This window comes from Agromyces mediolanus, assembly GCF_044917495.1.
GTDB lineage: Bacteria > Actinomycetota > Actinomycetes > Actinomycetales > Microbacteriaceae > Agromyces > Agromyces mediolanus_B.
Genome location: NZ_JAVSSI010000004.1, coordinates 278,286 through 335,812 on the forward strand (window position 1 = coordinate 278,286; position 57,527 = coordinate 335,812).

48 protein-coding genes (2 of these 48 cut by a window edge) are annotated in these 57,527 nt (G+C 72.9%); 30 read left to right on the plus strand and 18 right to left on the minus strand.

The genetic code is table 11. From position 1 onward, the window contains the following. From ROT00_RS08475 to ROT00_RS08500, 6 genes are all read left to right on the plus strand, one after another. Positions 1-227 carry the final stretch of a class I SAM-dependent methyltransferase gene (locus ROT00_RS08475; protein ID WP_404773942.1) on the plus strand. It extends 940 nt beyond the left edge of the window, so the window shows 227 of its 1,167 coding nt (coding positions 941-1,167); the start codon falls outside the window, past its left edge; it ends in the stop codon at positions 225-227. Continuing rightward, positions 224-1,123, plus strand: coding sequence for a DUF817 domain-containing protein (locus ROT00_RS08480; RefSeq protein WP_404773944.1), 900 nt, complete (start codon positions 224-226; stop codon positions 1,121-1,123). The genes ROT00_RS08475 and ROT00_RS08480 overlap by 4 nt, the downstream gene beginning before the upstream one ends. A gap of 40 nt (positions 1,124-1,163) precedes the next feature. Beyond that, positions 1,164-1,472: an ATP-dependent Clp protease adapter ClpS gene (gene clpS / locus ROT00_RS08485; protein WP_404773946.1), complete on the plus strand. Its 309-nt coding sequence runs from the start codon at positions 1,164-1,166 to the stop codon at positions 1,470-1,472. Continuing rightward, complete coding sequence (locus tag ROT00_RS08490) at positions 1,469-1,957, plus strand: DUF2017 family protein (protein ID WP_404773947.1); 489 nt, start codon at positions 1,469-1,471, stop codon at positions 1,955-1,957. The genes clpS and ROT00_RS08490 overlap by 4 nt, the downstream gene beginning before the upstream one ends. 116 nt (positions 1,958-2,073) lie before the next feature. Next, positions 2,074-3,621, plus strand: coding sequence for a hypothetical protein (locus ROT00_RS08495; protein ID WP_404773949.1), 1,548 nt, complete (start codon positions 2,074-2,076; stop codon positions 3,619-3,621). Between the two features lie 49 nt (positions 3,622-3,670). Further along, on the plus strand, positions 3,671-4,819 hold the full coding sequence (locus ROT00_RS08500) for a DUF998 domain-containing protein (RefSeq protein ID WP_404773951.1): 1,149 nt from the start codon (positions 3,671-3,673) through the stop codon (positions 4,817-4,819). A gap of 43 nt (positions 4,820-4,862) precedes the next feature. Here the strand turns inward: ROT00_RS08500 and ROT00_RS08505 are convergent, their stop codons facing one another. From ROT00_RS08505 to ROT00_RS08515, 3 genes are all read right to left on the minus strand, one after another. Continuing rightward, positions 4,863-6,191 carry a thioester domain-containing protein gene (locus ROT00_RS08505; protein ID WP_404773953.1) on the minus strand — a complete coding sequence of 443 codons (1,329 nt, stop codon included), beginning with the start codon at positions 6,189-6,191 and terminating at the stop codon, positions 4,863-4,865. Between the two features lie 105 nt (positions 6,192-6,296). After that, complete coding sequence (locus ROT00_RS08510; protein ID WP_404773954.1) at positions 6,297-6,710, minus strand: arsenate reductase ArsC; 414 nt, start codon at positions 6,708-6,710, stop codon at positions 6,297-6,299. Positions 6,711-6,743: 33 nt separating this feature from the next. Continuing rightward, positions 6,744-8,093 carry an NAD(P)-binding domain-containing protein gene (locus ROT00_RS08515; protein ID WP_404773956.1) on the minus strand — a complete coding sequence of 450 codons (1,350 nt, stop codon included), beginning with the start codon at positions 8,091-8,093 and terminating at the stop codon, positions 6,744-6,746. Between the two features lie 98 nt (positions 8,094-8,191). Between ROT00_RS08515 and ROT00_RS08520 the strand changes: the two genes are divergently transcribed. After that, on the plus strand, positions 8,192-8,539 hold the full coding sequence (locus tag ROT00_RS08520; protein ID WP_404773958.1) for an ArsR/SmtB family transcription factor: 348 nt from the start codon (positions 8,192-8,194) through the stop codon (positions 8,537-8,539). 68 nt (positions 8,540-8,607) lie between these two features. Here the strand turns inward: ROT00_RS08520 and ROT00_RS08525 are convergent, their stop codons facing one another. Continuing rightward, positions 8,608-9,009 carry an SHOCT domain-containing protein gene (locus ROT00_RS08525; protein WP_404773960.1) on the minus strand — a complete coding sequence of 134 codons (402 nt, stop codon included), beginning with the start codon at positions 9,007-9,009 and terminating at the stop codon, positions 8,608-8,610. Between the two features lie 185 nt (positions 9,010-9,194). Here ROT00_RS08525 and ROT00_RS08530 point away from each other — a divergent pair, with 185 nt between their 5' ends. The 8 genes from ROT00_RS08530 (at position 9,195) to ROT00_RS08565 (ending at position 17,094) form a co-directional block, all read left to right on the plus strand. Beyond that, positions 9,195-10,001 (plus strand): mechanosensitive ion channel family protein, encoded by an 807-nt coding sequence (locus tag ROT00_RS08530; RefSeq protein WP_404773962.1) that lies wholly within the window; start codon positions 9,195-9,197, stop codon positions 9,999-10,001. A gap of 25 nt (positions 10,002-10,026) precedes the next feature. Then, positions 10,027-11,325 (plus strand): ion channel protein, encoded by a 1,299-nt coding sequence (locus ROT00_RS08535; RefSeq protein WP_404773964.1) that lies wholly within the window; start codon positions 10,027-10,029, stop codon positions 11,323-11,325. 11 nt (positions 11,326-11,336) lie between these two features. Beyond that, positions 11,337-13,016, plus strand: a complete 1,680-nt coding sequence (locus ROT00_RS08540; RefSeq protein WP_404773966.1) for a SulP family inorganic anion transporter — start codon at positions 11,337-11,339, stop codon at positions 13,014-13,016. 63 nt (positions 13,017-13,079) lie between these two features. Continuing rightward, positions 13,080-14,531 (plus strand): DUF1254 domain-containing protein, encoded by a 1,452-nt coding sequence (locus ROT00_RS08545; protein WP_404773968.1) that lies wholly within the window; start codon positions 13,080-13,082, stop codon positions 14,529-14,531. After that, a complete protein-coding gene (locus tag ROT00_RS08550; RefSeq protein WP_404773970.1) occupies positions 14,528-15,199 on the plus strand; it encodes a GAP family protein in 672 nt (223 codons plus the stop codon). Before ROT00_RS08545 ends, ROT00_RS08550 begins: the two co-directional genes overlap by 4 nt. Then, a complete protein-coding gene (locus ROT00_RS08555) occupies positions 15,199-16,269 on the plus strand; it encodes an AI-2E family transporter (protein ID WP_404773972.1) in 1,071 nt (356 codons plus the stop codon). Before ROT00_RS08550 ends, ROT00_RS08555 begins: the two co-directional genes overlap by 1 nt. Positions 16,270-16,292: 23 nt before the next feature. Further along, positions 16,293-16,724 (plus strand): DUF6325 family protein, encoded by a 432-nt coding sequence (locus ROT00_RS08560; RefSeq protein WP_404773974.1) that lies wholly within the window; start codon positions 16,293-16,295, stop codon positions 16,722-16,724. 10 nt (positions 16,725-16,734) lie between these two features. Then, entirely contained in the window at positions 16,735-17,094 is a 360-nt protein-coding gene (locus tag ROT00_RS08565) for an SHOCT domain-containing protein (RefSeq protein WP_404773976.1), read from the plus strand. Between the two features lie 76 nt (positions 17,095-17,170). On the opposite strand, the gene ROT00_RS08570 is transcribed toward ROT00_RS08565, so the two are convergent. Then, positions 17,171-19,513, minus strand: a complete 2,343-nt coding sequence (locus ROT00_RS08570; protein ID WP_404773978.1) for an arylsulfatase — start codon at positions 19,511-19,513, stop codon at positions 17,171-17,173. A 161-nt stretch (positions 19,514-19,674) separates the two neighbouring features. Between ROT00_RS08570 and ROT00_RS08575 the strand changes: the two genes are divergently transcribed. Genes ROT00_RS08575 through ROT00_RS08585 form a run of 3 tightly spaced genes read left to right on the plus strand, consistent with a single transcriptional unit; the run spans position 19,675 to position 22,821 of the window. Next, the gene (locus ROT00_RS08575) at positions 19,675-20,859 is read left to right on the plus strand and encodes a type III polyketide synthase (protein WP_404773980.1); all 1,185 of its coding nucleotides are present in this window, start codon (positions 19,675-19,677) and stop codon (positions 20,857-20,859) included. A gap of 11 nt (positions 20,860-20,870) precedes the next feature. Continuing rightward, on the plus strand, positions 20,871-21,614 hold the full coding sequence (locus tag ROT00_RS08580; protein WP_404773982.1) for a methyltransferase domain-containing protein: 744 nt from the start codon (positions 20,871-20,873) through the stop codon (positions 21,612-21,614). Further along, positions 21,607-22,821 carry an FAD-dependent oxidoreductase gene (locus ROT00_RS08585; RefSeq protein WP_404773984.1) on the plus strand — a complete coding sequence of 405 codons (1,215 nt, stop codon included), beginning with the start codon at positions 21,607-21,609 and terminating at the stop codon, positions 22,819-22,821. Before ROT00_RS08580 ends, ROT00_RS08585 begins: the two co-directional genes overlap by 8 nt. Before the next feature lie 18 nt (positions 22,822-22,839). Here the strand turns inward: ROT00_RS08585 and ROT00_RS08590 are convergent, their stop codons facing one another. Continuing rightward, positions 22,840-23,274 carry a nitroreductase family deazaflavin-dependent oxidoreductase gene (locus ROT00_RS08590; protein ID WP_404773986.1) on the minus strand — a complete coding sequence of 145 codons (435 nt, stop codon included), beginning with the start codon at positions 23,272-23,274 and terminating at the stop codon, positions 22,840-22,842. A gap of 137 nt (positions 23,275-23,411) precedes the next feature. Between ROT00_RS08590 and ROT00_RS08595 the strand changes: the two genes are divergently transcribed. Then, positions 23,412-24,692, plus strand: coding sequence for an MFS transporter (locus ROT00_RS08595; RefSeq protein ID WP_404774081.1), 1,281 nt, complete (start codon positions 23,412-23,414; stop codon positions 24,690-24,692). 6 nt (positions 24,693-24,698) lie between these two features. On the opposite strand, the gene ROT00_RS08600 is transcribed toward ROT00_RS08595, so the two are convergent. Then, positions 24,699-25,166 (minus strand): aromatic ring-opening dioxygenase LigA, encoded by a 468-nt coding sequence (locus tag ROT00_RS08600; RefSeq protein ID WP_404773988.1) that lies wholly within the window; start codon positions 25,164-25,166, stop codon positions 24,699-24,701. A 190-nt stretch (positions 25,167-25,356) separates the two neighbouring features. After that, positions 25,357-27,603, minus strand: coding sequence for an ATP-dependent Clp protease ATP-binding subunit (locus tag ROT00_RS08605; protein WP_404774082.1), 2,247 nt, complete (start codon positions 27,601-27,603; stop codon positions 25,357-25,359). Between the two features lie 332 nt (positions 27,604-27,935). Between ROT00_RS08605 and ROT00_RS08610 the strand changes: the two genes are divergently transcribed. Beyond that, entirely contained in the window at positions 27,936-29,354 is a 1,419-nt protein-coding gene (locus tag ROT00_RS08610; RefSeq protein ID WP_404773990.1) for an MFS transporter, read from the plus strand. A 107-nt stretch (positions 29,355-29,461) separates the two neighbouring features. Here the strand turns inward: ROT00_RS08610 and ROT00_RS08615 are convergent, their stop codons facing one another. Further along, positions 29,462-30,430: an AsnC family transcriptional regulator gene (locus ROT00_RS08615; RefSeq protein ID WP_404773992.1), complete on the minus strand. Its 969-nt coding sequence runs from the start codon at positions 30,428-30,430 to the stop codon at positions 29,462-29,464. An 88-nt stretch (positions 30,431-30,518) separates the two neighbouring features. Here ROT00_RS08615 and ROT00_RS08620 point away from each other — a divergent pair, with 88 nt between their 5' ends. Beyond that, positions 30,519-31,940 (plus strand): M28 family peptidase, encoded by a 1,422-nt coding sequence (locus ROT00_RS08620; protein WP_404773994.1) that lies wholly within the window; start codon positions 30,519-30,521, stop codon positions 31,938-31,940. Further along, positions 31,937-33,046 carry an alpha/beta hydrolase family protein gene (locus ROT00_RS08625; protein ID WP_404773995.1) on the plus strand — a complete coding sequence of 370 codons (1,110 nt, stop codon included), beginning with the start codon at positions 31,937-31,939 and terminating at the stop codon, positions 33,044-33,046. The genes ROT00_RS08620 and ROT00_RS08625 overlap by 4 nt, the downstream gene beginning before the upstream one ends. Here the strand turns inward: ROT00_RS08625 and ROT00_RS08630 are convergent. Then, positions 33,018-33,476 (minus strand): hypothetical protein, encoded by a 459-nt coding sequence (locus ROT00_RS08630; protein ID WP_404773997.1) that lies wholly within the window; start codon positions 33,474-33,476, stop codon positions 33,018-33,020. The two genes, ROT00_RS08625 and ROT00_RS08630, sit on opposite strands and share 29 nt — an antisense overlap. Before the next feature lie 174 nt (positions 33,477-33,650). Here ROT00_RS08630 and ROT00_RS08635 point away from each other — a divergent pair, with 174 nt between their 5' ends. Beyond that, the gene (locus ROT00_RS08635; RefSeq protein ID WP_404774084.1) at positions 33,651-34,679 is read left to right on the plus strand and encodes an LLM class flavin-dependent oxidoreductase; all 1,029 of its coding nucleotides are present in this window, start codon (positions 33,651-33,653) and stop codon (positions 34,677-34,679) included. A 63-nt stretch (positions 34,680-34,742) separates the two neighbouring features. On the opposite strand, the gene ROT00_RS08640 is transcribed toward ROT00_RS08635, so the two are convergent. Both ROT00_RS08640 and ROT00_RS08645 read right to left on the minus strand, forming a co-directional pair. Beyond that, positions 34,743-35,249, minus strand: coding sequence for an ASCH domain-containing protein (locus ROT00_RS08640; RefSeq protein WP_404773998.1), 507 nt, complete (start codon positions 35,247-35,249; stop codon positions 34,743-34,745). Between the two features lie 87 nt (positions 35,250-35,336). Then, complete coding sequence (locus ROT00_RS08645; RefSeq protein WP_404773999.1) at positions 35,337-35,837, minus strand: hypothetical protein; 501 nt, start codon at positions 35,835-35,837, stop codon at positions 35,337-35,339. 182 nt (positions 35,838-36,019) lie between these two features. Here ROT00_RS08645 and ROT00_RS08650 point away from each other — a divergent pair, with 182 nt between their 5' ends. Both ROT00_RS08650 and ROT00_RS08655 read left to right on the plus strand, forming a co-directional pair. Continuing rightward, entirely contained in the window at positions 36,020-36,721 is a 702-nt protein-coding gene (locus tag ROT00_RS08650; RefSeq protein WP_404774000.1) for a YceI family protein, read from the plus strand. A 129-nt stretch (positions 36,722-36,850) separates the two neighbouring features. Beyond that, positions 36,851-37,195 carry a YciI family protein gene (locus tag ROT00_RS08655; RefSeq protein ID WP_404774002.1) on the plus strand — a complete coding sequence of 115 codons (345 nt, stop codon included), beginning with the start codon at positions 36,851-36,853 and terminating at the stop codon, positions 37,193-37,195. A 104-nt stretch (positions 37,196-37,299) separates the two neighbouring features. Here ROT00_RS08655 and ROT00_RS08660 read toward each other — a convergent pair whose 3' ends face one another. The 5 genes from ROT00_RS08660 to ROT00_RS08680 all read right to left on the minus strand — a co-directional run bounded on the left by ROT00_RS08660 (position 37,300) and on the right by ROT00_RS08680 (position 42,466). Further along, positions 37,300-37,515, minus strand: a complete 216-nt coding sequence (locus tag ROT00_RS08660) for a hypothetical protein (RefSeq protein ID WP_404774004.1) — start codon at positions 37,513-37,515, stop codon at positions 37,300-37,302. 59 nt (positions 37,516-37,574) lie between these two features. After that, on the minus strand, positions 37,575-38,264 hold the full coding sequence (locus tag ROT00_RS08665; RefSeq protein ID WP_404774006.1) for a leucine-rich repeat domain-containing protein: 690 nt from the start codon (positions 38,262-38,264) through the stop codon (positions 37,575-37,577). A 68-nt stretch (positions 38,265-38,332) separates the two neighbouring features. Further along, the gene (locus ROT00_RS08670) at positions 38,333-39,724 is read right to left on the minus strand and encodes a GntR family transcriptional regulator (RefSeq protein WP_404774008.1); all 1,392 of its coding nucleotides are present in this window, start codon (positions 39,722-39,724) and stop codon (positions 38,333-38,335) included. A gap of 106 nt (positions 39,725-39,830) precedes the next feature. Then, on the minus strand, positions 39,831-41,204 hold the full coding sequence (locus tag ROT00_RS08675; RefSeq protein WP_404774086.1) for an APC family permease: 1,374 nt from the start codon (positions 41,202-41,204) through the stop codon (positions 39,831-39,833). Positions 41,205-41,368: 164 nt separating this feature from the next. Continuing rightward, a complete protein-coding gene (locus ROT00_RS08680; protein ID WP_404774010.1) occupies positions 41,369-42,466 on the minus strand; it encodes an alcohol dehydrogenase catalytic domain-containing protein in 1,098 nt (365 codons plus the stop codon). A 118-nt stretch (positions 42,467-42,584) separates the two neighbouring features. On the opposite strand from ROT00_RS08680, the gene ROT00_RS08685 reads away from it, so the two are divergent. Then, positions 42,585-44,012, plus strand: a complete 1,428-nt coding sequence (locus ROT00_RS08685; protein ID WP_404774012.1) for a PucR family transcriptional regulator — start codon at positions 42,585-42,587, stop codon at positions 44,010-44,012. A 25-nt stretch (positions 44,013-44,037) separates the two neighbouring features. Here ROT00_RS08685 and ROT00_RS08690 read toward each other — a convergent pair whose 3' ends face one another. Then, positions 44,038-44,526 (minus strand): DUF1877 family protein, encoded by a 489-nt coding sequence (locus ROT00_RS08690; RefSeq protein WP_404774014.1) that lies wholly within the window; start codon positions 44,524-44,526, stop codon positions 44,038-44,040. A gap of 234 nt (positions 44,527-44,760) precedes the next feature. On the opposite strand from ROT00_RS08690, the gene ROT00_RS08695 reads away from it, so the two are divergent. The 4 genes from ROT00_RS08695 to ROT00_RS08710 form a co-directional block, all read left to right on the plus strand. Then, positions 44,761-48,420, plus strand: coding sequence for a DUF7507 domain-containing protein (locus ROT00_RS08695; RefSeq protein WP_404774016.1), 3,660 nt, complete (start codon positions 44,761-44,763; stop codon positions 48,418-48,420). A gap of 16 nt (positions 48,421-48,436) precedes the next feature. Next, positions 48,437-53,236 carry a DUF7507 domain-containing protein gene (locus ROT00_RS08700; RefSeq protein WP_404774018.1) on the plus strand — a complete coding sequence of 1,600 codons (4,800 nt, stop codon included), beginning with the start codon at positions 48,437-48,439 and terminating at the stop codon, positions 53,234-53,236. A gap of 94 nt (positions 53,237-53,330) precedes the next feature. Then, positions 53,331-56,375: a CshA/CshB family fibrillar adhesin-related protein gene (locus tag ROT00_RS08705; protein ID WP_404774020.1), complete on the plus strand. Its 3,045-nt coding sequence runs from the start codon at positions 53,331-53,333 to the stop codon at positions 56,373-56,375. Between the two features lie 73 nt (positions 56,376-56,448). Further along, on the plus strand, positions 56,449-57,527 hold the 5' portion of the coding sequence (locus ROT00_RS08710) for a carboxylesterase/lipase family protein (RefSeq protein WP_404774022.1). The gene runs 553 nt beyond the window's last position; only the first 1,079 of its 1,632 coding nucleotides appear in the window; it begins with the start codon at positions 56,449-56,451; its stop codon lies off the right edge, out of view.

Below are 57,527 nucleotides of genomic sequence, written 5' to 3' on the forward strand. Positions count from 1 at the left end.
ATCCGCCGTTCCACAGCGACGCGGCGGTGTCGACGGGCATCGCCGGGCACCTGTTCGCCGAGGCGGCGAGGGTGCTGACGCCGGGCGGCGAACTGTGGTGCGTGTGGAACTCGCACCTCCGCTACCGTCCGCTGCTCGAGCGCATCGTCGGCCCGACGCGCCAGATCGGCCGCAATGCGAAGTTCACCGTGACCGCGTCGCGGCGGGCGGACCGGGCGGAGGCGTGACGGCGGCCGGCGGCGAGGAGCGCACGGTCGACGCCCGCAGTCTCACCTCCGTCGAGCGCCGCATCGACGCGGCGGCGCACCGGCTCCTCGCCGGCGCGCCCGAGCACGGGGCGCGCGCGAAGCTCCTCGAGTTCCTCGTCTTCGGGGCGAAGCAGGCGTGGGCGTGCGTCTTCGGGGCGGCACTCCTCGCCGTCATCGTCGCGGCCCGGCTCTGGTACCCCGACGACGTCTGGCTCGCCCGGAACGACGCGCTGACCCTCGCGGCGATCGCCATCCAGATCGTCATGCTCGCCACCCGCCTCGAGTCGGGCCGCGAGCTCTGGGTCATCGTGCTCTTCCACCTCACCGGCACCGCCATGGAGCTGTTCAAGACCGACGTCGGCTCCTGGAGCTACGACGGCGACGGCATCCTGCGCATCGGCGCCGTGCCGCTGTTCTCGGGGTTCATGTACGCGGCCGTCGGCTCGTACATGGTGCGCGTGTACCGCTTGTTCGACCTGCGGTTCTCCCGCTATCCGCGCCGTTGGCTGACGGCGATCGTCGCCGTCGCGATCTACGCGAACTTCTTCGGCCACCACTTCATCGTCGACTTCCGCTGGGTGCTCCTCGCCGCGGTCGCCGTGCTGTGGTGGCCGACGGTGATGCACTTCCGGGTCTGGCGCCGGGTGCATCGGATGCCGCTCCTCGTCGCGTTCGGCCTCGTCGCCCTGTTCATCTGGTTCGCGGAGAACATCGCGACGTGGGGCGGCGCCTGGCTCTACCCCGACCAGCTCGACGGCTGGCACCCGGTCTCGGCGTCGAAGCTCGTCTCCTGGTTCCTGCTCATGATCATCTCGGTCGTGCTCGTCACCTTCGTCTACCGGCCGCGGGAACCGGATGCCCCGGCCGAGCGCTGACGGGGGTGCGCGTGGGGCGGCATCGTGTCAGGCTGGAGGCGTGACCGGGACCCTCGAAGCCACCGACGTCGAGTTCGACGTCGACCTCGACCGCGCCACCCGCGAGGGGGCGGCGCGCTCGTGGCGGGCGATCGTCTGGGACGACCCGGTCAACCTGATGAGCTACGTGAGCTACGTCTTCCGCAGCTACTTCGGCTACTCCCGCGAGGAGGCCGAGCGGCTCATGCTGCTCGTGCACACCACGGGCAAGGCCGTCGTCGCGACCGGCAACCGGGAGGCGATGGAACGGCACGTGCAGGCCATGCACGGCTACGGCCTGCAGGCGACGCTCGCGAGGTCCGAGCCGTGATCGTCGCGGGTCGGAGCGGCGAGGGCGTGCGGCTCGTGCTCGAGGCCGAGGAGGCGATGCTGCTCTCCGAGCTCGCCGACCAGGTCGACTCGGTGCTGCTGCTCGGCGCCGGCGACGACCCGGCGATCGACCGGCTGCTGCCGAACGCGTACCCCGACGACGCGGAGGCCGCGAGCGAGTACGAGCGGTACACGCGCGACAGCCTGGTCGACGGCAAGCGGCAGGCGGCGCAGTCGGTGCGCGATGCGACCGACGTGAGCGACGGCCGCGATCTCGTCGAGATCGAGCTCGACGAGTCGCAGGCGTGGGGCTGGCTGACGTTCCTCACCGACCTCCGGCTGATCCTCGCAGAGCGCGTCGGCGTCACCGACGACGGCGGCTACGCCGAGGACGAGGAGCGCGACGACTACCTGCGCGCCGCCTACGAGTGGGCGGGCTTCGTGCAGGGCTCGATGCTGGAGATCCTCGACCCGATGGACGCCTGAGCACCCGATGGACGCCTGAGCACCCGGGACCTTCCGCGCGAGTGCCGCGCATGGGTAGGGTGCGTACGCGGCGTCTCGGGTGCTCGTCGCGACGATCGTGACGACGGGGGACGGGCATGCGCGGACGGATGCTGACGAAGGCGGCCCTGGCCGCTGCGGGTGCGATGCTCGCCGGAGCGGTCGCCGCCGCACCGGCCGCGGCGGTGCCGCCACCCGCAACGCCGGACGTGCCGATCATCGCCGAGTCGCTCCGCGGCGGCACCTTCCTGCCCGCGGTCGAGGTGCAGGTGGGCGGGCGCTCGCTCACCCTGCTGCTCGACACCGGATCCGAGGGGCTCGTCGTCTACCCGAACCGGCTCGAGGGCGACACCGCGGTCGAACGGACCGAGGTCGTCGCGGATCCGGACTACAACGGCGCCCACATCTTCGGTCACGTCGCCCTCGCCGACGTCGCCATCGGAAGCTGGCCGGCGGCGCGCCTGCCGTTCGTGCTCGCGCACCGCTGCGAGCCGACGGACTGCCTCGGCGGTGACGACGGCCTCGACGGCATCCTCGGGGTGGGACAGGGCATCCGGGTCTGGGGCGAATCGGAGGAGACCGAGTACCCCTGGTGGTCGGCCATCGCCCAACTGCCCGACGGCGCCGGCGACGGCCACACGATCCGCATCACGCACGCGCCCGCCGCGCCTGGCGAACAGATCGGCACCCTGACGCTCGGCGCCCCCGTCGTCGGCCCAGCGGATGCCGTCTTCCAGGCCGCGCTGACGGGCGGGGGCGACTACCCGGGCAGCGACCACCCGATGTACACGAAGCAGGTCGAGAGCTGCTGGTCGATCGACACGACCATGAACTGCCTGCCCACGACCGTCGACTCCGGGGAGCGCGGCTCGGTGCTGATGGGGAACTTCGACGAGTGGGCGACGAAGGTGCCGGCGACGCCCTTCCCCGGCGGCGGCGCCGTGGAGTACGGGCGGATGAACGTCGGCACCCCGATCTCCTTCGCGGTCCCCGGCGGGTCGCCGTTCTGGACACGGACCGTCGCCGACGGCTACCGGGGTGCGGGGCTGTACCGCCCGAGCGGCAGCACGCCCGCGCCCAGCGCCGACGCGGATGCCGCGGATGCCGCGGATGCCGCGGATGCCGCGGCGCTCGCCGAGGGCAACCCCTACTTCAACACGGGGAACGTGTTCTTCGTCGGCCGCTCGGTCGGCTTCGACAACCTGGGCGGCCAGCTCGTCGTCGGACCGGTCGACGGCCTCCCGGCCGCGGTCCAGCAGGTGAGCCTGACCGAGGGCGACCGCAGCGTCGAGGTCGCCTGGACCGACGCGCAGCCGGGGGTCGAGTCGTACGTGGTCCGGTTGAAGACCACGGCCGGCGAACCGCTCGAGGAGCGCGTCGTGCTCGGTGCCCCGGCACCGCAGCTGTTCACGGGAGTGGCCGACGGAGTGGACGTCATCGCCGAGGTGGCCGCGGCGAACGCGGCGGGCGTCGGACCCTGGCTCGCCTCGCCGAACCCCGCGCGGTTCCGCCCCCATCTGCCCGAGACCGGCCCCGAGGTCGCCGGCCCCGCGCTGAGCGGCGTGCTCGTCGGGGCCGCGGGCCTGCTGCTGCTCGCCGCGCGCGTCGTGATCGGATTCCACCGCCGCCGCACGACTGCGCCCTAGAGTGGTGCCGAGCGCGGCCGGTGGTCGGGCGCGCCGCGGGGGAGGCGCAGTGAGCACGACGCAGGAGCATCCGGCCGGTCCGGCGCCCAGGGAGCACGACGATCCGGTGTCGCTCGGCGCCGCGCTGCGGCATCCGGCGGAGAGCGCCGAGTCGCTCGAATCGGTGGCCCTCGTCGCGGGCAGCGCGTTCTTCGTCGTGGGCGGACTCGTCTCGCTCGCCGTCTTCTGGGGTCGCGATCTGCCCATCGCGGGCGGGCAGGGCTCGCTCGGCGAGTTCGTCGGCATCGCCGGCGCCGTCGTCGCCGTCATCGCCTTCGTGCTCGGCCGGGTGCTCGTCCGCCGTACCGCGAACCCGGCCCTCCGGCGCGAGATCGGCCGCGGGCTGTCGGTGCCTGGTGCCCGACTGCACTGGTTCGACGTCGCGGCGCTCGCGATCGCCCACGGGGCGATCGCCCTGCTCAGCTGGTTCGCGCTCGCGACGGTGCTGGAGTTCTGCTTCCGCGACGCGGTCGTGTTCACCCTGCCGGGTTCCGCGCTCGCCGCGGTCGCGATGGCGCTGACGGCCTACGTCTGCTTCCTCTCGGCGGCGCGGATGACGCCGATGCTCCTCTCGCTCGTGCTCGCCGTGTTCCTCGTGGTCGGTGCGCTCACGAGCATGCTGTCGGCGAGCGATCCGCACTGGTGGAAGGAGAACCTGTCGGCGCTCGGGATGACGAACGACGTGTCTGCGATGGCCTTCAACCTCACGCTCATCGTGGCCGGCGCGATCGTCACGATCATCGCGCGGTACGCGACGGCGACGCTGCCCGCCGGCAACCCGCCCGACCGCCGCGGGCGCGACCTGGTGCGGATCGGCCTCATCCTCATCGGCGTGTTCCTCGCCTGCGTCGGGATCTTCCCCGTCGACCGCTTCTTCCTGGTGCACAACACGGTCGCCACCGGCATGGCGGTCTGCTTCGCGGCGATCGTGGTGTGCCTGCCCTGGCTGATCCGCAGCGTGCCGCGGGTGTTCGTGGGGCTCGGCTACGTCTACGTCGTCGTGATCGTCGTGATGGCGGTGTTCTTCTTCACCGGCTACTACAACCTCACCGCGGTGGAACTCGTCGCCGCGTGCCTGATCTTCAGCTGGATCATCGTCTTCCTGCGCACCGCGGGCGCCGCAGGCGACCCCGGGGGAATGGAGGCGCGCGAGAGCTGAACGGTCGGGGCGGGACCGCGCGGTCCCCCCCCCACCCCCCCCCTCACTTCGCGCCGCGCACCCGACGCCCCACCCCCCCCGGCCCACCGCGGAGCAGGACCCCGAGCCCGCCCAGGGGGAGGAGGTAGACCGCGCCGAGGGTGGGAGCGAGCGGGGAGAAGCCCGTCTCCGCGAGTCCGCCGGAGGCGGCGGGCGCCGCGGGAGCGACGGGCGAGCCCGCGGGCGAACCCGGGGACGGCGTCGCTGCCGGTGCAGTGGGGCCGCTCGGAGTCGCCGGGACGACGGGCTCCGCTGGGACGACGGGGGTGCTCGGTGCGCCGGGCTCGATCGGCACGGCGGGGACGGTGGCGTCGTCCGGGGCGTCGTCGGCCGGCGCGGCCGTCCATGACAGCTCGGCGGTCGCGGAGATCGCGACCTCGCGGCTCTCGGCGATGATCATCGTCTGGCGGCGCGGAGTGGTCGGCGAGGTCAGGAGGAGGCCCTCGTACCCCTCGCCGACGAGCTCGGAGCGGATGGTCGTCGTGCCGGCCTCGACGCCGTCGCGGAGGTCGAGGTACAGGGCGGTGTCGCGCGGCGGGGCCGCCGGGTCGACGGGGACGCCGTCGGCGGTCGTCACCGGGAAGCCGGAGGGGGTGTCGAGCGTGAGTTCGCCCGCCGAGGCGCTGATCGTGAGCGGGCCGAGCAGCCGCCCGGCGACCCCGTCGAGCCGGGCGGGCGAGAGCTGCAGCTCCGGCTGGGAGGACTCCGCGACCCCGACGTTGTCCGGGCCCGTCAGGTGGTCGACGAGGGCCTGGACCCGCTGCGCGGACGGGGAGGTTGTGTCGACGCCGTCCGAGGTCACGATGCCGCGGTACTCGAACCCGGCCGGAGCCGGGGCGGAGTCGGCGAGCTGCCAGATGGCCACCTGGGTGCCGGTGATCGCCTCGTCTTCGGTGAGCCCCGGGATGCCGGCCGCAGCGGCGGCGGCGGGGAGCGGGAGCTGCGGGTAGGAGTGCGCCACGATCCAGGCGACGCGCTCCCGCACGCCCTGCTCGTCGGCGAAGCGATTGTCGCCCGGGAACGAGTCCCAGTCGCCGATGTCCATGCGCTCCCCGTATCCCGGGTGCACGGTGACCTCGATGCAGTAGGCGAAGAGATCCGGTTCCGAGCCGGGGTCGGTGTGCAGCGCGAACAGCTGCGTGACCGCGGAGGTGCGGCCCCAGGCGATCTCGTACCCGAGCTGCGACTCGCGGACGGAGCCGACGCGGGGGAAGCCCTCGGCGGCGTCGAGGGCGCGCGCCGGGGCGCCCGCGAGGAGGCCCGGGCCGAGGATCGCGAGGAGCGCGAGCCCCGCCACGAGGGCGCGCTTGGGGGAGGACATGATCGGGCTCATGGCCAGCAGACTACCCGAGCGGGCGATGATGGGATACCAAGATCGTGGATGAGTTGCTCAGGAATCAGAGGTACAGGCGGGAGTCGCGCGTCCCGCCTCCTGCGATCAGGCGACCAGTTCGACGCCGAGCTCTGTGAGGAGACGCCGCACGCGCGCTTTGATGTCGTCGCGCACGCGGCGCACGGTCTCGAGGTCCTTGCCGGCGGGGTCCTCGAGCTCCCAGTCCTCGTAGCGCTTGCCCGGGAAGATCGGGCAGGCGTCGCCGCAGCCCATCGTGATGACCGCATCGGCGGCGCGCACGTCGTCGGTCTGGAGCAGCTGGGGCACCGCCGCGCTGATGTCGATCCCCTCCTCGCGCATCGCCTCGATCGCGACGGGGTTGATCGCGGTGCCGGGCTCCGACCCTCCCGAGAGGACGGTGGCGGCGCCGCCGGACAGGGCGCGGGCGTATCCGGCGGCCATCTGGCTGCGCCCGGCGTTGTGGACGCAGACGAAGAGGACGGTGGGTTCGGTGCTCATGGGGTCATGATCTCTCTGCTCGGTGAACGGATGCTACGCGCAGCTCGACGGCGAGGCGGAACCGCAGCACGAGGAGCCCGACGGCGCCGTGTCGTCGAGGCTCGACGAGCACACCCCGGTCGCGGGCAGCACGAGCTCGACGTTCGCGGCCGCGGCGCGGTCGCCGGCCAGGTGCGCGGCGATCGAGCGCACCTGCTCGTAGCCGGTGGCGAGCAGGAAGGTCGGCGCGCGTCCGTACGACTTCATGCCGGCGATGAAGAAATCGGGTTCGGGGTGCGCGAGCTCGGCGAAGCCGTGCGGCCGCACGGTGCCGCAGGAGTGCAGGTTCGGGTCGATCAACGGGGCGAGCCGGCGCGGTGCCTCGACGACCTCGTCGAGGTCGAGGCGGATCTCCCGGAGCGGCCCGAGATCGGGTCGGAATCCGGTCGCGTTCACGATGAGGTCGGCGGCGAGCTCCTCGAGGGCGCCGTCGCGGTGCCCGATGAGGGTGGCCCGGTCGCCGTCGCGTCGGAGCCGGACGGTCTCGAAGCGGTCGACGAGCCGGATGCGTCCCGCTGCGACGAGCTGCCGCACGCGGCCGCCGATCGAGGCGCGTGCGGGCAGCTCGTCGTCGGGCGAGGAGCTCACGCGCACGGCGGCCGCGTTCCGGATGACCCAGGTGACCGTCGTGCCGGGTGCCGCTTCGGCGAGCTCTGCGAGCTTCAGCAGGGTGTTCGCGGCCGAGTGCCCGGCGCCGACGACGACGCAGTGCCGGCCGGCGAACCGCTCGCGCTCGCGGCCCAGCACATCGGGCAGGGCGTGGCTGACGAGCTCGCGCACCTCGTCCGCGCCGAGCGGGTCGAGGCCCGAGGAGGCGAGGGAGTTCGGGGTGCGGTAGGTGCCGGAGGCGTCGATGACCGCCCGGGCGCGGACCTCGTGCACGCCGTCGGGGCCGGCCACGCGGAGCAGGAAGGCCGTGCGGTCCCGGCCCGCCGTCCGCGTGCGGTCGGCGCCGTCGCGGCTCACCGCGATCACTTCGGCTCCGGTCCTGAGGTGCGCGGCGATCGCGGGCACGGCGGCGAGCGGGCGCAGGTAGGCGTCGACGAGCTCGGTGCCGGTCGGCAGCCCGTCCTCGCGCGGGTGCTGCCAGCCGCTCGCCTCGAGGAGTCGCTGCGACGCGGGGTCGACGAGATGGCGCCACGGCGAGAAGAGTCGGGTGTGGCCCCACCGGTCGATCGAGTCGGCGATGTCGGAGCCGGCTTCGAAGAGCTCGAAGGGGATGCCGCGTTCGAGGAGGTTCGCGGCGGCCGCGAGGCCGATCGGGCCGGCGCCGATGATCGCGACGGGGAGCCCGTCGAGTCGGGCGTCGCGCTGGGCGGGGGTCGTCAGATCGACGAGGGTCACGGCTGCCTCCTGGGTGGTCGACATTGCATCGAAAAACATCGATGCAGCTCAGCATCCACGCTGTATCGAAGAATGTCAATATGGAGTAGCGTGGAACCATGACCGACGTCGTCGAGCTGCCCGTGATCCAGCAGGAGGCCTGCTGCGCACCCGCCGCGAGCGCCCCGATCACGCTCGAGCAGGCGGCGAGCACCGCCGCGCTGTTCAAGGCGCTCGGCGACCCGACGCGGGTGCTGCTGATCTCGATCGTCGCCGCGGCCGAGGGCCGGGAGGCGTGCGTCTGCGATCTGACCGAGCCCACCGGGCTGTCCCAGCCGACGGTCTCGCACCACCTGAAGATCCTCACCGAGGCCGGCTTCCTCAGCCGCACCCGGCGCGGCAGCTGGGCGTACTACGCGCTGGTGCCCGGCTCGCTCGAGCGTCTGGCGGCGGTGCTGGCCGAGTAGTCGCGCCCGCAGCAACGGCGACGGGGCCGGATGCCCCGTGGCATCCGACCCCGTCGTCGAGCGGACGATCAGCCCTGGTGGGCGAGCGCCTTCGCCTTGAGGAGGTCGTACTCCTGCTGGGTGATGGTGCCCGAATCGAGCAGGGCCTTGGCCTTGGCGATCTCGTCGGCGGGGCTCGCCGAGGTGCCGGCGGCCTGGCGGATGTACTCCGCGGTCGCCTGCTGCGCCTGCGCGGCATCCTTCTGCGCACGCTCCGCCATGCCGCGGCCGCGGGCGATCAGGTAGATCAGCGCGGTCACGAACGGGAAGAAGAGCAGGAAGATGATCCAGAGCGCCTTCCACCAGCCGTTCAGCTTGTGGTCGCGGAACAGGTCGGTGATGATCGCGATGACCGCCCAGAGGTACGCGAAGAACGCGAAGATCCAGATGGTCCACCAGACGATGTCCCAGAAGCTCTGCCAGAAACTCATGAGTGAGCCCTTCCGATTCGGAGGATCGCGACCGCAGGAGCGGCCGGAGGTCGCATACGGGCTCGGCATCGCGGTGTGAGCCGCGTTCCCCCCGGATGATGCTTCCGTCTGCACCATAGCGCGCCGCGGCGTGTCGTGTCAGTAGTCCTTCCCAAGCGCTACGCTCAGCCGCAAGGGGGGATCGCATGGCGGAGTGGGTCGCGTCGCTCGACATCGACGGCTGGAGCCTGCTCTTCGCCGCGCTCTCGCTCATCGCCGCCTGGATCCTCTCCCGGCTCGCCCGTCGCGGTCTCCAGCGCCTGCTCGTCCGGCTGCCGTCCCTCGGCGAGGCCGTGAAGACCGCGATCGTCCGCATCGTCGTCTACGGGATCGTGCTCGTCGGCATCGGGGTGGCGCTCGGCTTCCTCGGCGCGTCCGTGCAGCCGCTCCTCGCCGTCGCCCTCATCGTCGGCGTCGTGCTCGTGCTGGTGCTCCGCGGCATCGCCGACAACTTCGCCGCCGGCGTCGTGCTGCAGACCAGGCGCCCCATCGAGGTCGGCGACGTGCTGACGAGCGACGACGTCGAGGGCGAGGTCCTCGAGCTGAACGGCCGCGCCGTCGTCGTGAAGACCTTCGACGGCCGCGTCGTGCACCTGCCGAACGGTACTGTGCTGCAGCAGCCGCTCGTGAACGAGACGGCCCACGGGGCGCGGCGCAGCGAGGTCGAGGTGCGGATCGGCGGGCCGGCCGAGGGGATGCCGGAAGCGATCGCCGCGGCGGTGCGCGCCGTCGACGGGGTGCACCAGCGCGAGCACGTCGACGTGCTGAGCCGGAGCCGCTCGCCCGAGCGCCAGGTCTACCGGGTGCGCTTCTGGCACCACCCGAAGCACGGCACCACCGTCAGCTCGGCGGTCGTCGACGGGCTCGCCGACGCGCTCGCGGCACGGGGCATCCCCGCGACCGTGACGAGCGACCCGCCCGCGGCGCCGCTCACCCCGCCGTTCGACAACTGACCGGCGCCACCGGAAGGAGACCCGCATGCAGGTCACCCCCGCTCCCGACGCGACGGGCGCGCCCTCGGTGCGCCAGCTCCTCGTCCTCTCCATCCCGGCGCTCGTCATCGGCGCCGTGTCCGCGCTCGTGCTCTGGCTCGTCGACCTGCTCGCCGAGCAGCTGCACGGCGTGCTCTGGACGGCGCTCCCCGCCGTGTTCGGGGCGGATGCCTCCACGCCGTGGTGGATCCTCGTCGTGCTCACCGCCACCGGCGCCGCAGTGGGACTCGTCGTGCAGTTCGTCCCGGGCCACGCGGGCGCCGACTCGGCGACCACCGAGCTCTCCGCCCCGCCGCTGCCGATCCTCGTCGTGCCGGGGCTGCTCCTCGCCGTCGTGCTGAGCCTGGCGGGCGGCGTCAGCCTCGGCCCCGAGAACCCGATCATCGCCGTCAACACGGCGATCGCGGTGGCCGCGCTCGCCCGCCTCGCGAAGGCGGTGCCGCAGCAGCTCGTCGTGCTCCTCGCGACCGCGGCCACGATCGGCGCGCTCTTCGGCACGCCCGTCGCCGCGGCCCTCGTGCTGACGGGCACGGTCGCCGCGGTGAAGGCCGGCGGCGCCCTCTGGGACAAGCTCTTCCTCCCTCTCGCCGCCGCGGGCGCGGGCGCGGTGACCATGCACCTGCTCGGCGGGGCGTCGCTCGCGTTCACGGTGCAGCCGATGAATGGGGTGGAGCCGGTCTTCCTCCTCATGGGCCTCCTCGTCGCCGCGGTCTCCGCGCTCGCCGGGATCCTCGCCGCGTGGCTGCTGCCGCTGGTGCACCGGGCGTTCCACTCGCTCCGGCATCCGCTCCTGTACACGACGCTCGGCGGGCTCGCGCTCGGCATCCTCGGCATGATCGGCGGGCCCATGACCCTGTTCAAGGGGCTCGAGCAGACGGGCGAGCTGATCGAGCACCCCGAGCGCTACGGCACCGGCCAGCTCGTGCTCTTCGCGGGGATCAAGATCATCGCGCTCGTCGTCGCGGCGGCGGCGGGCTTCCGCGGCGGCCGCATCTTCCCGGCCGTCTTCATCGGCGTCGCGATCGGGCTGCTCGGCTACGCGCTCATCCCGGGCATCCCGATGTCGCTCGCGATCGCCTGCGGGGCGCTCGGCATCGTGCTCGCCGCGACGAAGGACGGCTGGATCGCGATCTTCGTCGGCATCGCCCTGGTCGGGGACCCCCTCGTTCTGCCACTGTTGTGTGTGATCGTGCTGCCGGTGTGGCTGCTCGTGACGAAGGCCCCCGAGCTCGTGGTGCACCCGTCGGAGCGGCCTGGAGCCGTGGCTCCGCCGGCGACGTCGTGAGGGGGGATCACGTGCAACGACCGCTCGCCGGGCTGACGCGCCGGAACCTCGTCCGCGAGCTCGTCGCGGGCGTGACGCTCATCGCCATCGCGATCCCGTTGAACATCGGCTACGCGCAGATCGCGGGGCTCCCGGCCACCGCGGGCCTCTACGCCCTGATCGTGCCGACGATCGTGTACGCGCTGACGGTTTCGAGCCGGCAGCTGGTCGCCTCGCCGGATGCCGCGGCCGCCGCCCTCGTCGCGAGCTCGATCGGCGGCCTCGCCGTGGCGGGGAGCGACGACTACGCGACGCTCGCGCTCGCCCAGGCCATCCTCTGCGGTCTCATGTTCCTGCTGCTCGCGGTGTTCAAGCTCGGCTTCCTCGCGAACTTCCTCTCCAAGCCGATCCTCGTCGGCTTCGTCGGCGGTCTCGCCCTCGACATCCTGGTGAGCCAGGTCGCGAAGATGCTCGGCGTGAAGATCGACTCGGGCGGCGAGTTCGTCGACAAGGTCGCGGGGCTCGTCACCGGGCTCGGCACGACGAACCTCGTCTCGCTGACGATCTCCGTGCTCTCGGTGATCGTGCTGCTCGGCGGCAAGCGCTTCCTCCCGGCGGTGCCGTGGGCGCTCGTCGTGCTCGTCGTCGCGACCGTCGTCGTCGTGGTCGCGAGCCTCGACGACGCCGGCGTCTCGGTGCTCGGCGAGGTGCCCGCGGGCCCGCCCGCGCTCACCTGGCCGGTCATCGACTGGACGACCTGGCTGCTGCTGATCCCCTCCGCGATCGCGCTCACCCTCGTGACCACCGCCGAGGGGCTCCTCGTCTCCCGCTCCTACGGCGAGAAGCGCGGGTACCCGACGAGCCCGAACCGCGACCTCTTCGCCTTCGGCCTCGGCAACCTCGCCGCGGGCGCCTCGGGCAGCTTCGCCGTCGGCTCCTCGACCTCGCGCACCGCCGCGATGGACCAGGCGGGCTCGCGCACGCAGCTGCCCTCGCTCGTGCTCGCGGTCGGCACGCTGCTCCTCCTCCTGTTCGGCACGGCCCTGCTCGCCGACATCCCGAGCCCCGCGATCGGCGCGATCGTCGGCGTCGCGATCCTGCCGCTCCTCGGCATCCGCGACTTCATCGGACTGTGGAAGGCCGACCGCTTCGAGTTCGTGGTCGGGGCCGTCTGCTTCCTCGTGACGCTCTTCATCGGCTCCATCCCCGGCATCGTCGTCGCGTTCGTGCTCGCCCTGGTGAACCTCGCCAAGCGCGCCGCGAACCCGGCGATCGACGTGCTCGCCTCGAGCGGCGAACCCAGCGACTCGTTGCTCGACGAGGCGCCGAAGGGGCAGGTGACCGCGCCGGGCGTGGTCGTGGTGCGCCTCGCCGCGCCCCTGTTCTTCGCGAACGGCGCGGTCTTCAGCGACGCGGTGAAGCGCGCGGTCGATCGCGCCGACGCCGCGGGCACGGGGCCGGTGCACCACGTGGTCGTCGACATGGAGGCGGTGACCGACGTCGACGTGACGGGCGCGGAGAGCTTCGAGGCGCTCCTCGCGTGGCTGGATCGGAAGGGCATCGACCTCGCGTTCAGCCGGGTGCGGCCGGACGCCAGGGCCCGCCTCACGCAACTCGGGCTGCTCGGTGAACGCGCCGCCTACGAGACCAACCGCGCCGCGCTCGCCGCACTCGCGGAGCGCCCGGCCGGGCACGCCGCGGACGGCGACTGAGCCGGCGGCGCACGACGACCGCACGACGACCGCACGACGAATCAACCGGAACCGGGGGAGCAGATGGGCACGGAACAGGCCGCGAAGAGCATGAGCGCGGAGGAGCTCGCCGCAGCGATCGAGCGGCTGAGCACGCCCGCCGAGCTGGACACGCCGTTCGGGCGGATCGAGCTCTTCGACGGGGTGCCGCGCCCCTCGAGCGTCGCGACCCTCTACGACGGGCTCGACCTGATGCGCGCGGCCGAGGCGTTCCTGAACGCCATGCCGGGTGCTTCGCTCGTCGCGCTGCGCCGCGGGCTGCGGGCGGCCGGGCTGACCAGCCCCGAGATCATCGGCGTCACCGACCCCCGCGCGAACTCCGGCGGGATCTACCTCACGCCGAACACCGAGACGACGTACGGCACGACCTTCCTCGACCTGCGGGCGTGGGGGCCGACGGTGATCGAGGCGCCGCCGCAGTCGCTCTGCGTCGTCGACGACTTCTGGTTCCGCTACGTCGCGGACATGGGCATCCCCGGGCCCGACCGCGGAGCAGGCGGCAAGTATCTGTTCCTGCCGCCGGGGTACGACGGGGAGCGGCCGGAGGGCTACTTCACCTACGAGAGCCCGACGTACGCGAACTGGGTCGTGCTGCGGGCGCTCGGCGGCGTGCCGGCGATGAAGCAGACCCGCATCTACCCGCTGTCCGAGGCGGACGCGCCCCGCGAGAACGTCTTCGTGAACATCGCCGAGGCGAAGATCAACACGGTGCACTCGAACGACGCCGAGTTCTTCCGCGAGATCGACGAGCTCGTGCAGGAGGAGCCGGTCGAGGCGCTCGACGTCGAGCGCGCCGGCCAGCTCGCCGCGCTCGGCATCGTGCACGGGCGGCCGTTCGCGCCGGACGCCCATCGCCTCGCCATCCTCGACCAGGGCGCGAAGCTCGGCGCCGCCATCTCCCGGGCCCTCGTCTTCGCCCCGCGCGACCCGGCCGCGTTCTTCTGGGAGGGGAACTCCTGGAAGAACGCCTTCGTCGGCGGCAGCCACGAGTTCCTGCGCGACGGCGCCCGGCTCCTCGACGCGCGCACGCAGTTCCATTACTTCGCGACGGTGATCACGCCGGCGATGTCGCACGCGCAGGTGGGCGCGGGTTCCGCCTACGCCTACACCGCGGAGGACGGCGAGGGGCACGTGCTCGACGGCGGGGCGACGTACTCGCTGCGCATCCCCGCCGACCCGCCCGCGAAGAACTTCTGGTCGGTCGACGTGTACGACACGCAGACCCGCTCGCTGCTCCAGGTGCCGTCGACGCCGTACCCGGCGCTGTCGAGCCTCGACGGCACGCTCCAGGCGGAGGACGACGGCAGCTTCGTGCTCTGGTTCGGTCCGCGCGCCCCGGAGGGCCGCGAATCCAACTGGGTCGAGACGCTGCCGGGCAAGAGCTGGTTCCCGATCCTCCGGCTCTACGGACCGCTCGAACCGTGGTTCGACGGCAGCTGGCGGCTGCCGGAGTTCGAGAAGCAGGCGCGCGCATGAACGGCGTGATCGGCGGCATCCTGCCGCTCGCCCTCGGCATCGCGATCAGCCCCATCCCGATCATCGCGGCCATCCTCATGCTGCTCTCGCCGAAGGCGAAGGGCACGAGCGTCGGCTTCCTGCTCGGCTGGGTCGCCGGCATCGTCGTCGCCGTGGTGGTGTTCACGCTGCTCGGCTCGATCATCCCCGCCGCCGACCCCGACGCCTCGAAGCCCATCGCCGGAACCATCCAGCTCGTCCTCGGCGTGCTGCTGCTCCTGCTCGCCCTGAAGCAGTGGCGCTCGCGGCCGAAGGGCGACGCCGAGCCGGCGATGCCGAAGTGGATGGCGGCGATCGACCAGCTGACCGCGGTGAAGGGCGCCGGGCTCGGCTTCCTGCTCTCCGCGGTGAACCCGAAGAACCTGCTGATGGCGGTCGCGGCGGGCGTCGCGATCGGCTCGGCCGGCCTGAGCGGCGGCGAGGCCACCCTCGCGATCGTGATCTTCACCGTCGTCGCGGCCTGCTCGGTGGCGGTGCCCGTCATCGCCTACCTCCTCGCCGCGGCGAAGATGGCGGCCCCGCTCGAGTCGCTCCGGCACTGGCTCGTGCACAACAACGCGACCGTGATGGCCGTGCTGCTCCTCGTCATCGGCGTCGTCGTGATCGGGAAGGGCATCGGGCAGTTCTGATGACCACCCCACCGGCCGAGGCCACCCCCGATCGCGGCGCCGGGCTCGCCCACGGCACCCGGGTGCTGCTGACCCTCGCCGCCGCGGTCGTCGTGCTCGCCGGGGTCTGGCTCGCCCGCGACGTGCTGGCCCCCGCCGCGGTGGCGGCGGTCGTCGTGATCATCGCGCACCCGGTGCGCTTCCCGCTCGAACGGCGGGGCTGGCCGAGCTGGCTCGCGACGACCGCCGTGATCGTCGTCGCCTACCTCATCCTCGCGGCGCTCGCGCTGCTGCTCATCGTGGCCTCGGCGCAGTTCGTCGCGATGCTCCCCGACTACGCCGACGAGCTGCAGCGCACGGCGACGGAGATCGCGGGCTGGCTCGAGTCGCTCGGCGCGACGGACGCCACGGCGTCGGCCGCGGCATCCGCCCTCGATCCCCGCACGCTGGTGCCGATCGCGGCCTCGATCGCCGATGCCGTGCTCGGCTTCGCGACGGCGTTCTTCTTCGTGCTCGCCTACGTGATCTTCATGGCGGCGGATGCCTCGGGCTTCCGCCGCACCGGCCCGGCGTTCGGCGGCGGGGCCGGCGAGGGGATCGCGAGCCGCTACTTCAGCGGGGTGCGCCGCTACTACGTCGTGAACGCGAGCTTCGGCGCCGTCGTCGCGGTGCTCGACGGGCTGCTGCTCTGGGCGCTCGGCATCCCCGCGCCGCTCGTCTGGGCCATCCTCGCCTTCGTCACGAACTTCATCCCGAACATCGGCTTCGTGATCGGGGTCATCCCGCCCGCGGTGCTCGCCCTCGTCGTCGGCGGCTGGCCGCTCGCGCTCGCCGTGGTGCTCGCGTACAGCGCCATCAACGTGGTGCTGCAGGTGCTCGTGCAGCCGAAGTTCGTGAGCGACGCGGTCGGGCTGAGCCTCACGCTCACCTTCTTCTCCGTCGTCTTCTGGGCGCTCGTCATCGGGCCCATCGGGGCGATCCTCTGCATCCCGCTCACGCTGCTCGTGCGGGCGCTCCTCCTGGACCCCGATCCGCACGCTGGCGTGCTGCGCCGGCTCACAGGGGTTCCCCCGGAACGCGAGCGGGCCTAGGCTCACGGACAAAGGGGGGATTCATGGCGGAATTCGAGTACGGCCCGGTCGAGATCGTGGTCGTGGCACTGCAGAACGAACGGCCCTCGGCGGGCACGCTCGACGCGCTCGCGGAGCTCGTCGAGGCCGGGCAGATCCGGCTCCTCGACGCGCTGCTCGTCTCGCGCGACCAGGACGGCGGCATCGAGGCCATCGAGATCGAAGACCTGGGCGACGAGCTCGACGTGACGGCGCTCGAGCTGCCCGCGAGCGGGCTCGTCGGCCACGACGACGTCGCCGAGTTCGCCGAGACGATCGAGCCGGGCACCTCCGCGGTGCTCCTCGCGGTCGAGCTCGTCTGGGCCAAGCGCCTCGCCTCGCGCTTCGCGGAGGCCGGTGGCGTCGTGCTGGAGTCGGTGCGGATCCCCGCGCCGGTCGTGAACCAGGTGCTCGCCGAGGCGAGCGCCGCGGAGTAGGGAGACAGGCATGCCGTTCGTGAGACGAGTCGGACGTCCGGGCCTCATCGGCCTCGCGGCGCGTACGGCGGTCGTCGCCGGCACCGCGACGGCGGTGTCCGGCGGGATGGCCCGGCGCCAGCAGGAGAAGGCGCAGGAGCAGTACCAGGCCGAGCAGTACCAGGCGGCCCAGCAGCAGGAGGCGATGCAGCAGGCGGCGGCGCAGGCCGCGGCCGCGCAGGCGCCCGCGGCGCAGGCGGCGGCGCCGGCGGGAGCCGCCGCCCCGGGGGTCGACCTCGTGGGCGAGCTGCAGAAGCTCGCGACCCTGCAGCAGCAGGGCCTCATCACCCCCGAGGAGTTCGCGGCCGCCAAGGCCAAGCTCCTCGGCTGAGCCCGTAACAACCCTGGTTCGAGTCCCGAGTTGCCCGACTTCCATGGAAGTCGGGCAACCCGGATTCAGGCGGTGATCACTCGCGGGCGAGCGCCGCGAGGGCCTCGAGCTCGAGATCGAGGTACTGCTCCTCGCTCACGTCGACCGCGACACCGAGCAGCTCCCCGCCCTCGAAGGGGAACGGGTTCGTGTACTCGCTGCTCACGGCATCCGCACTGTCGTAGCCGACGCAGAGCCCGTCGCCGCAGAGCGTGAACTTGCCGACCTGCGCGCGCATCGGCCCCTCGGCGACGACCTGGTCGTCGACGTACAGCCGGCAGGTGCCGATCGACTCGCCGTGCTCGCCCGCCGACTCGCGCACGAACTCCATACCGAGCGCGTGGTCGCCGGGCGTCAGCGCCTCCGAGACGAAGTGCTGCTCCGGCGGGATGCCGAGGAAGTTGTACACGTAGTGCAGCCGCCCGTCCTTCAGGAACAGCGAGTGCCCGCCGAAGCGCGAGCCGTGCGCGAAGATCACGCCCTTCGTGCCCGCCTCGATCCGCACGTCGGCGATGATCTTGAACGAGCGCCCGCGCACGTTGACCGCGACGCTCTCGGGCACGGCGCCCGTGTCGGGGTAGTAGACGTACCGGGTGCGCGGCGGCTCCGCCTGCGGCCGTTCGATCGTCAGCTGGTCGCGGGCCGAGCGGTCGTCGAGTGGCAGCACGTGGTTCTTCTCCGCCTCGGCGAACCACGCGTCGACGAGCTCCTGCAGCTTCTCGGGATGCTCCGCCGCGAGGTCGCGCGACTCGGAGCGGTCGGCGTCGACGTGGTACAGCTCCCAGCGGTCCTCGTCGAAGCGGCCGTGCCCGGTGAGCGGGGCGTGGATGGCGGCCGCCTTCCAGCCGTCCTTCCAGATGCCGCGGGTGCCGAGCATCGCGTAGTACTGCACCTGCTTCTCGGTCGGCCCGTCGGGCGCGGCGTCGAAGCTGTACTTCATCGAGACGCCGTCGAGCGGGCGCTGCTCGACCCCGCGGAAGACCGTCGGGAACTCGATGCCGATGACGTCGAGGATCGTCGCGACGATGTCGGTGGAGTGGTGGTACTGGTGGCGCACCTCGCCCTTCGCCCGGATGCCGGCGGGCCAGTGCACGATCATCGGGTCGCACGTGCCGCCCGAGAACTGCGAGTACCGCTTGAACATCTGGAACGGGGTCGAGAACGCCGCCGCCCAGCCGGTGGGGTAGTGGTTGTAGGTCTCCGGGCCGCCGAGCACGTCGATCTTCGCGAGGTTCTCGGCGAGGTCGTCGGGGAAGCCGTTGAAGAACTTGTTCTCGTTCACCGAGCCGTCGGGCGAGCCCTCGCCGGACGCCCCGTTGTCGGCGCAGTAGAAGATGAGCGTGTTGTCGAGCTGACCGGATGCCTCGAGGTAGTCGACCACGCGGCCGATCTGCGCGTCGGTGTACTCGCTGAAGCCCGCGAACACCTCGGCCATGCGGCTGAACAGGCGCTGCTCGTCGGCCGAGAGCTCGGCCCACGGCTTCACCCAGTCGGCCGGGTTGGCCTGATCCTCCGGCATGGGGTTGAAGGGGGTGAGCTCGGTGCCCTCGGGCAGGATGCCGCGCTCGACCATCCGCTCCAGCACCCAGGTGCGGTAGGCGTCGTAGCCGTCGTCGAAGGCGCCGCGGTACTTCTCGATGTACTCCTCGGGCGCGTGGTGCGGGGCGTGGTTCGCGCCGGGGCAGAACCAGGTGTACCAGGGCTTCGAGGGGTTCGAGGACTTCTGGTCGCGGATCATCCGGATGGTCTGATCGGCGAGGTCCTTCGACAGGTGGTAGCCCTCCTCCGGCGTGTACGGGGGCTCGATGAAGCGGTTGTCCTCGACGAGGTCGGGGTACCAGTTGTTCGTCTCGCCGCCGAGGAAGCCGTAGAAGCGGTCGAAGCCCATCGCGAGGGGCCACTGCGCCTTGCTGCCGCCGGCCGAGACGTCCTCCTCGGGCACGTTGTGGTTCTTCCCCACCCAGAACGTCGAGTAGCCGTTCTGCTGCAGCACCTGGCCGACCGTGGCGCACTCCTCCGGGATGTGGCCGGAGAGGCCGGGGAAGCCGTTCGTGCCCTCCATGATGTTGCCCATGCCGTTCACGTGGTGGTTGCGGCCGGTGAGGAACGTCGAGCGCGTCGGCGAGCAGAGTGCCGTCGTGTGCCACTGGGTGTAGGTCAGCCCGTTCGCGGCGAGCCGGTCGAGCGTGGGCATGTTGATGCGCCCGCCGTACGGCGACCACGAGGCCATGCCGGTGTCGTCGTAGAGGATGACGAGCACGTTCGGGGCGCCCTCCGGCGCCTTGGGCTGCTCGTACGGCGCCCAGTCGGGGACCGCGTCGCGCACGTCGAGCGCGATCTTCCCCGAGAACGTCGGCTTGCCTGTGGATTCGTTCGCCATGGATCCCCCCGGATGCCAGACGGTCGCGCGGGCGACCGCGATCGAGGCGGCGACGTCGCCGCAGTCCCCACGCTAGTGACGGAACGCCCGCCTGGGAAGAGCCTCCGACCGCAGCGCAACCCCATGGTGCCCGGCTCCCCCGCGCACCTAGACTGCGGACCATGGGCGTCACCCTGAGGGGCCTTTCGACCGTCGTCCCGGCGACGGTCCTCGTGCAGCCCGAGGTCCGCGACGTGTTCGCCGCGCAACCCGGTCTGAACCGGCTCGGCCAGCGCATCGTCACCACGAGCTTCGACGTGTCGGGCATCGAGACCCGGCACACCGTGCTCGCCGAGCTCACCCGCTCCGCGCGCTCCGACGAACCGGAGTTCTACGATGCGGCGAGCGGCGAGCTGCTGCTCCCGGGCACGAAGGCGCGGAACGAGCTGTACATCGAGCACGCCACCAGGCTCTACCTGGAGGCGGGCGCCGCGGCGATCGCGGCGACGCCCGGGCTCGAGGCGGCCGACGTCACCCACGTCATCACGGTGAGCTGCACCGGCTTCTACGCGCCCGGTCCCGACTACGTGCTCGCCCGCGATCTCGGCCTCGACGCCGGGGTGCAGCGCTACCACCTCGGCTTCATGGGCTGCTACGCCGCCATCCCCGCGCTGCGCCTCGCCGCCCAGCTCTGCGCGGCCGATCCGGCGGCCGTGGTGCTCGTCGTCTCGGTCGAGCTCTGCACGCTGCACCTCCGCGCCTCGAACGACCCCGACACGATCGTCGCCTCCTCGCTCTTCGCCGACGGCGCGGGCGCCGCGATCGTGAGCACCCGCGACCCCGAGCCCGGTGAGGCGGCCTACCGGCTCGACGGCTTCGCCACCCGGATCACCCCGGTCGGCGAGGGCGACATGGCCTGGAAGATCGGCGACCACGGCTTCGAGATGGTGCTCTCGACCGCCGTGCCCGCGATCATCGACGCGCACATCACGGGGGCGCTCGAACCGCTCTTCGCGCAGGAGGACGGGCTCGCGGCCGCGCTCGCCGCGGATGCCTCGAGCGAGGCCGTGGAGCACTGGGCCATCCATCCCGGCGGGCGCAGCATCCTCGACAAGGTGGAGGCCAGGCTCGCGCTGAGCGAGGCGCAGCTCGCGCCCGCCCGGGGCATCCTCCGCGAGTACGGCAACATGTCGAGCGCGACGGTGCTGTTCGTGCTGCGCCGCATCCTCGACGGGGCGGCGGCCGCGCGTCCGGGCGCTGAGGGTGAGGCGACCGCCCGGCCGGCGATGCCGGGCGAGCGCGTCGCGGCGATGGCCTTCGGCCCCGGCCTCACCGTGGAGTCCGCACTGCTCACCGTGGCCGGCTGAGCGGAGCGGGCATGGGCTGGTGGCGCGAGCTCGGCGAGCGGGACGCCGACGCCGTCGAGCTGATGGACGACCCCGACTGCGACGGCGACGCCCTCGCCCGCACCTATGTCCGCTTCACGCCGGTGAATCGAGCGGTGTCGGGCCCGCGCGACCGCTACGTGCGGTGGATCCGGCCGCGACTGTCGCCGGTGTTCGAGACGCGGCTGCTCGACGTCGGCACGGGGGCGGCCGACCTGCCGCTGCTCTGGCTGCGCTGGGCGGAGGCCGACGGACTGCGCCTCAGCGTCACGGCGATCGATCCCGACCGACGGGCGCTCGCGTTCGCCGAGGCCGCCGGCGCCGGAACGCCGGGGCTCACCCTGCTCGATGCGACCACGGCCGAGCTCGCGGCCGCCGACGAGCACTTCGACCTGGTCTGCTCCAACCATGTGCTGCACCACCTCGACGGGCGCGCGTTCGGCGCGCTCCTCGCCGACTCGGAGCGGCTCGCGGAGCTCGGCGGCACCGTCGTGCACGCCGACCTCGAGCGCAGCCGCTCCGCCTACGCGGCGTTCGCCATGGGCACGCTGCCGTTCGAGCCGAACCTGCTGCGGGGCTCGTTCATCCGCGCCGACGGGCTGACCTCGATCCGGCGCAGCCACACCGCCGCCGAGCTCGAGGCGATCCTGCCGGCGGGCTGGCGGGTGCGGCGCGCGTTCCCCGCTCGGCTGGAGCTCGTCTGGCAGGCGGATGCCGCGGGGCGCTCGCGTGTCTGATGCGGCCGTCACCCGGTGCGACGTCGTGATCGTGGGCGGCGGACCGGTCGGGCTGCTGCTCGCGGTGCTGCTCGCGCAGCGCGGGCTCGAGCCGGTCGTGCTCGAGCAGCGCACCCGCATCGCGACCCGGCCGAAGGCGGTCGGCGTGCACGCGCCCGGTTGGCGGGTGCTCGGGGCCGCCGGGGTCGCGAACGCGCTCGCCGCGGAGGCCGTCGCGATCACCGGCGGCGAGGTCGAGTGCGACGGACGCGTCCTCGGGCGGATGCGCTTCCCCGGCGACGCCGCGGTGCGCTCCGTGCCGCAGCACCGCGTCGAGGCGGCGCTCGAGGCGCGGCTCGCCGAGCTGCGTCCGGGGGCGCTGCGCCGCGGGGTCGAGGCGGTCGGAATCGAACCGGCCTCCGGCGCGCGCGCGGCGCGGGCCGGGGTCTGGGCGCGGCTGGCCGACGGCTCGGTGGTCGAGGCGGACCACGCCGTGCTCGCGGACGGGGTGCGCAGCCGGCTCCGCGCCGAACTCGGCATCGCCTGGCGGCTGCGCCGCGGGAGCGCCCGCTACGCGATGGCGGACGTCACGGGGCCCGAGGCGGGCGGCGCGACCGCGGGAACCGCCGCGGACGCCCGGCTCTGCTTCGAGCGCGGCGGCGTCGTCGAGGCGCTGCCGATCCCGGGCGGCCTCCGCTGGGTGGTGCACCTGGGGCGGGCAGGGCGGCGGCGTCCCGGTCCCTCGGGGACCTCGGCGTCCGAGTGGCCGGATGCTCCGGCCTTCGCCGCGCTCGTCGCGGACCGCGTGGGCGTGCGCCTCCCGGGCGCGCTCGAGCCCAGCGGGTTCGTCGCCCGGCAACGGCTCGCCGCGCGCTTCGCGATCGGACGCATCGCGCTCGCCGGCGACGCCGCGCACGAGATCAGCCCCATCGGAGGGCAGGGCATGAGCCTCGGCTTCCGCGATGCCGAGGAGCTCGCCGAGGTGCTGGCCGCGCTGTCGCCGAGCGGCGGGGCGGCGGGCGCGCGCGTCGACGCGCCGTTCGCCGGCTACGAGCGCAGCAGGCGCCGGGCGGCGTCGCGGGCGATCCGCCGGGCGGCGTTCAACATGGCCATGGGCGGTCCGGCAGGAGGCATCCGTCTCGCCCTCCGGAACCTGGCCGTGCGCCTGCTCGCGCTGCCGCCCGCGCGCACCGCGCTCGCCCGCGTCTTCACGATGCGCGGGCTGTGAGGCTGCGGAGGCCCGGGCTCAGACCCGGCTGAGCAGGAAGACCGGGATCTGGCGCTCGGTCTTCGTCTGGTAGTTCGCGTAGTCGGGCCACGCCTCGGTCGCGCGGGCCCACCACTCCTCGCGCTCGGCGCCCTCGAGCTCGCGGGCGAGGTAGTCGTGCTTCTCGTCGCCGTCCTGCAGCTCGACCTCGGGGTGCGCGAGGAGGTTCCAGTACCACTGCGGGTGCTCCGGCGCCCCGCCGCGGGAGGCGACCACGGCGTACTCGCCGTCGTGCTCGACGCGCATGAGGGCCGTCTTGCGGAGCTTTCCGGACTTCGCGCCCAGCGTCGTGAGGACGATGATCGGTCGGCCGCGCAGCTCGTTCGCCTCGGCGCCCGCGGATGCCTCGAAGGCCTCCGCCTGCTTGCGCGCCCACTCGGAGGTGCTCGGTGCGTACTCGCCGTGCAAAGGCATGGATGTCCCCTTCGTCGAACTTCTGCGTCTGCAGCTTCAACCGTACGACGGGCGGATCTCTTCCCGGCGGCGCAGCTCGTGCGCCCGGCCGGTCAGCCGATGTCGGCCGCACCCGGCAGAATGCTCTGGTGACCGGCATGAAGACGTTCTGGCAGGCCCTGCCCACCGAGGGGCGTTGGCTGCTGTCCACCGTCGCCATCCAGACGCTCGGTCGCGGCATGACCCTGCCGTTCACGATCATCTACCTGCACGAGGTGCGCGGCTTCGACCTCGGGCTCTCGGGCGCGCTGATGAGCCTCATCGCGGTCACCGGGCTGCTGGTGACCGGCCCCGGCGGCACGCTCATCGACCGCTACGGCGCCCGGCGGGTGCTGCTCGTCGGGCTCGTCGCCATGATCGCCGGCTGCACGCTGCTCGCCTTCGCGACGCATCCGGCCGTCGCCGCGGTCGCGCTCGTCCTCATCGGCGTGAACTTCGGCGTGTCCTGGCCGGGCTTCAACTCGCTCATCGCCGCCGTCGTCGACGGCGAGGTGCGGCAGCAGTACTTCGGCGTGAACTTCGCGCTCGTGAACCTCGGCATCGGGGTCGGCGGCATCATCGGCGGGTTCTTCGTCGACGTGCACAATCCGAGCACCTTCACGACGATCTTCCTCGTCGACGCCGCGTCGAGCCTCATCCCGATGGCGCTGCTGCTGGGCCCGCTGCGCCGCGTGCGCACGCAGGGCGACCCCGAGGAGGGCGAGGCGCCGGTGGCCGGGTACCGCGCCATCCTGCGTCAGCCGGCCGTGCTCTGGCTCACGCTCCTCACCTTCATCTCGGTGTTCATCGGCTACGGCCAGATGGAGGCCGGGTTCCCGGCGTTCGCCCGGCAGGTCTCCGAGGTGTCGACCCAGGTCGTCGGGCTCTCCTTCGCGGTCAACACCGCCGTCATCGTGCTCCTGCAGTTCACGGTGCTGCGGCTCATCAGCGGGCGCCGGCGCACCAGGGTCATGCAGGTGATGGCGCTCATCTGGGCGGTGTCGTGGCTGCTGCTCGGCGCGACGGGCTTCCTGCCCGACTCCCTCGCGGCGGCGATCGGGGTGCTCGCCTACATGGGCGTCTTCGCCTTCGGCGAGACCATGCTGCAGCCGACGGTGCCCGCGATCTACAACGATCTCGCGAGCGACCGCAACCGCGGCCGGTACAACGCGATCAACTCGGCGGCGTTCCAGGGCGGCGCGATCACCGGCCCCATCGCGGCGGGCCTGCTGCTCGGCGCGGGCCTGTCCGGGTGGTTCATCGCGGCGATGGTCGCCGGCTGCATCGCCATCTGCGGGCTCGCGATCGCGCTCGAGCGGCGGGTGCCGCCGGGCGCGAACGGGGTCGCCGCCGAGTCGGGGGCCGATGCGCCCGGCCCGGCCGAGGCCGCGGGAGCCTAGCGCCGCTCAGCGGCTGCGCGGCAGCGGTGGCACGAGCGTGCGGATGGCCCAGCCGAAGAGCAGGAAGAGCACGCCCGCGCCGCCGGCGAAGAGCGCCATGCCGAACGAGATCACCGAGGTGAAGAGCGAGGCGCGCAGGAACGAGGCGTTCATGACGACCGGCCGAAGCGGATCGTCCTGGTCGAGCTCGGCGTAGGTCTTGCCGTCGGCCATCTCGCGCGCGTGCATGTCGATGACGCCGGCCTGCACGAAGGCGTCGATCGGCCCGTCGACGACCTTCCCGGCGAGGATCGGCGCGTCGTCGGGGATGACGATGTTCTCCGCGCGGAGCTGGGACGAGACTCCCACCCACGCCACGACGGCCACGACGATCAGCAGGATGCCGCCGATGATGCCCGCGAGCCCTGTCAGCCGTACCACGTTCACCTGCGTGCGGTTCAGCACCGCCCCGCCGGCCTCGAATTCTTCGGTCATGCGCTCTTCCCCCCTGGAACGCGGCCGCTCGCGGGGTCGTCCGGAGCGCGTCCGATGGGCCCACCGTAGCGGAGGGTCCGCGCTCGCGTCGAGGCATCCGCCCGCGCCACTTCGATGGCGTTGCGCCCGCTGAAGTGGCGCGTGGCGACCGAAGTGGCGCGGACGGGAGGGGATGGATGCCGGGGCCGGGCTACTCGTCGAGCAGCTCGGCCTCGACCACGTCGTCGCCGCCGGCGGACCCGGCGCCGGGCGCCGAACCGCCGGCGCCCGCCGACGCGTCGGGCACCTCCGCCCGCGACACCGTCAGCGCCTCCCCGTCGGCGGCGAGGCCCACCACGACGGTGTCGCCGTCGCGGATCGAGCCGTCGAGCAGCGCCCGGGCGAGCCGGTCGTCGATCTCGCGCTGCATGAGCCGCCGCAGCGGTCGCGCTCCGTACAGCGGGTCGTAGCCGCGCTCGGCGAGCCAGGCGCGGGCGTCGGGGGTGACGCCGAGCTCGAGCCGCCGCTCGTGCAACCGGGCCGTGAGCCGGTCGATGTAGAGGCTCACGATCTCGCCGAGGTCCTGCTGGCTGAGCGCCGAGAACACGACGATGTCGTCGAGCCGGTTCACGAACTCGGGCTTGAACGACTGCCGCACGGTCTGCAGCACCGCCTGCTCCTTCTCCTCCCAGGTGAGCGAGGGGTCGACGAGGTAGTGCGAGCCCAGGTTCGAGGTGAGGATCAGGATGGTGTTGCGGAAGTCGACCGTGCGCCCCTGGCCGTCGGTCAGCCGCCCGTCGTCGAGCACCTGCAGCAGCACGTCGAACACCTCGGGGTGCGCCTTCTCGACCTCGTCGAAGAGGATCACCGAGTACGGCCGACGCCGCACGGCCTCCGTCAGCTGCCCGCCCTGGTCGTAACCGACGTACCCGGGCGGGGCGCCGACGAGCCGCGACACGGAGTGCTTCTCGCCGTACTCCGACATGTCGATGCGCACCATGGCGTGCTCGTCGTCGAAGAGGAACTCGGCGAGCGCCTTGGCCAGCTCGGTCTTGCCGACACCGGTCGGCCCGAGGAAGAGGAACGAGCCGGTCGGCCGGTTGGGGTCGTTGATGCCCGCGCGCGAGCGGCGCACGGCGTCGGCGACCGCGGTCACGGCCGGCTTCTGCCCGATGAGGCGCTTGCCGAGCTCGCGCTCGAGGTGCAGCAGCTTCTCGGTCTCGCCCTGCATGAGGCGGCCGACGGGGATGCCGGTCCAGGCGGCGATCACGGCGGCGATGTCCTCGTCGGTGACCTGCTCGTTGACCATGCGGCCCTCGCTGGCGTCGGCCGTGGCATCCGCCCGCTCGGCCTCGACGAGGTCGCGCTCGAGGCGCTTGATGGTCTCGTACTCGAGCTTCGAGGCGCGCGCGTAGTCGGCCTCGCGCATGGCGCGGTCGCGCTCGGTGACGGCCTCGTCGAGCTGCTTCTTCAGCTCGCCGACGCGGTTGAGGCCCTGGCGCTCGCGGGCCCAGCGGGCCTCGAGGGCGGCGAGCTCGCGCTCCTGCTCGACGAGGGTCTCGCGGAGCTTCGCGAGGCGCTCCTTGGAGGCGTCGTCCTTCTCTTTCTTGAGGGCGAGCTCCTCGAGCTTCATGCGGTCGACCTGGCGCTTCAGCTGGTCGATCTCGATGGGGCTCGAGTCGATCTCCATCTTGAGGCGGCTCATGGCCTCGTCGATGAGGTCGATCGCCTTGTCGGGCAGCTGCCGCGAGGTGATGTAGCGGTTCGACAGCGAGGCCGCCGCGACGAGCGCAGCGTCGGAGATGGTGACGCCGTGGTGCGCCTCGTAGCGTCCCTTGAGCCCGCGGAGGATGGCGATGGTGTCCTCGACGGACGGCTCGCCGACGTAGACCTGCTGGAAGCGCCGCTCGAGCGCGGCATCCTTCTCGATGTACTCGCGGTACTCGTCGAGGGTGGTCGCGCCGATGAGGTGCAGCTCGCCGCGGGCGAGCATGGGCTTCAGCATGTTGGATGCCGCGACGGAGCCCTCCCCGCCGCCGGCGCCCATCAGCAGGTGCAGCTCGTCGACGAAGGTGATGATGCCGCCCTCGGCCTCGTTGATCTCCTTGAGCACGGCCTTCAGCCGCTCCTCGAACTGGCCGCGGTACATCGCGCCGGCGACGAGCGCGGAGATGTCGAGCGACACGAGCTGCTTGTCCTTCAGCGACTCGGCCACGTCGCCCGCGACGATGCGCTGGGCGAGCCCCTCGACCACGGCGGTCTTGCCGACGCCGGGCTCGCCGATGAGCACGGGGTTGTTCTTCGTGCGCCGCGTGAGCACCTGGCTCACCCGCCGGATCTCGGCGTCCCGGCCGATGACCGGGTCGAGCTTGCCGGCCTTCGCGAGGTCGGTCAGGTTCACGCCGTACTGTTCGAGCGCCGACTTCTGCTCCTCTTGCGAGCTCGGCGCGCCCTGCATGTTCGCCACTCAGTCGATCCTTTCTGGGAACTCGGTCCCGTCGTCCTAAAGTTGAGTCTACTGAACTCAACTTTGGGGTTCGGTTCGATATTCCTGGATGCCTCGGCGGAATCCCCCTGCCGCTCACGGTAGACCCGATGCCCCGGGGCCGCCAGGGTGCGAGCCGCATCCCCGACGTCGCCCGCGCCGGGTCGGGACGCCTTCCGCGCCGCGTCCGGAGCGCAGGCCGCGCGAGTCTCCCCGCGACGGATCCATCGCGAACGGGCCGGCTCGATGACGGATCCGGTGCAGATCGCCTCGGCGAACGCGCGAGCGCCCCTACCATCGGCTCCATGACTGCGCTGTCGCGCCGCTCGCGGATCGGCTACTCCCTCGGCGGCATCGCCTCCGGCACCTACGGCACCGTGCCCGGGCTCATCCTCATGCCGTTCCTCACCGACCTCCTCGGCGTCGAGGCCGCGGTCGCCGGCATGATCGTGTTCGCGCCGAAGGCGTGGGACTTCTTCCTCAACCCGATCGCCGGCCGGATCAGCGACCGCTCGAGGCATCCGCACGACCGTCGGCGCCCCTTCGTGCTGCGCGCCGGCATCCTGCTCGCGCTCGCCTTCGCCGCGATGTTCTTCGGGCCGACCGCACCGCCGCTCGCCGGCGCGCTCTGGGTGCTCGCCCTGTTCCTCGCCTCGGCGACCGTGTACGCCTTCTTCCAGGTGCCCTACCTCGCGATGTCCGCCGAGATCACCGACGACTACGCCGAACGCACCAGGCTCATCGCCTGGCGGGTCGTGGTGTTCAGCCTCGCCATCCTCGTATCGGGGGCCGCGGCGCCCGCGCTCGTCGAACTGGCCGGCGGGGTCGCCGGGTACCGCATCATGGCGGGCGCGATGGCGGTGCTCATCCTCGTCGGCACGATCGGCGTGTGGTGGGGGACCCGTCGCGCGCCGCTCACCCGCGACGAGGTGGCGAGCGGCCGGCTGTTCGGGCAGCTCGCCGAGGTGCTGCGCGACCGCGACGCCCGCGCCCTCATCGTCGCGTACGTGCTGCAGGCGATCGCGATCGGCATGGTGCTCGGCGGGGTCGTCTACGTCGCGCGGCACGTCGTGCACGACCCGAGCGTCGCCACGCTCGCCTTCGTCTGCTTCGTCGGGCCCGCGATCGTGCTCACCCCGGTGTGGTCGTGGCTCGGCCGGGCGATCGGCAAGCAGCGCGGCTTCGCGGCGGCGAGCGGCGTGCTCACCGTCGGGCTGCTCGGCCTCCTCGGCGCGCGCTCCGGCGACGTGACCGTGCTGCTCGTGGCCGCGGGCGTCGTGGGCGTCGGCTACGCCGGCACGCAGCTCTTCCCGCTCGCGATGCTGCCCGATCTCGCCGCCGAGGACGCGAAGCGCAGCGGGATGAACCGCATCGGCATGATCTCCGGCGTCTGGTCGGGCTTCGAGCTGCTCGGCTACGCGCTCGGCCCCGCCATCCTGGGCCTCGTGCTCAGCCTCGGCGGGTACCGCGCCTCGGCGGGCGATGCCGTCGCGCAGTCGGGCGAAGCGCAGTGGGCGATCGTGCTCGGAGTGTCCGCGGTCCCCGCGCTGCTCTGCGCCGCGAGCTTCCTGCCGCTGTCGCGGTACCGCCTGGACGCGAGGCTGCGCCGAGCGGCGGATGCCGGGGGTGCCAGTGCCGGGGGTGCCGGTGCCGGGGATGCTGGGGGCGCCGGGGGTGCCGGTACTTCCCGCCCGGCGGAGGAGAATCGCGCCGCCGGAGGTTGATCCGCCCCGCGGAGGCCTCCGTGCGTGCGATTCTCCTCCCGCGGGGTGTGGGTGTGGGTGCGGGTGCGGGGTGCGGGGTGCGGGGTGCGGGGCGAGCCGCGGGGCTCCTACCAGCGCACGGGCACGCGGGCGGATGAGCGCCCCGCGGCGTCGAGCAGATGCCCGTTGCGCTTCACCTCGCGTAGCACGGTCCACCGGTCGGCGACCTCGACCTCGGCGCCCCAGGCGTGCTCGATCCGCTGCAGTTCGGTGAGCGAGCGCGCCCGCACGCAGACGAACAGGGGCGCGGGGCCGACGAGGATGCCGACGCGGTGCGCCTCCGGGAGCTGCACCGCCCGTGCCGCCGCGGCCTCGGCATCGGCGGCGCGCCCCCAGAGCACCGCCCCGCGCCGGTAGCCCGCGGCGGGCATCGCGAGGTCGCAGCCGAGCCGCAGCACCCCCGCGGCCACCGCGCGTTCGACGGTGCGGCGGGCGGTCGCCTCCGAGACGCCGAGCGCCGTGCCGAGGGCGGCGGCGGGCATCCGGGGATCCTGCTCGAGCGCCTCGGCGAGCTCGGCGACGACCTCGGGGCGGGGTGCCCGCACCTCGCCCGTCTGCGGGGCTGCACCGAGCAGTCGCTGCTGCCCCCGCGAGAGCACCCGGAGGCGCCAGTTCGAGTCCTCCGCCGGGATCGCGGCGGCGATGTCGACGCGGCGGATCCGCGCGCCCGTCTCGTCGAGGGTGCGCACGCGCTCGCCGAGGGCCGCGAGCCCCGCGGCTCCGGCGACGAGGAGCAGCCAGCCGGCCGAGCTCTCGTCGACGCTCAGCACCCAGCTGAGCCGGGCGAGCTCGTCGATTCGCTCGGGCGTCGTCGAGCGATCGAGCAGCACGACGGCGACGTCGGTGGTCGACGACCAGCGTTCGGGCGTCGGCCAGGCGGTGAGCCAGGCGAGCGACTCGTCGCGCAGGGCCTGCCAGTGCCGCGCGACGGTGGCCGGGTCGGCGCCGACGGCGGCGGCCACCCGGGTCCACGGCGCCCGGGCGTCGATCTGCAGCGCGTGCACGATCGCGAGGTCGAGTTCGTCGAAGGCATCCATCTGACGGATCGTACGCAGTTCTACGATCTGAGTGAAGGATCCTGTTCAGAGAATCGATGGAAGAGGCGCTCTGCCTAGTGTCGGACGCATGACCATGAGCGAGGCGTCGATGATGGCGACCATCGAGGACCTCGTCGCCCTGGCCCCGCGCGCGACCGGCTCGCCCGGCGGAGCCGCCGCGGCGCACTACGTCGAACGGCGCTTCGCCGACGCGGGCCTGCAGACCGAGGTGCTCGAAGTGCCGTCGTACGCCTGGCGGGCCGAGGCGTGCGAGCTGCGCGTGGGCGACGCCGGGTTCGACTGCGCGCCGATCCTGCACTCCGGCCTCGCCGGGCACGAGTGGACCGGCGAGGCTCGGCACCGGCTCGATGCGCGCGTCGTCGACATCGGCTCTGACCGGGTGCGCCGCCACGACGTGCGCGGCGCGATCGTGCTCTTCGACCTCAGCTTCGACATGACCGTGGCGCACTCGCTGCCGCTCACGCTCTTCCTGCACGACCCGGGTCGCCGCGTGCTGCGGCGGGACGTGCTCGGCAGCCGGAACCCGTACGTCACCTCGCTCGCCCGGACGATGCGCGATGCGGCCGAGGCCGGCGCGGTCGGCGTCATCGGCGTGCTGCGCGACTACCCCGACTCGAGGAACTACCACAACGAGTACTACCGGCGGACGCTGTTCCCGCTGCCCGGCGTGTGGCTGACGCGAGCCGAGGGCGCGCGTCTCCGCGCGGCGCTCGCGGGCGGGAGCCGCGCCCGGCTGACCCTCGACGTCGACCGCCGCGAGGTCGTCTCCCGCACCGTGATCGGGGTGCTGCCGGGGCGCTCGCGGGATGCCGTGATGATCCAGTCGCACCACGACTCGATCGGTCCGGGCGCGGTGGAGGACGCCTCCGGCACCGCCGAGGTGATCGCGCTCGCCGAGCACTACGGCGCCGCCGCGCGTGCCGGCGCCGAGCGTGAGAAGACGCTCCTCTTCGTCACCTTCGACACCCACTTCACCGGGTACCAGGCGCACCGCGCCTTCGCGCGACGGCACGTGCTGTCGCGGGATGCGCCGTGGCGGATCGTGCTGAACGCCACGATCGAGCACATCGGGCTGCGCGCCGTCGAGGGGGCCGACGGCGGCTTCGCCTCCACGGGCGAGACCGAGCCGCGCGGCATCTTCGTGAACGTGAACCCCGCGTTCACCTGGCGCATCGCGCGCGCCGTGCGCCGGCACGGCTTGCACGGCACGAGTCTGCTGGGCGCGGGCGCGCTCGAGTTCTTCGCGGGAGGCATCCCCACCGACGCCTCCTTCACCTTCGTCTCCGGCGTGCCCACGGTGAGCCTCATCTCCGGGCCGCTGTACCTCTACGACGACGCCGACACCGTCGACCGCATCGACCGGGCGCAGCTCGTCCCCGTCGCGCGCTTCTTCGCCGACGTCGTCGACGATGCGGAGCGGCACGACGGACGACGGCTCGGCACGATGCCCGCGGCGCTCCGCCGCCTCCTGCCGAGGGGGCGCTGGTGACGGCATCCGGATGGCGCGTCGTCGCCTTCCCGGCGCGAGGCGTCGACGGGGCGGTGCAGGAGCAGACCGGGCTGCTGCGGCTCCCGGTGACCCGACCGCCCGCGGGCGGCCACCCCGTGGTCGTCTACGGCCACATGACGACGGGCGGCTCGCCGCGCTCGGCGCCGAGCGCGGGCGATCCCGCGCATCCGGAGTGGCGGCGGATGTCGCAGGGCGACGCGCTCTGCGAGGCCCTCCTCGCCCGGGGGATCGCGGTGCTGCGGCCCGATTACGAGGGCATCGGCGGCCCGGGCGTGCACCCGTACCTGATCGGCGCCTCGCTCGCCGAGTCGATGACCGCGATGGTGCGGGCGCGGGCCGGATTCGGCGTGCCGCTCGGGGACGAGTGGGTGGCGGCCGGCCACTCGGAGGGCGCGGTCGCGGCGCTGCACGCCTCGGTCGCCGCCGAACCCGACGAGCGTTCGCGGCTGCGCGGCACGGCGGCGTTCGCGCCGGTGACCCGGATGGACCGGAGCATCGCCGCCGCGGTGCGGCTCGGTGTGCGCTTCCCCGGCTCGGGCGTCGTCTCCGCGCTCGTCGCGCTCATGCTGCGGGGCGCGGCGACGGGCGACGAGCGGATGCGCGAGCTCCTCGCGAGCGACGGTCTGAGCCCGGCGGCCCGGGCCAGGTGGGCCGAGCTCGACGAGCGCTGCCTCACGGAGCTCGCCGCCGCGGACTCCTGGGGCGCGATCGCGCCCGGGCGGATCGCCGGTGCCCGCGGTGCGGAACTCTTCGAGCGGCTGTTCGCCTCGTTCCGCGCGAACGAGGTCGCTGAGCTGCGCGGCTTCCGGGCGCCCGTCCGCATCGACGCCGCCCGCTTCGACGAGGTCGCACCGGCGCCGCTCTCGGCCGCGCTGCTGCGCAGCTACCGCCGTGCGGGCGTGGAGCTCACGAGCCGCTGGTGGCCGACGCACCACTCCGGCACGATGCATCCGCAGCACGCGCCGTCGCTCGCTGCGGACTGGATCGCGGCGCGGTTCGACGGGGCGACGGAGTCCGCCGCACCGTCGGGGGAGCGACGCGGCGGACTCCGCCGGGTCAGAGCACGGCGCGCGTCTTCTTGGTGACGGGCCCGAACTTGTAGGTCGCGCAGTAGCCGCTGGGCGTCGGGCCGCGCTGCACCAGCACCCGCCACACGGTGCCCTTGCCGGCCTTTGCCCGGATCTTCGGGTAGCGCTCGGGGTTCGTCAGCGTGGCCCGCGTGGTCCACCCGCTGCTCGTTTTCTGCTGCAGCAGGACCCGGTCGCTCGGCTGGATCTGGGTGAGGTGCGCCACGATGGGGCCGGGCACCAGGTCCCAGGCGAACAGCCCCGCGGGGGTCTTGCCGACGAGGGCCGCAGCGCAGCCCGCGGGGGCGGCCTGCGCGGGAGTCGCGGGTGCGACGGCGGCCGTCACGCCGCCGGTCAGGAGCGCGAGGGTCGCGAGGATGGCTGCGGTCTTCCGCTTCATGGTGCCGTTCTGCTTCCTGCCGAGGTCGAGCGTGCGTCGGGTGACCAATTCGCTCTCATGAATGACCGCCAATGCTGTGCGACTGCGCACTCCGAGGAATCCACGAGAGGATCGGGATGCCAATCCTTGCACGTCCCGCGGGCGATCACCAGGGGGCATCCGGCCGGCGTCGAGGCATCCATGCATCGGAATAGACCTAGGGGGGTGGACGTTGCCACCGACGTGGAACGCTTCGGAACCCTCTCCTTCGGTCACTACGGCCCGCTCGGCGGTGGGCGCGAGCTCACCGCCGCCGACTCGATGCTGCAGGCCATCGACCTCGCCCAGGGCATGGACGAGCTCGGCGTCAACGGGGCCTACTTCCGGGTGCACCACTTCGCCCGTCAGCAGGCCGGCCCCATGCCGCTCCTCGCCGCGATCGCGGCGCGCACCGAGCGCATCGAGATGGGCACCGGCGTCATCGACATGCGCTACGAGAACCCGCTCCACCTCGCCGAGGACGCGGCCGCCGTCGACCTCATCTCCGGCGGGCGACTCGCGCTCGGCGTGAGCCGGGGATCACCCGAGTCGGTCGTGCGCGGCTACGAGGCCTTCGGCTACACCGGGTCGCAGGACCCGCGCGGCGCCGACCTGGCCCGCGATCACTTCGCCCGCTTCCTGCAGGCCGTCGAGGGCGAGGGGCTGGCGGAGCGGGATGCCTCGTCGCCGTTCGGCGGCGGCACCGGGCTGCAGCGCATCGAACCACACAGCCCCGGCCTGCGCTCGCGCATCTGGTGGGGCGCCGGCACCCGGGAGACCGCGGAGTGGGCGGGGCGGATGGGCGTGAACCTGATGTCCTCGACGCTCCTCACGGAGGACCGGGGCATCCCCTTCGACGAGCTGCAGGCGGAGCAGATCGATGCATTCCGCGCCGCCTGGCGCGAGGCGGGGCACGCGGGCGAGCCGCGCGTCTCGGTGAGCCGCTCGATCTTCCCGATCACGACCGCAGAGGACGAGCTCTACTTCGGCGGCCGCGACGAGTCCGACGGGGTCGGCTACATCGACGGATTCCGTTCGACGTTCGGCAAGACGTACGCCGACACCCCCGAGCGCCTCGTGGAGCAGCTCCAGCGCGACGCGGCGATCCGATCGGCCGACACGCTCATGCTCACCATCCCGTCGCAGCTCGGCGTCGCGTTCAACCTGCGGCTCGTCGCGGCCTTCGCCGAGCACGTCGCCCCGAGCCTCGGCTGGAAGCCGACGACGGCCTGACGCGCCGGACCGTGCAGCCGCTTCGTGCGGCTGTCGCAGCCCGCTGACCCGCAGATGCCGACGTCATGCGGGGCGGGCGTCGGCATGCTCGGGCGGCCAGACCACCTCGAAGCGCTCGAACACGATCTCGTGCGCCTCCGTCCACGCGATGCCGAGCGCGGCGCCGACGCGCGTCCAGTAGGCCCGGTGCCCCTCGCGCCAGCCCGCGAGCGTGCGGTCGCCCTCGCCCTCGTCGAACGCGAAGCGCGCATCGACGCTGGTGAACGGCCCGACGCGGAGCTCGACCGAGCGGAGCACGACGCGGGCGCGGCCGCTCGAGTCGCACGCGATCCAGTGGCTGCCGACTCGCGGGAGCGGCGCGCCCTCCGCCTCGAACTCGGCGACGAGTCCGGCGGTCGCCCGCTTCGGCCCATCGATGACGAGGCCGAGCAGCTCGTCGGTCAGCTCGGCGTGGTCGCCGAAGCGCTCGATGGTGGGCAGCTCGTCCTCGACCCAGTGCGTCGGGGCGGACGCGAGGTAGTCGGCCCAGAGCGCGTGGGCGGCGTCGGTGTCGATCGGCGCGTTGTCCATGCTCCGAGTCTCGCAGGTGCGACGGTCGCGTCCTCCGCAGTGCGCCCGTCGCTCCGGGGCGCGGCGGCGCCGGACGGGTGCGGCGGCTCACGCCTCGGCGCGCACCTCGAGGACCGTCGTGCGCAGCACCCCGCCCGGCACGGGCAGCTCGTACCGTGCCGGCATCCCAGGCAGCGCGAGGGCGAACCAGAAGACGGCGGCCGGCGAGTCCGCGTCGCGGCGCACCTCGTAGCGACGGCAGTCCGCGGGCCCGAACGGGAGCTCGAGCGTCTCCTCGCGCACCGTGGTGGTGGCCTCGGGGAAGGCGGCGTGCTCCTGCAGCTCGCGCCAGCTCACGCGGCCGCGGTCGAGCTCGCCGTCGATCGAGCCGTCGGCCGCGACCCGCCACTGCTCGAGCGTCGCCCCCTCGGCATCGCAGTCGACGAAGCGGTTGATTCGTTCGAAGCTCGTGCCGGCCGGCTCCTCGACCAGGAGGCGGATGGTCTTGCCGGTGCCGCTCGCCGCGCGGATCTCGGCCGCGGTGAAGGGGGTCGGCAGCAGACCCGGACCGAGCCGGCGGGGGTCGGTGCTCGGGGCATCCTCATCCATGCCGACATTCTCCGGCGTGATCGTCTCCGCGTCATCCTCCGGTCCGATCGGACCCGGCGTCACGGTGCGTCATGTCCGGCGGCTTCCAGGCGAACTCCATGGTTTCTCATACGTTCGTCCGCCACGCTGGGTACCCGACCTCGACCGAACGCCAGCCACGATCAGCCGAAAGAGTCCCAGCCATGCAGAAGCGCACCAAGATCATCACCGTCTCGATCGTGGCCGGAGCACTCGTGCTCGGCGCCACCGCGGCCATCGCGGGACCCATCGTCTACCGGGACCTCATCGCGGCGAAGCCCGACACCGCGCCGACCGTCACCGCCGCGCCCGAGGCGAGCGCGAGCGATGCGGCCGAGCCCGGCGACCTCAGCGGCGCGTGGACCGTCGGCGACGGCTCCTTCGCCGGCTATCGCGTCGACGAGGTGCTGAACGGCACCGACGTCACCGTGACCGGCCGCACCGAGCAGGTCACGGGCGAGCTCACCGTCGCCGGCCTCACGCTCGAGTCGGCGGCGTTCCAGGTCGATGTGGCCTCGATCGCGACCGACTCGGCGAACCGCGACGACTACTTCCGCACCGAGGCCCTCCGCACCGACGAGTTCCCGACGGCGAGCTTCGTGCTCACCGAGCCGATCACCGTCGACGCCGCGCCGACGGTGGGCGAGGTGCAGACCATCCAGGCGACGGGGGAGCTCACGCTCGCCGGTGTCACGAAGCCCGTCACGGTCGAACTGCAGGCGGTGCTGAACGGCGAGACCGGGCAGGTGGCCGGCAGCATCCCGATCACCTTCGCCGACTTCGGCGTGGACGCGCCGAACCTCGGCTTCGTCTCGGTCGAGCCGAGCGGCAGCGTCGAGTTCTCCCTCGAGCTCACCCGCGCCTGAGCGCGGCCGGCTGAGCCCGGTCGGTGGGCTCGCCGGCTCGGGCGCGCCGGCTCGGCGGGGGATTGCCGCCGGCGCTCGACCTCGCGATGATGAGGCGAACCCGGATCCGCCAGGCGTGAGGAGTCGACGATGACGAAGTACCTGATCTCGTTCCCGAGTTCGGCGATGAGCCACCTGAGCGAGGCGGAGCTGCACGCCGCCTCCGAGGACTCGCGCGCCGTCGTGCGGGCGGCGAAGGAGGCGGGCGTCTGGGTCTTCGGCGGTGCGCTCGACGACGGCGCGCCCCCGCTGCTCGTCGCCGCGGACGGGAGCACGAGCGCCGAGACCTACCCCGAGCGGGCGCGGTTCGACGGCGGGTTCGCGCTCTTCGAGCTGCCGGACGACGAGGCGGCCGTCGAGTGGGCGGCGCGGATCGCGGCCGCGTGCCGGTGCCCGCAGGACGTGCGGCCGTTCCACTTCGACCCCGAGAGCTGAGCGCGCGGCGCGCCTGACTCGGACGGCTCGCCGGGGTCGGGCGGCGCACCCGGGCGCTCTGCGCATGCGGCACGGGGCACGTGGCACGCGGCACGCGACGCGGGTCAGCGTGTCGCGCCGTCGCCCTCCTCGGGCGAGCGGTGGAACTCGTGGTCGACCCCGCGGTGGCACTGGCAGCGCACGCGGATAGATTCGCCGGTCTCGGGGACGGTGAAGATCTCGGCGTGCTCGATCGGCCGGGCGGCCGAAGCGGGCGGGGCTGGGCGGCCGGGCGCGCTGGGAACGGCGCGCCCGCTCGGGAGGGCGGGGGAACGGGTCATACCTGAGAGACGGTCGGACTGAACCCGGATGACGCGGATCCCTCAGCTGTGCAGCGGTTTCACAGCTCCGCGGCGACGGATGCCTCGTCGAGCCCGTGCCGTGCGGCGAGCCACGCGTCGACGTGCACGGAGCGGGCGCGTTCGAGTGCGGCATCCGTCCGCTCGAGCACCGGCCGGCTGCGATGCAGGGGGACGTCGAGCGCGACCCAGAGGAACGCGCGCAGCGTGGGGTGGGCGAGCATCAGTTCGACGTCCTGATCGCTGACCGGCACGTCCTTGGCGAGCACGAGCTCCTCCAGGTTCGGGGCGTCGAGGATCGGGGCGAGCGAGCGCAGACCGCGGAGCATTCCGAGCTCCACCCGGAGCAGCCGCTCGTTTCCCGCCAGCGAGGGCAGCTCGGCGAGCTTCGGCTGGGCGTAGAGCTGCAGCACCTCGAGGCCGGTGCAGGAGGCGAGCGCCGAGGCGTCCGTGAGCCCGCGGACGTGCGACACTCGGAGCACCTCGAGCCCGGTGCAGCCCCGTACCGGCTCGAGATCGGCGGCGCTTCCGCCGACGAGCTCCAGCCAGCCGAGCGCCGGGAGCGCGGCGTACGCGCCGGGCCCGGCCTGCACCCCGTCGGCACGGAGGCGCCGGGTCGCCCGGTGGCGTTCGACGAATGCGGCGTCCGCGCGCTCCTTCGAGGCGAGGGTCGGGGTGATCGCACGCCAATCGGTCGGTTCGCCGGGGACGTCGGGCTCGGGCTGCGGCATGGCGCCAGCCTAACCAGCGGGGCCGAGCGCCCGAACCGGCCGAGCCCGCCGCTGAGTGCAGGCGGCCGTCAGCCGGGCCGGCCGTCGACGAGGCGCTGGCGGCGCGCCGGGTCGGTGAACACGCTCAGGTACACCGCTTCGGCGAGGCCCGTCTCCCGGCTCGCGATCGCCTCGAACAGGAAGCGGTGCCCGCGCTTCACCTCGGCCGCCATCGGCGCGTGCGCGACGAGCATCCGCATCCGTGCCTCGAGGCGGCCGCCGATCTCGCGGAGCAGGCGGTTCTCGGCCATCGCGTACACCTGCCGGCGGAACGCGAACATCCGGTCGAGCAGGGCCTCGGGCCGATCGAGCGGGGTGCGCTCCTCCGAGAGCAGGCACAGCTCGAGGAGCGCGAGCTCCTCGCGCGTCGGTCGCTGCGCCGCGAGCCGGCTCGCCAGCACATCGAGGGTCACGCAGACCTCGAAGAAGTCCGACGCCTCGTCGTCGGGGATGTCGCGCACGCGCGAGGGCACCCGTGACGTGCTGTCCGTCGCGAGGCCCTCGAACCGGAGCGCGTCGATCGCCTGCCGCACCGGGATACGGCCGACGCCGTACTCCTGCGACAGCGCCCGCTCGGAGAGGACCTCGCCCGGGGCGCGTCGGCCCGCGACGATGTCGGCGCGCACGCCCTCGATCACGGGTTCCGCGTCGCTCGACTCGTCGCTCGCGCTCGGATCCTCGGCGGGGTCGGGGATGCTCGCCCGCCGCGTCGAGGCGCCGGCAGGGCGAGCGGCGCCGCTCGTCGTGCCGGGGCATGCGAGCGCGTCGTCGAGCCGGCGGAGCATCCGCTCCTGCCGCGCCGCGCGCAGATGACCGCTGAACTCGGCCATCGTGGTGTCGACCGCATCGGCGTCGCGCTGCTCGAAGCCGGCGAGGAAGCGGCGATAGTACGGGAGCGGTGCCGTCACCGAGCGCTCCGCGAGCGCGAACATGCGCTGCGTGCGGCTGAGGAGCGCATCGTGGAGCTCGAGCAGGGGACGGTTGCGGCTCGCCCGGTAGGCGTCGGCGCGGAAGCCGACGCCGATCCTCGCGAGCTCCTCGCGTTCGCCGGCGGCATCGGCGGCTTCGGCGTCGGCGAGCCGTTCGCGGAACCGGGCGAGGTCGGCGTCGCTGCGGCGCAGCGCCGCCTGGCGGACGGCGAGCCCGTCGAGCGCGCCGTGCAGCTCGGCGACGTCGGCGACGTCGGACCGCGTCATCGTGCGGACGAAGGTGCCGCGCCGCGGAAGCTGGTCGACCAGTCCGTCGAGCGTCAGTCGGCGGATCGCGATCCGCACCGGGAGGCGGCTGACCTCGTACTCCTCGGCGATCGCCCGCTCCACGAGGTGGGACCCGCCCGGACGGCTCCCGTCGACGATGTCCTCGCGGAGTCCCCGGAGCACCCGCTCGACGGCGGTGTCCTCGCTCGCATGTGTCCTGGGCATCCCTACAAGGGATACCACAGCGGCGCCCGGTCGGGGGAACCGGACGCCGCTGCGGTCAGCCACGCCCCACCGCCGGGTCGACGACGACGGAGCGCGGGTCGGGGGCCTAGCCGACGCCCTCGAGCGCGTCGGTCTCGGTGTTGCCGATGCGGGCGATGACCTCGGGCCGGCGCTTCGCGAGGTGGAGGTACCAGGCGATCGCGGCGATCATCGTGACGAGGAACAGGTACGGGATGACGTTCAGCGGCCACGCCGGCACCGGCCAGACGTTCGCGAAGAACACGTACGCCATGGCGACGACCGAGACGATCGCGCAGAACCAGACGAGGCCGTTCCGCATCTTCTCGCGCTGCGTGTACGCCACGCAGGCGATCGCGACGAGCGCGTAGGCGACCATGTAGCCGTACGTGCCGTAGGTGTCGACCCACACGACGATGTCCATCGGGTTCACGCCGAGCGCCAGCAGGACGAGGTCGAGCACGATCGCGGCCGGGCCGGCGATGAGCAGCACGCGGTGCGGCGTCAGGTGGCGGTCGTGGGTGCGGCCGAAGCGCTCCGCGACGACGCCCTCCTTGCCCATGACGTAGATGATGCGCCCGACGACGTTCAGCGGGGCGACCACGACGGCGAAGAACGAGGCGCCGACGCCGAAGGTCAGGATCGGGGCGAACCAGGCGGGCATGCCGATCTGCGTGGCGATGGCCTCGAGCGGGCTCGCGACGGTGCCGAGGTCCTCGCCGAGGACGGCGATCTGCGTGTACGCGGCGAAGACGTAGAGGATGCCGACCGTGACCGCGCTCCACATGATGGCGCGGGGGATGGCGGTGTACGGGTTCCGCGCCTCGCGGCCGAGCGCGTCGGCCGAGGAGAAGCCGACGAAGCCGAGGATGCCGAGCACCATGCCCGCGGCGACGCCCTGGAACGGCACGCCCTCGAAGGAGAACTGCGCCGGGTCCCAGGCGGCCGGGCCGGCCCAGACGAGCGCGAGGACGAGGAGGATCAGGATGATCGTCACCGAGACGAGCTCCAGCACGAGCGAGACGCGCGCCGAGAGGCGGATGCCGCGGATCGTGAAGAGCGTCGCCAGGCCGCCGAGCACGACGGCGAGCGCCATCGACCAGCCGAGGCCCTCGGCGGGGACGCCGATGAGCAGGAGGAACTGGTTCATGTACGAGACGGCGCCGCCGAGCGAGCCCGCCGCGATGCCCCAGCAGCCGACGAGGAGCGCGATGCCCGCGAGGTACGCACCGAACGGCCCGAGGCCCTTCGACACGTAGGTGTAGAGGGAGCCGGCGGAGGCGTGCCGCTTCGCGAACACCGCGACGCAGTAGCCGACGGCGAGGATGACGAGGGTCGCGAGCACGAAGGAGAGCATCGTGCCATTGCCGGCGCCGAGGTAGATGCCGGCGGCGGTGAACGCGATGACGGCGCTCGGGGCGATGTTGGCGATGGCCTGGGCGGCCAGTTCGGGGCCGCTCATGACGCCGCGGCGGAGGCCGGCGTCGACGGGGGCCTGCGCGGGTGCGCCGGCCTGGGTGGGGGCGGTCATGGCAACTCTCCAATGAGTCGGGTGGGGGAACGGAGGAGGAGCGGTGGTGCGGTGCCGACGGGTGGCGGCCGGTCGGGCCGGCCGCCACCTGCGGGTCAGGGGATGAGGAGGGTGCGCAGCGCCTCGCCCGACTCGAGGTCGTCGAAGGCGGCTGCGGCCTCGGCGAGCGGGCGCCGGGCCGAGATGAGCGGGTCGAGCTTCAGCTGGCCGTCCATGTAGCGGTCGACGAGCGCGGGGATGTCGATCGAGGGGCGCACCGAGCCGTAGTTGGAGCCGAGGATGCGCTGGTCGGCCTCCGCGAGCACGAGCGGCTCGAAGCTGGCCTTCGCGCCGGTGGGCGGGAGCCCGACGATGACGGCGGCGCCGCCGAGGCCGAGCATGCGGATCGCCTGCTCGGTCGTGACAGTGCGGCCGATCGCGTCGAAGGCGTAGTCGACGCCGTCGGGGATGAGCTCGAAGAGCTGCTCGACGGCGTCGCCCTTCGAGGCGTCGATGCGGTCGGTCGCGCCGAACTGGAGGGCGAGCTGCGTCTTCTCCGGCAGCACGTCGATCGCCACGATGCGCTCGGCGCCGGCGAGCTTCGCGCCCTGCACGACGTTCAGGCCGACGCCGCCGCAGCCGATGACGACGACGGTCGAGCCGGGCTCGACGGCCGCGGTGTTCAGCACGGCGCCGACGCCGGTGGCGACGGCGCAGCCGACGACCGCGATGACGTCGAGCGGGGCGTCGTCGCGGACCTTCACCGCGCCGGATGCCGGAACGACGACCTCTTCCGCGAAGGAGGAGACGCCGAGGTAGTGGTGCAGCTCCTCGTCGCCCGTGGAGAGGCGCGAGGTGCCGTCGAAGAGCACGCCCTTCGGGGCGACGACGGTGGCGACCTTCTGGCAGCGGGCCTCGTGGCCGGAGCGGCAGTAGCGGCACTCGCCGCACGGCGGCACCCAGCTGAGCACGACGTGGTCGCCGACCGCGAGGGAGGTGACGCCCTCGCCGAGCTCGACGACGACGCCGGAGCCCTCGTGGCCCATCACGAGCGGAGCCGGGGCATCCCATTCGCCGCGCTTCACGTGGAGGTCGGAGTGGCAGACGCCGGCGGCGGCGACCTTCACGCGCACTTCGCCGGCCTTGGGTGCGGCGAGGGCGACCTCGGCGACCTCGATCGGCGCCTCCGGCTCGCGGAAGACGATGGCTTTCATGATGCTCCCTTGGATCTGTTGCTCGGGCATGCCGATGCTAGGCACGGCGACGGAGTCGCGTCATTCGGAAGAAGTGTGAACTCGGGCCGGTTCGATCGACATTCCGTACACTCGAGGGATGGCTCGGCGACTCGACTCCGTCGCGGCGACGCTCGGCGGCGAACTCGTGGAGGGGCGCATCGACCCCTCGACGCCCGTCGACGCCGCCGTCCCGCTCGCGGACTTCGCCGTGGTGGGGCATCCGGCCTTCGCGACCCTCGTCGTGGGCACCGCCGCCGAGCTCCTCGCCGCGCTCCGCGCGGGCGACGCGCGCTCGGCCGCGCTCGCCGGCGCCGTCCTCGTCGCCCCCGCGGCGTCGAGCGCGTTCCGCGCCGCGCTCGCCGAGGCGCGGGCGACCGCCGTCATCGCCGCAGGGCAGCCCCCGGAGCTCCTGCTCTCCGCGCTCGTCGCCCAGCTCGCCGACGACCGCGCCGCCGAGGACCGACTGGTCACCACCGGCACGAAGGTGCTCACGCAGGTCGCGCGCCGGGGCGGGGCGCGCGCGGTGGTCGCCGAGCTCGCGCACCGGATCGACGGCTGGGCGGTGCTCCTCGACGTGCACGGCCAGGTGATCACGACCGCCGGCGCGGGCGGGCTGCACGTGCAGGACGCCGTCGCGGTGGCCTTCCACCGGCCGGTGCGGGTGCGCCACCCCGGCCTGCAGGTGCACGCCGTCGGCCCGGGCGAGGACCTCACCGCCTACCTCGTCGTCTCCTCGCGGGAGAGCTCGACGAGCCGCACGCGCGACCTCGCCTCGCAGGCCGCCGCGCTCCTCGATCTGCTGCTGCGCACCCACGACCACGGCGGCACGGAGCGGCTCGGCCGCTCGGTCATGGTCGACACCCTGCTCGCGGGCGGGGAGGAGGCGGCGGAGCTCCTGCACCGCTGGGGCGTCCGCGACCGCACGCTCACGGCGTTCGCGCTGACGAGCCGCTCGAAGGGCGTCGACCTCGAACGGCTCGTCACCCGCTGGCTCGACGAGCTCGGCGCGGTGCACGTCGTGACGGAGTCGCACGAGCGGGTGCTCGGCTTCCTCCGCGACGGTCAGGTGGACGCGTTCGCCCGGCGGGTCGAGGAGTTCCTCCTCGACGGGCGGGTCGTGCTGCGGCTCGGGCTCGGATCGTCGGCGCCGGTCGACGCACTGAGCCGGAGCGCCGGGGAGGCGCGGCAGGCGCACGAGGCCGCCGTCGCCGACGGGCGGGCGGTGGTGCGGTACCGCGCGCTGCCGACGGTCGCGTACGTGCTCGACCGGCTCGACGAGGATGCCTCGGCGCGCATCGGCGACCTGCTGGAGCCGCTCTCGGGCGGCGAGGGGGAGCTGCTGCGCACCCTCCGCGTCTACCTCGCCGAGCACGGCGCGCTCGGCGTCACCGCGGCCGCCCTCGGCATCCACCGGCAGACGCTCGCGGCGCGCCTGCTCCGGATCGAGGAGCTCACCGGGCTCTCGCTCGCGAGCCCCGACGACCGCACGGCGGCGTGGCTCGCCATCCGCGCGCTCGAGCGCTGAGCGCGCGACCCGACCCGGCCCGTCGTCAGTAGGCGACGGTGAAGACCACGTGCTGCCCTTCGCGACGGGCGGCCTCGAAGAACGGCCGGAGCCCGGCGAGCATCGCGAGGGCGTACTGCTGCTCCTCGGGGCCGAACTCCGGGTTCCGCAGCTCCTCCGGCATCTCGGCGTAGGCCGCGGCGAACGCGCCGTCGTCGAGCGCGGACAGGTACGCGGCCACCTCGGCCGCCTCCCGCGGGTCGAGATGGGTGACCCAGGACTCGTCGGCGTCGGCCTGGAAGGCGCGGGCGCCGCCGATCACTCCGCGAGCCGGCCACTCGTCCTCGTCGCCCGCCGGGGCGAGCGCGCAGGCGATCGGGTCCCAGGCCTTATCGGTCTCGCAGGCGCGGGCCCAGACCTCCTCGTCGGCCTCGAGCTCCCCGATCACCGCGCGGAGCCGCTCGTCGTCGCCCGCCGCGGCGAGCACCCGCTCGGCCTCGGCGTCGTCCAGGCGGAAGTGCACTCCGAGTTCCATCCCCCGAGTCTGCCAGTCGCCGTGCGGGCCGGGCGGCCGCAGGAGGCGGTGGGCCGGCGGTGAATGGTCGCCCGAATCATCGCGAACTGCGCCAGCGTTTCAATGAACCCTTAAGGCAAAGGCCTGATCGTTTGCTCCGTGGTATCCCTTCGCGTACGATTCAGTGAATCAGAGACCCGGTCGAGCCGACGTGCTCGTGACCGCGGACTGCAGCTGAGCGGAATGGGGGCCGTCATGGCGAAGCGCGAGCGGGCGGGGCGTGCGCCCGGCCGGAGGAGGCGCCTCGTCGCGGTCGTGGCCGCCGGCCTGATGCTGGCGGGCGCCGGCGTCGCGCTTCCGGAGGCCCCCGCGAGCGCGGCCGCGCCGTTCGACTCCGAGTACCTGTACGGATCGGGACAGGCCGAGGCCGGGCAGCCGGTGTCTCGAGCGGTGTACCAGATCGATCCCGCCACGGGCGCGACGACGCAGGTGCTCACCGCACCGGAGTCGGCGAGCAGCTACAACTCGCTCGCGCTGACCGCTGATGGGAACGCGATGCTCATGACGAACAACACGACGGTGTTCATGTACGACGCGCCGAGCGAGACCTGGTTTCAGGCTCCCCGTCCGTCGAACGATGCCGCCAGCAACTTCATGGGTGGCGTGAACTCGCTCACCGGGTACTTCTACTACGGCGGCAACCGCTGGGCCGGTGCGCCGAGCGACACGTTCGTCTTCGCGGCCTACGACCTGGCGAACAACACCGTCATCCCGAACGCGCTCACCGTCACGGCAGCCGGCAACACGGGCTGGAACGGCGACCTGGTCTTCGATCAACGGGGCAACATGTTCATCCTCGCCTCGGACGCGACCGGCGCGAACCCCGACGGCTCCGTGGTGTATCAAGTGGATGCGTCCGACGTCTCGACGCAGACCGGTGGCACTGCGATCGCGACGGCGGTGGGCCCGAAGATCATGGGCACCCAGTATGCGAACGGCACGGCGTACGGACCGGACGGGTATGGGTACATCTCGAGGAACGACAACAACCAGAGCGGACCGAGCACCCTGCTGCGAACGGATCCCGTGTCCTTCAGCCTCGTCGGCACCGTCGCACTCGACCCGGCGGTGCGGCTCGTCGACTTGGCCTCGCGCGCGTTCCAGCCGACCGCGCTCGTGAACGTCGACCTGCCCAACGGGCGGCACGCGGACACCGACCAGTTCCACCTGAGCTACCAGGGGCCCGGCCCCGACGACCCGCTGCTCGAGGCGGAGACGACCGGCACCGAGCCGGGCCTGCAGGATCAGGAGCCGAACGAGTACATCGGCCGCACGGCGACCTTCCCCGGCGACACCTATCGCATCGAGCAGTCGGCCGCCGGCACGACGAACCTCGGCAACTACCGCACGAGCTGGGCCTGCATCGTGCTCGGCACGGGCGAGACCGTCGCGAGCGGCACGGGCAGCACCGGCTCCTTCGACGTCCCGGAGTCGCCCACCGTCGACATCGACTGCACCTTCACGAACATCCCGATCCGCCCGGCCCTGACGCTCGAGAAATCCGCCGATCGGACGGAACTCGTCGCGGGCCAGACGATCACCTACTCGTTCCGGGTCGAGAACACCGGCGACGTGGCGCTCGACATCGTGATCAACGAGGGGGCGTTCACCGGCAGCGGCGAGCTGTCGGACGTCGTCTGCCCGGTCACGAACCTCGCGCCGAGGGCCGGCACGAGCTGCACCGCGACGTACGAGGTGACCCAGGCCGACGTGGACCGCGGCTCGGTCGTGAACTCGGCGACCGCGACGGGGCGGCCGCCGAACGGCGGCGATCCGGTGACCACGCAGCCCGACGAGGCGCGGGTGCCGTCGACGCCGGCGCCCGGGATCTCGCTCGTGAAGTCGGCATCGCCGGAACGCGGCGGCGCCGAGGGCGACGAGATCACGTACACGTTCACGGTGCGCAACACCGGCAACGCGACGCTCACCGACGTGACCGTGACGGAGGGCGACTTCAGCGGCACTGGGCAGCTCGGCGACATCGTCTGCCCGCCGGCCGCGGCCTCCCTGGCCCCCGGGCTCACGGTCAACTGCACGGCGAGCTACACGCTGACCCAGGCCGACGTCGACGCCGGCGGCGTGACGAACTCGGCCACCGCGACGGGCACGCCGCCGGGCGGCGCGACGCCGCCGGTGTCCCCGCCCGCACGCGCCGAGCTGCCGATCCCCGCGGCGCCTGCGCTGTCGATCGAGAAGTCGGCGGATCGCACCGAGCTCGTCGTCGGCGAGACGATCACGTACACCTTCGTCGTGCGGAACACGGGCAACGTGAGCCTGTCCGACGTGACCGTCGACGAGGGGGAGTTCACCGGCTCGGGCACGATGTCCGAGATCGTCTGCGACCCGGTTCGCACCGAGGACGACGACGGCGACGTCGGCTCGCTCTTCGTCGCGCTCGCCGCGGCGGCGGACCTGCTCGCCCCCGGCCAGCAGGTCACCTGCCGGGCGACGTACACGGTCACCCAGGAGGATGTCGACCGCGGCTCGGTGCGGAACTCCGCGACCGCGAGCGGCACCCCGCCGAGGGGCGGCGCCCCGGTGACGTCGGAGCCCGACGACGCGAGCGTGCCGCAGGACCCCGAGCCGGGCATCTCCATCGTGAAGTCGGCGGATCGCACCGAGCTCATCGCGGGCGAGACGATCACGTACACCTTCGTGGTCACCAACACCGGCAACGTCACCCTGTCCGAGGTATCGGTCGACGAGGGAGAGTTCACCGGTACCGGCACGATGTCCGAGATCGTCTGCGAGCCGAGCGACGGCGGCTCCGCGCTCGTCGCCCCGCTCGCCGTCGTCGCGGGCTCGCTCGCGCCGGACCGGCAGCTGGTCTGCACGGCGACGTACGTCGTGACGCAGGCCGACGTCGACCGCGGCTCGCTCGTGAACTCGGCGACCGCGAGCGGGACGCCGCCCGGCGGCGACGATCCGGTGACCTCCGAGCCGTCCGAGGTGCGCCTGCCGCAGGATCCGGTGCCCGGCATCGCGCTGGTGAAGTCGGCGTCGCCCGAGCAGGGCGGCGCGGCCGGCGAGGAGATCGTCTACACCTTCCGCGTGACGAACACGGGCAACGTGTCGCTGTCGGAGATCGCGGTCGACGAGGGCGAGTTCACCGGGACGGGCGAGCTCGGTCCGGTCGTCTGCCCGGCGGAGCCCGCGTCGATCGCGCCGGGGCAGTTCGTGGACTGCACGGCGAGCTACACGCTGACCCAGGCCGACGTGGATGCCGGCGGCGTCACGAACTCCGCGACCGCGACCGGCACCCCGCCGGGCGATGCGGACGCTCCCGTGTCACCGCCGTCCGAGGTGCGGCTGCCGATCGCCGCGGCTCCCGCCATCTCGATCGTGAAGACGGCCGACGCCGAGCGGGCGTCGAGCGTCGGGCAGCGCATCACCTACTCGTTCACGGTGACGAACACCGGAAACGTGACGCTGACCGAGGTCGCCGTGGTCGAGGGCGCCTTCTCGGGCGCCGGGGAGCTCTCGGCCATCAGCTGCCCGAGCGAGCCGCTGACGCTCGCCGCCGGCGAGCAGGCGGTCTGCACCGCCGAGTACGAGGTGCAGGCCGACGACCTCCGCGAACCGGCGCTGACGAACACCGCGACGGCGACCGGCACGCCGCCCGGCGGCGACGCCGTCACCTCCGAGGCGTCGGAGGCGAGCGTGCCGAGTGCGGTGCCGGCCACGCCGGCGCCCTCGCCGGGACCGACTCCGGGTGAGCCCGAGCCCGCCGGGCCCGGTGCGCTCTCCCGCACGGGGATCGAGCTCGGGGCGGGGATCCTCCTCGTCATCGTGCTGCTGCTCAGCGTCGGAGCCGGGACGATCGTCGTCGCCCGACGCAAGCGGATCGACGGCTGAACGAAAGGACACCGCGATGACGCACGCAGGCCGACGAGGCATCCGAGAGCGCGAGCGTGCATCGCGGGGGTCCTCCCGCGTGCGGCGGCGAGGCTGGCGGCACGCGGTCGCCGTCGTCCTCGTGTCCGTCATCGCGCTCGTCGGGGCCGGGCCCGTGCTCGCCATCCCGGCGCAGTTCAACCCGAGCACGGCGACCGGCCTGATCGGTGCGAACAAGGACGTCGGGGCGCTGCGCGAGTGCCCGACCGGCAAGGTCGTCGTCGGCGTGCGCGCGCAGGACCGGACGAACGCGGCGCCCTCCTCCGCCTACGGCATCCTGGTGCAGCTCGACCTGCTGTGCGGCACCATCGATGTGGATGCCTCGGGCGCCGTCGTCGTCACGCCGGACACGAGCTGGACGTCGTACAACCAGTACGACCAGGGCACTGGCGTCGTCACCCAGGCGCTCTGCCCGGCGGGCACGGTGGCGCACCGCATGGGCGGGAACGCCTTCTACGGCACGACGACGAACGGCGTCCGGCTGTACTGGGCGTCCACCATCAGCCTCGCCTGCCGTCCGCCCGTGCTCGACGCGAACGGCGCGCTCCGGATCAACCTGGCGGCGACCGCGGCGACCCCGATGGCCGGTCGCAACGAGAACACCAACGACGTGCGCTTCCACGGCTGGTTCTGCGGTACGAACGCGGATCAGATGATCGTGGGGTACCGCCCCCAGTACGGCGGCGAGGGGCTCGACGGGGTCACGCCCTCGTGCGCCACGGTGGGCCGGGACTTCGACGATGCGCCGAGCAGATACGGATCGGCGTCGCACGAGATGAACTCCGCCACCTACCTCGGCTCGACCATGACGGTCGAACGGGCGAGCAAGCCGAGCGAGAGCGCCACGCTCGATCAGGGCGACGACGGGGTGGATGGCTTCCCGCGACTCGGGCAGGGGCAGACCGACCGTTATGAGGTGGCCGTCACCGCGACCAATCACGCGACGCTGCCGGCCACGCTCTCCGCATGGATCGACTGGAACGGCGACGGCAGCTTCACCGCCGACGAGCTCGCCACCGCGGTGGTGCCCCCGGGGACGAGCGCCGAGCCGGTGGTGCTCAGCTGGACGGGCGTCGCCGACCGGACGACGGAGCTCGCCGACGGGGTGACGCGGCTCGGGTCCCGCTTCCGGATCGGGGTCGGCACGGTCGCCGGTCCGACGGGCGCCGGGACGCCGGGCGAGGTCGAGGACTACATGGTCACCCTCGAACCGATGCGACCGGCGCTGTGGGTCGTGAAGGACACCCCGAGCACCGGCGCGCTGCCCGCGGTCGGCGATCGGATCGACTACACCTTCACCGTCGGCAACAGCGGGAACGTGACGGTCACCGACCTCGTGCTCGAGGACCCGAACGCCGATCCCGGCAGCATCTCCTGCGAGGCGACGAGTCTCGAACCCGAAGCGCGGACGAGCTGCACCGCCTTCCACACGGTCACGCAGGCCGACGTCGATGCCGGCAACGTCCGGAACCAGGCGACCGTGCGGGGGACGGACCCCGGTGGCGACGACGTCAACGCGACCTCGAACGTCGTGCAGGTCCCGCCGGAAGCCATCGTCGATCTCCGCATCGAGAAGTCGACCGCGGTGACGGCCGTCCGTGCCGCCGGCGAGGTCATCACCTACGAATTCACCGTCTCGAACCGGGGGACGGTGACGATGCGCGACGTCCGCGTGACCGACCCGATGCTCGGCACGCTGAGCTGCACCTTCACGACCTTCGCGCCGGGCGACATCGAACGCTGCTCGGGCACGCACACGGTCACGCAGGCCGGGATCGACGCCGGTGGGACGATCGACAACGTCGCCACCGTGACCGGCACCCCGCCGGGGGCCGCCGAACCGGTCTCGACGGACTCCGGCCGGGTGCAGGTGCCCGTGGAGCAGTCCCCCTCGCTCAGCGTGATCAAGCGGACGAACACCGAGCGGGTCGACACGCCCGGACAGACGGTCGCCTACGGCATCGAGGTGCGCAACACCGGCAACGTGACCATCACGGACCTCGTCGTCCGCGACCCCGGCGCCGACTCCGTCACCTGCGAGGCGACCGTGCTCGCACCCGGCGATGCGATGCACTGCCTCGCCCAGCGCAAGGTCCACCGCGACGAGATCGACGCCGGCGGCCAGCTGCGCAACACCGCCGAGGCGAGCGGCAGTGCGCCCGGGGTCGGCACCATCGAGCAGCCCTCGAACGAGGTCGCCCTGCCGATCGTGCAGCGCCCCGGGATCGCCGTCGTGAAGTCCACGACGGCGGAGGCGCTCCCCCCGATCGGCGAGGAGATCAGCTACAGCTACGTCGTCGAGAACACCGGCAACGTGACCCTCGATCCCGTGACCGTCGACGACGACGTGCTGGGCGCGATCGACTGCGGCGCCGAGCCGCTGGCGGCCGGATCCACCCGGGTCTGCGACGCGGGCGTCCACGTGGTCACGCAGGCCGACGTCGACCGGGGCGGGGTGGTCAACACGGCGACCGCCGAGGGCACCCCGCCCGGTGGCGCCGACCCGGTGTCCGCGGACTCCGAAGAGGTCCGGGTGCCGGGGTCGATCGCACCCGGGCTCGAGATCGTGAAGCGCGCCGACAGCACGAGCATCCACACCGTCGGCCAGCGCGTGACGTACACGTTCACGGTGCGCAACAGCGGGAACGTCACCCTGTCGAACGTCACGGTCACCGACGAGACGTTGAACGGGGACCTCGACTGCCCGCCCGTGGAGCTCGCACCGGACGCGACGATGAGCTGCACGGCCGTGCACACGGTGACGCAGGCCGATCTCGACGGCGGCGTGCTGGAGAACACCGCCGACGTCGCGGGGTCGGCGCCCGGCGGCGCCCAGGTCTCCAGCGGCTCGAACCTCGTCGCGCTCGAGGTCGAGGAGCGCCCGGGGCTGCGCGTCCGGAAGTCGTCCACGGCGTCCGAGCTGCCGCCCGTCGGGGAGACGATCGAGTACCGCTACGTCGTCACGAACACGGGCAACGTCGCCGTGCGCGACCTGGAGCTGAGCGACGACCGCATCGAGGACGTCATCTGCCCGAGCTCGCGGCTCGCGGCCGGCGCATCCATGACCTGCCGCGGCACCTACCGGGTCACCCAGGCGGATGTCGACGCCGGGACGGTGCGGAACACCGTCTCCGCCACGGCGACGACGCCCGAGGGCGCGAGCGTGCCGCCGGCGGGCGATGCGCTGACGATCCCCGGCGACCAGGTCGCCGCGATCGACGTCGAGAAGACCTCCGATGTGATCTCGGTGCGCGCCGTCGGCGAGTCCATCGCGTACACCTTCACGGTGCGGAACATCGGCAATGTGACGCTCACCGCCCCCTCGGTGACCGACTCGCGCGTCCCCGCCGTGGAGTGCCCGGCCGGCGTCACCCTGGCCCCCGGGGACCGGACACAGTGCACCGGCAGCTACACGGTCACGCAGGCCGACCTCGACCGCGGGATCATCTCGAACATCGCCGCCGGCTCGGCGACCGAGCCGGGGGGAGCCGCCCTCGAGCCGGTGCCCTCCAACCAGCGCGACGTCGCCGTCGACGGGGAGCCCGCGATGGAGGTCGACAAGTCCGCGGCCGATCCCGTCGACGCGAACGGGTCGGGCGTGCTCGACGCGGGCGACACCGTGCACTACGACGTGACGATCCGGAACGTCGGCAACCTCACGCTGCTGGACGTCCGGGTGAACGACCCCAAGATCCCCGGCATGAGCTGCCCGCCGGGCGCGCTCGCGGTCGGCGACTCGACCACCTGCTCGGGCGACTACCGGCTCACCCAGGACGACGTGGACGCCGGCTCGGTCGTCAACCGCGCCGCCGGGACCGCGCGCACGCCGGACGGCTCGGCGGTGCCTCCCGTCTGGTCGCAGGAGCTGACGATCCCGCTGGCGGCCGCCCCCGCTCTCGAGCTCGTCAAGCGGGCCGAGACGAACGAGCTCGTCGCGGGCGAGGAGATCACCTACACGTTCACGGTCCGGAACACCGGGAACGTGACGCTGACCGGCATCGCGATCGACGAGACCGCCTTCAGCGGTTCAGGCGAGCTGGGGGCCGTCGACTGCCCCGCCGCCGCCGAGTCCCTCGCTCCCGGCGATGAGGTCCGCTGCACGGCGAGCTACGAGGTCTCCCAGGCCGACGTCGACCGGGGCTCGCTCGTGAACACGGCGACCGCCTCGGGCACGCCGCCGGTGGGCGACGCGGTCGCCTCCGAGCCCGCGACGGCCCGGGTGCCGCAGGAGCCGACGCCCGCGATCACGATGGCGAAGTCGGCGAGCCCGAGCACGGGCACCGCTGCCGGCGAGGAGATCACCTACACCTTCACGGTGCGGAACACCGGCAACGTCACCCTTCGGGACGTGACCGTCACGGAGGGGGAGTTCACCGGGACGGGCGAGCTCGGGCCGGTCATCTGCCCGGCCGCCGCGATGTCGCTGGAGCCCGACGCGGAGGTCGCCTGTCGCGCGAGCTACACGCTGACGCCGGCCGACGTCGAAGCGGGCGGGGTGACGAACTCCGCCACGGCGACCGGCACGCCGCCCGACGGCGCCGCCCCGCCGGTCTCCGCGCCGTCGGAGGTCGCGCTTCCGATCGATCCGACGACGCCACCGACGACGCCGCCGACGACCGCCCCGCCGACGAGCCCGCCGTCGTCGAGCCCGGCGCCCGGAGGGCTGTCCCGCACCGGCGTCGAGATCGGCGCGGGGATCGTGCTCCTCGTCGTCCTGCTCCTCAGCGTCGGCGGCGGCGCGATCGTCGTGGCTCGGCGCAAGCGGATCGACGGATGAACCCGACGGGCCGAACGAGGCGGAACCCGACGAACCCGACGAACCCGATGAACCCGATGAACCGATGAACTCGACGAGAGGAACGGCACCGAGCATGACGACCCGACGGAGCGCACGAGGCATCCGACCCCGGCACCGCCTCCTCGCCGCCCTCGCGGCGGTCGTCGTGCTCGCCGCGGGACTCGTCGGCGGAACCGCTCCGGCGCAGGCGGCGACCGAGACCGGCTGCTCGACCGCCGATCCGGGGTCCGGCCGCTTCGCGACGACGCTCTGCTGGTTCGACCTCAGCTCCTACGACTCCGCCCAGGCGCGGAGCGCCGCTGGCCAGGAGATGGTCGTGCGGCTGCCCGGCGGCTCGCGGATGTCGTTCACGCTGAAGACCTCCGGCGGGATGATCCAGACGGTGCCCTTCCCGACGTGGAGCGGCGCCTACCTCGGCAACCGCGAGTACACGGGGGTGAGCGGCCGGCCGGCGCTGTACCAGACGGGCCATCGCACGACGACCGACCTGACGCTGAGCGACATCCGCGTGGTGAACGCCGTCGGACAGGAGATGACCGCCTTCTCCCTCGTCGGGGCGGATGCCGAGAGCACCGACACGAACGAGTCCATCATCTGGCGGTCGAGCAACCCGATCACCTCGCTCACCGCGAACGGCTCGGACCCCGGCGTCGGCACCGCCTGCGACGGACGGCTCCCGGGTCTCGGCACGACGCAGGTGAGCTGCGCGGCCACGCGCACCGTCGGGAAGACGGGCAACGCGATCGTGGCGAGCGAGAACCCCGACTTCTGGTCGCAGCGCATGGTCGGCGGCGGGGTGCAGGCCGTCGCCTTCGGCGTGCTGCTCTCCCAGATCGAGCTGAACAAGGCGGTCGACTCGCGGTTCACGGGCGACGACTTCCGCATCTCGATCGGCGGGGAGGACGGCACCTGGGTGTTCGGCGCCAGCACCGGCCCCGACGGCACGAGCGCCACGACCGGGCGGCAGACCGTGATCGCGCGGGGCATGGAGACGAGGTTCACCTTCTCCGAGCGCGCGCTCGCGGGGAACCTGTCCAACTATCACGCCTCCTGGCGGTGCACGCGGAACGGAGCGGGCGACCCGACGCTGCCGACCGGCCGTTCACCGGGCTCGCGGGCAGACGTGCACGTCGGCATCGGCGATCTGGTCTCGTGCACCATCACGAACTCGAAGAAGGACACCGGCATCTCGCTCGTGAAGCGGGTCGCCGGCATCGAGGACGTGAACGGCAACGGCATCACGGATGCGGGCGACCGGATCCGCTACACCTTCCGGGTCACCAACACGGGCGAGCTGCCGCTCACCGACGTCCGCGTCGACGACCCCAAGCTCGGCGGCGTGAGCTGCCCGCCCGGCGAGCTCGCACCGGACGACTCGATGGACTGCACCGCCGACGCCCCGTATCTCGTCACCGCCGAGGACGAGCAGGCCGGCGTCGTCGAGAACCGGGCGACCGCGGCCGGCACGGTCAGCGGCACGAGCGACGACGTGAGCTCGCGGCCCGCGCGCACCCGCACGCCGGTCGAGGCCGCCGCACCTTCGCTGTCGATCACGAAGGCCGCGAGCCCCTCGGCGGCGGAGGACTTCGTCGTCGGGCAGGAGATCACCTACACCTTCGTGGTCACGAACACCGGCAACGTGCCGATCGACGACGTCACGATCAGCGAGGACGCGTTCTCGGGCAGCGGGGAGCTCTCCGAGATCCGGTGCCCGGCCGACCGCACGGTGCAGCCCGACGACACCATGACCTGCACGGCGAGCTACACGATCACCCAGGCCGACATCGACTCCGGCTCGCTCAGCAACACCGCGAGCGCGAGCGGGATGCCGGCCGGCGAGGACGAGCCCGTCGCCGCCGACCCGGTCGAGGAGGAGCTGCCGAGCGACCCGAGCCCCGAGATCGGGCTCGAGAAGCGCGCGAGCCCGCGCACGATCGCCCGCGCCGGCGAGATCGTGACGTACACGTTCCACGTGACGAACACGGGCAACGTCACGCTGAACGACGCCGAGATCACGGAGGTGTCGTTCTCCGGCACCGGCGGCCCGTTGGAGATCGCCTGCCCGTCCGGCCCGATCCTTCCGGGCGACTCCGTCGACTGCACCGCGAGCTACGAGGTGACGCAGGCCGACGTGGACGCCGGACGCATCGACAACACCGCGACGGCGGCCGCGACGCCCCCGCCCGGCCAGGCTCGCCCCGGATCGGGCGAGTCGAGCGCCGTCGTCGCGATCCCCGCGGAGACCGGCCTGGCGCTCGAGAAGTCCGCGGAACCCGCCGCCTTCGGCGAGGTCGGGCAGCTCGTCGAGTACCGCTTCGTCGTGACGAACACCGGGAACGTGACCGTGAGCGGCATCGCCGTGGACGAGCTCGACTTCAGCGGGAGCGGGGAGCTCTCCGCGATCGAGTGCCCCGCCACCGCGCTCGGCGGCGGCGAGTCGATGACGTGCACGGCGAGCTACGTCGTGACCCAGGCCGATCTCGACCGCGGGGAGCTCTCGAACGCCGCGAGCGCGAGCGGGACGGCGGTCGGCGACACCGAGCCGATCGAGACCCCGCGCAGCGACGCGGACATCGAGGCGGTGCAGGACCCGGCGCTCGCGCTCGTGAAGGCGGTCGAGCCGGTCGAGGCGCGCATCGGCGACACGGTGCTCTACCGCTTCACCGTCACGAACACGGGCAACGTCTCCGTCGTCGACCCGTGGATCGACGAGACGGGCTTCACCGGCACGGGCACGCTGAGCGACGTCTCCTGCCCGGAGATCGTGCTCGCGCCCGGGGAGTCAGCGACGTGCACGGCCAGCTACACGGTCGGGCCCGGCGACGGCGCGGCCGGGACGGTGCGCAACACCGCGGTCGCCTCCGCGTACCCGCCGACCGGGGCGACGACGCCGCGCTCGGCCGCGTCCGATGCGAGCCTGGTCGTGCACGCCCCGCCGGTCGTGCCGACGCCGAGCACTCCGGCCGTTCCCACCGCCCCGCCCGCGGGCAGCGGACCGGACGAGCTGTCGCGCACCGGGATCGAGCTCGGCTCGGGCGTCCTCCTCGTGGTGCTGCTGCTCATCGGCGTCGGGGCCGGCTCGATCCTCGTCGCGCGCCGTCGCCGGACGAGCGACTGAACGGCGCGGTCGCCGCTCGCGCGCGGTCGCGCGGACCACGGCTTCGTTCACGCGGGGCGGCTAGCATGCGCGCATGGCTGGGACCGCTGGGGGCGAAGGGCTGCTCGTCGAGACCGAGCTCGGCGCGGTGCACGGCGTCCGCCGCCGGGGCGTGCGCACCTGGCGAGGCATCCCCTTCGCTGCGTCGACCGCGGGGGCGGCGCGATTCCGGTCGCCGCGGCCCGCAGCCGGCTGGGACGGTGTGCGGCCTGCGCACGACTTCGGGCCCGTCGCGCCGCAGCTGCGCCGCGGCCAGTTCATCGGGGCGGCGCCCCATCTGCCGCGCAGCGAGGACTGCCTGAGCCTCAACGTGATCTCGCCCGAGGGTGCGGGTGCCGGGGCCGGGCTCCCCGTCATGGTGTTCCTGCACGGCGGGGCGTACAGCGTCGGCTCCTCCGGTGAGTACCCGCGGCAGGGTGAGCTCTTCGCCGCCCGCCACGGGGTGGTCTACGTCAGCTGCAACTACCGGCTCGGGGCGCTCGGCTGGCTCGACCTGCGCGCGTACTCGATGCCGGGGCATCCGATCGAGGCGAACCTGGGCCTGCGCGACCAGCTGGCCGCACTCGAGTGGGTGCAGCGCAACATCCGCGCGTTCGGCGGCGACCCGGCGCGGGTGACGCTGTTCGGGGAGTCGGCCGGCGGGAACTCGGTCACCACGCTGATGACCGTGCCCGCCGCCGAGGGGCTCTTCGCCGGGGCGATCGCCCAGTCCTCGCCCGCGAACGCGGTGTACCCGGCGGAGGTCGCCCAGCGCTGGGCCGGCGAGTACGTGCGGATCCTCAGCCGGCTCGTCGACGACGACGACCTCGAGAGCGAGGCGCCGGAGGATGCCGCGAGCATGCTGCGCGCGGCCGACCCCGCCGTGCTCGCGCGGGCCACGACCGAGCTCGCCATCCGGACGCCCGACGAGAACCCGGGCACGATCAGTCTCGCCCCGGTGATCGACGGGGACTTCCTGCCCTGGCGGCCGCTCGACGCGTTCAAGGAGGGACGCGCGCACCGGGTGCCGCTCGTGATCGGCACGAACGACCGCGAGGGCTCGCTCTTCGAGGGCCGCATCGACATCCTGCCGACGACGAAGCCGCGCATCAGGGCGATCTTCGCGAACACGAG

Coding starts and splice junctions, on each gene's coding strand:
- ROT00_RS08495 (WP_404773949.1), top strand. CDS start 2,074: ATGCGCGGACGGATGCTGACGAAGGCGGCCCTGGCCGCTGCGGGTGCG.
- ROT00_RS08505 (WP_404773953.1), bottom strand. CDS start 6,191: ATGAGCCCGATCATGTCCTCCCCCAAGCGCGCCCTCGTGGCGGGGCTC.
- ROT00_RS08510 (WP_404773954.1), bottom strand. CDS start 6,710: ATGAGCACCGAACCCACCGTCCTCTTCGTCTGCGTCCACAACGCCGGG.
- ROT00_RS08520 (WP_404773958.1), top strand. CDS start 8,192: ATGACCGACGTCGTCGAGCTGCCCGTGATCCAGCAGGAGGCCTGCTGC.
- ROT00_RS08525 (WP_404773960.1), bottom strand. CDS start 9,009: ATGAGTTTCTGGCAGAGCTTCTGGGACATCGTCTGGTGGACCATCTGG.
- ROT00_RS08530 (WP_404773962.1), top strand. CDS start 9,195: ATGGCGGAGTGGGTCGCGTCGCTCGACATCGACGGCTGGAGCCTGCTC.
- ROT00_RS08535 (WP_404773964.1), top strand. CDS start 10,027: ATGCAGGTCACCCCCGCTCCCGACGCGACGGGCGCGCCCTCGGTGCGC.
- ROT00_RS08545 (WP_404773968.1), top strand. CDS start 13,080: ATGGGCACGGAACAGGCCGCGAAGAGCATGAGCGCGGAGGAGCTCGCC.
- ROT00_RS08550 (WP_404773970.1), top strand. CDS start 14,528: ATGAACGGCGTGATCGGCGGCATCCTGCCGCTCGCCCTCGGCATCGCG.
- ROT00_RS08555 (WP_404773972.1), top strand. CDS start 15,199: ATGACCACCCCACCGGCCGAGGCCACCCCCGATCGCGGCGCCGGGCTC.
- ROT00_RS08560 (WP_404773974.1), top strand. CDS start 16,293: ATGGCGGAATTCGAGTACGGCCCGGTCGAGATCGTGGTCGTGGCACTG.
- ROT00_RS08565 (WP_404773976.1), top strand. CDS start 16,735: ATGCCGTTCGTGAGACGAGTCGGACGTCCGGGCCTCATCGGCCTCGCG.
- ROT00_RS08570 (WP_404773978.1), bottom strand. CDS start 19,513: ATGGCGAACGAATCCACAGGCAAGCCGACGTTCTCGGGGAAGATCGCG.
- ROT00_RS08575 (WP_404773980.1), top strand. CDS start 19,675: ATGGGCGTCACCCTGAGGGGCCTTTCGACCGTCGTCCCGGCGACGGTC.
- ROT00_RS08580 (WP_404773982.1), top strand. CDS start 20,871: ATGGGCTGGTGGCGCGAGCTCGGCGAGCGGGACGCCGACGCCGTCGAG.
- ROT00_RS08590 (WP_404773986.1), bottom strand. CDS start 23,274: ATGCCTTTGCACGGCGAGTACGCACCGAGCACCTCCGAGTGGGCGCGC.
- ROT00_RS08595 (WP_404774081.1), top strand. CDS start 23,412: ATGAAGACGTTCTGGCAGGCCCTGCCCACCGAGGGGCGTTGGCTGCTG.
- ROT00_RS08600 (WP_404773988.1), bottom strand. CDS start 25,166: ATGACCGAAGAATTCGAGGCCGGCGGGGCGGTGCTGAACCGCACGCAG.
- ROT00_RS08605 (WP_404774082.1), bottom strand. CDS start 27,603: ATGCAGGGCGCGCCGAGCTCGCAAGAGGAGCAGAAGTCGGCGCTCGAA.
- ROT00_RS08610 (WP_404773990.1), top strand. CDS start 27,936: ATGACTGCGCTGTCGCGCCGCTCGCGGATCGGCTACTCCCTCGGCGGC.
- ROT00_RS08615 (WP_404773992.1), bottom strand. CDS start 30,430: ATGGATGCCTTCGACGAACTCGACCTCGCGATCGTGCACGCGCTGCAG.
- ROT00_RS08620 (WP_404773994.1), top strand. CDS start 30,519: ATGACCATGAGCGAGGCGTCGATGATGGCGACCATCGAGGACCTCGTC.
- ROT00_RS08640 (WP_404773998.1), bottom strand. CDS start 35,249: ATGGACAACGCGCCGATCGACACCGACGCCGCCCACGCGCTCTGGGCC.
- ROT00_RS08645 (WP_404773999.1), bottom strand. CDS start 35,837: ATGGATGAGGATGCCCCGAGCACCGACCCCCGCCGGCTCGGTCCGGGT.
- ROT00_RS08650 (WP_404774000.1), top strand. CDS start 36,020: ATGCAGAAGCGCACCAAGATCATCACCGTCTCGATCGTGGCCGGAGCA.
- ROT00_RS08655 (WP_404774002.1), top strand. CDS start 36,851: ATGACGAAGTACCTGATCTCGTTCCCGAGTTCGGCGATGAGCCACCTG.
- ROT00_RS08660 (WP_404774004.1), bottom strand. CDS start 37,515: ATGACCCGTTCCCCCGCCCTCCCGAGCGGGCGCGCCGTTCCCAGCGCG.
- ROT00_RS08665 (WP_404774006.1), bottom strand. CDS start 38,264: ATGCCGCAGCCCGAGCCCGACGTCCCCGGCGAACCGACCGATTGGCGT.
- ROT00_RS08670 (WP_404774008.1), bottom strand. CDS start 39,724: ATGCCCAGGACACATGCGAGCGAGGACACCGCCGTCGAGCGGGTGCTC.
- ROT00_RS08675 (WP_404774086.1), bottom strand. CDS start 41,204: ATGAGCGGCCCCGAACTGGCCGCCCAGGCCATCGCCAACATCGCCCCG.
- ROT00_RS08680 (WP_404774010.1), bottom strand. CDS start 42,466: ATGAAAGCCATCGTCTTCCGCGAGCCGGAGGCGCCGATCGAGGTCGCC.
- ROT00_RS08685 (WP_404774012.1), top strand. CDS start 42,585: ATGGCTCGGCGACTCGACTCCGTCGCGGCGACGCTCGGCGGCGAACTC.
- ROT00_RS08690 (WP_404774014.1), bottom strand. CDS start 44,526: ATGGAACTCGGAGTGCACTTCCGCCTGGACGACGCCGAGGCCGAGCGG.
- ROT00_RS08695 (WP_404774016.1), top strand. CDS start 44,761: ATGGCGAAGCGCGAGCGGGCGGGGCGTGCGCCCGGCCGGAGGAGGCGC.
- ROT00_RS08700 (WP_404774018.1), top strand. CDS start 48,437: ATGACGCACGCAGGCCGACGAGGCATCCGAGAGCGCGAGCGTGCATCG.
- ROT00_RS08705 (WP_404774020.1), top strand. CDS start 53,331: ATGACGACCCGACGGAGCGCACGAGGCATCCGACCCCGGCACCGCCTC.